General features: G+C 44.5%; 38 protein-coding genes and 1 pseudogene. 15 read left to right on the forward strand and 24 right to left on the reverse strand.

The genetic code is table 11. From position 1 onward, the window contains the following. Positions 1-261: 261 nt before the first annotated feature. On the forward strand, positions 262-1,257 hold the full coding sequence (locus tag L1D55_RS21175; RefSeq protein WP_239918734.1) for an AraC family transcriptional regulator: 996 nt from the start codon (positions 262-264) through the stop codon (positions 1,255-1,257). A 53-nt stretch (positions 1,258-1,310) separates the two neighbouring features. Here the strand turns inward: L1D55_RS21175 and L1D55_RS21180 are convergent, their stop codons facing one another. Both L1D55_RS21180 and L1D55_RS21185 read right to left on the reverse strand, forming a co-directional pair. Continuing rightward, on the reverse strand, positions 1,311-1,964 hold the full coding sequence (locus tag L1D55_RS21180) for a cupin domain-containing protein (RefSeq protein ID WP_239918735.1): 654 nt from the start codon (positions 1,962-1,964) through the stop codon (positions 1,311-1,313). A gap of 164 nt (positions 1,965-2,128) precedes the next feature. Next, entirely contained in the window at positions 2,129-2,896 is a 768-nt protein-coding gene (locus L1D55_RS21185; protein ID WP_239918736.1) for an SDR family oxidoreductase, read from the reverse strand. Between the two features lie 105 nt (positions 2,897-3,001). On the opposite strand from L1D55_RS21185, the gene L1D55_RS21190 reads away from it, so the two are divergent. Next, positions 3,002-3,340, forward strand: coding sequence for a helix-turn-helix domain-containing protein (locus tag L1D55_RS21190; protein ID WP_239918737.1), 339 nt, complete (start codon positions 3,002-3,004; stop codon positions 3,338-3,340). Positions 3,341-3,389: 49 nt separating this feature from the next. Here L1D55_RS21190 and L1D55_RS21195 read toward each other — a convergent pair whose 3' ends face one another. Further along, positions 3,390-4,295 (reverse strand): LysR family transcriptional regulator, encoded by a 906-nt coding sequence (locus tag L1D55_RS21195; protein WP_105057928.1) that lies wholly within the window; start codon positions 4,293-4,295, stop codon positions 3,390-3,392. Positions 4,296-4,520: 225 nt separating this feature from the next. On the opposite strand from L1D55_RS21195, the gene L1D55_RS21200 reads away from it, so the two are divergent. Beyond that, positions 4,521-5,240, forward strand: a complete 720-nt coding sequence (locus L1D55_RS21200; protein WP_105024201.1) for an SDR family oxidoreductase — start codon at positions 4,521-4,523, stop codon at positions 5,238-5,240. Positions 5,241-5,357: 117 nt separating this feature from the next. On the opposite strand, the gene L1D55_RS21205 is transcribed toward L1D55_RS21200, so the two are convergent. Next, entirely contained in the window at positions 5,358-7,169 is a 1,812-nt protein-coding gene (locus L1D55_RS21205) for a choice-of-anchor I family protein (RefSeq protein WP_239918738.1), read from the reverse strand. A 195-nt stretch (positions 7,170-7,364) separates the two neighbouring features. Next, positions 7,365-8,006 (reverse strand): outer membrane protein OmpW, encoded by a 642-nt coding sequence (gene ompW, locus L1D55_RS21210; RefSeq protein ID WP_239918739.1) that lies wholly within the window; start codon positions 8,004-8,006, stop codon positions 7,365-7,367. A 399-nt stretch (positions 8,007-8,405) separates the two neighbouring features. Between ompW and glgC the strand changes: the two genes are divergently transcribed. Continuing rightward, positions 8,406-9,626, forward strand: a complete 1,221-nt coding sequence (glgC, locus tag L1D55_RS21215) for a glucose-1-phosphate adenylyltransferase (protein WP_239918740.1) — start codon at positions 8,406-8,408, stop codon at positions 9,624-9,626. A 108-nt stretch (positions 9,627-9,734) separates the two neighbouring features. On the opposite strand, the gene L1D55_RS21220 is transcribed toward glgC, so the two are convergent. Then, positions 9,735-11,165, reverse strand: a complete 1,431-nt coding sequence (locus tag L1D55_RS21220) for a Na+/H+ antiporter NhaC family protein (protein WP_239918741.1) — start codon at positions 11,163-11,165, stop codon at positions 9,735-9,737. Between the two features lie 411 nt (positions 11,166-11,576). Beyond that, positions 11,577-12,161 (reverse strand): hypothetical protein, encoded by a 585-nt coding sequence (locus L1D55_RS21225; protein ID WP_239918743.1) that lies wholly within the window; start codon positions 12,159-12,161, stop codon positions 11,577-11,579. 507 nt (positions 12,162-12,668) lie between these two features. Between L1D55_RS21225 and raiA the strand changes: the two genes are divergently transcribed. Then, positions 12,669-13,025, forward strand: coding sequence for a ribosome-associated translation inhibitor RaiA (raiA, locus tag L1D55_RS21230; protein WP_128163573.1), 357 nt, complete (start codon positions 12,669-12,671; stop codon positions 13,023-13,025). A gap of 221 nt (positions 13,026-13,246) precedes the next feature. Continuing rightward, the gene (locus L1D55_RS21235; protein WP_008216583.1) at positions 13,247-13,402 is read left to right on the forward strand and encodes a DUF3012 domain-containing protein; all 156 of its coding nucleotides are present in this window, start codon (positions 13,247-13,249) and stop codon (positions 13,400-13,402) included. A 131-nt stretch (positions 13,403-13,533) separates the two neighbouring features. On the opposite strand, the gene dgcA is transcribed toward L1D55_RS21235, so the two are convergent. The 5 genes from dgcA to L1D55_RS21260 form a co-directional block, all read right to left on the reverse strand. Then, a complete protein-coding gene (dgcA, locus tag L1D55_RS21240) occupies positions 13,534-14,520 on the reverse strand; it encodes an N-acetyl-D-Glu racemase DgcA (RefSeq protein WP_239918744.1) in 987 nt (328 codons plus the stop codon). Positions 14,521-14,577: 57 nt separating this feature from the next. Further along, complete coding sequence (dgcN, locus tag L1D55_RS21245; RefSeq protein ID WP_239918745.1) at positions 14,578-15,585, reverse strand: N-acetyltransferase DgcN; 1,008 nt, start codon at positions 15,583-15,585, stop codon at positions 14,578-14,580. A 152-nt stretch (positions 15,586-15,737) separates the two neighbouring features. Further along, the gene (locus L1D55_RS21250) at positions 15,738-16,616 is read right to left on the reverse strand and encodes a LysR family transcriptional regulator (RefSeq protein WP_239918746.1); all 879 of its coding nucleotides are present in this window, start codon (positions 16,614-16,616) and stop codon (positions 15,738-15,740) included. A 53-nt stretch (positions 16,617-16,669) separates the two neighbouring features. After that, positions 16,670-17,509, reverse strand: a complete 840-nt coding sequence (locus L1D55_RS21255; protein ID WP_239918760.1) for an SGNH/GDSL hydrolase family protein — start codon at positions 17,507-17,509, stop codon at positions 16,670-16,672. Positions 17,510-17,595: 86 nt separating this feature from the next. Continuing rightward, positions 17,596-18,108: an RNA methyltransferase gene (locus tag L1D55_RS21260; protein ID WP_128163565.1), complete on the reverse strand. Its 513-nt coding sequence runs from the start codon at positions 18,106-18,108 to the stop codon at positions 17,596-17,598. A 275-nt stretch (positions 18,109-18,383) separates the two neighbouring features. Here L1D55_RS21260 and L1D55_RS21265 point away from each other — a divergent pair, with 275 nt between their 5' ends. Beyond that, positions 18,384-20,045, forward strand: a complete 1,662-nt coding sequence (locus tag L1D55_RS21265) for a methyl-accepting chemotaxis protein (protein WP_128163563.1) — start codon at positions 18,384-18,386, stop codon at positions 20,043-20,045. Between the two features lie 126 nt (positions 20,046-20,171). On the opposite strand, the gene L1D55_RS21270 is transcribed toward L1D55_RS21265, so the two are convergent. Both L1D55_RS21270 and L1D55_RS21275 read right to left on the reverse strand, forming a co-directional pair. Continuing rightward, complete coding sequence (locus tag L1D55_RS21270; protein ID WP_239918747.1) at positions 20,172-20,855, reverse strand: endonuclease; 684 nt, start codon at positions 20,853-20,855, stop codon at positions 20,172-20,174. Positions 20,856-20,859: 4 nt separating this feature from the next. Beyond that, complete coding sequence (locus L1D55_RS21275; RefSeq protein WP_102425239.1) at positions 20,860-21,729, reverse strand: LysR family transcriptional regulator; 870 nt, start codon at positions 21,727-21,729, stop codon at positions 20,860-20,862. Between the two features lie 262 nt (positions 21,730-21,991). Here L1D55_RS21275 and L1D55_RS21280 point away from each other — a divergent pair, with 262 nt between their 5' ends. Together L1D55_RS21280 and L1D55_RS21285 are read left to right on the forward strand one after the other, a co-directional pair. Further along, positions 21,992-22,339, forward strand: a complete 348-nt coding sequence (locus L1D55_RS21280) for a DUF3316 domain-containing protein (RefSeq protein WP_239918748.1) — start codon at positions 21,992-21,994, stop codon at positions 22,337-22,339. Between the two features lie 259 nt (positions 22,340-22,598). Then, positions 22,599-23,024, forward strand: coding sequence for a DUF3010 family protein (locus tag L1D55_RS21285; RefSeq protein ID WP_004741147.1), 426 nt, complete (start codon positions 22,599-22,601; stop codon positions 23,022-23,024). A gap of 62 nt (positions 23,025-23,086) precedes the next feature. Here the strand turns inward: L1D55_RS21285 and L1D55_RS21290 are convergent, their stop codons facing one another. Then, positions 23,087-23,986, reverse strand: a complete 900-nt coding sequence (locus L1D55_RS21290) for a DMT family transporter (protein ID WP_239918749.1) — start codon at positions 23,984-23,986, stop codon at positions 23,087-23,089. Between the two features lie 123 nt (positions 23,987-24,109). On the opposite strand from L1D55_RS21290, the gene L1D55_RS21295 reads away from it, so the two are divergent. From L1D55_RS21295 to L1D55_RS21310, 4 genes are all read left to right on the forward strand, one after another. Further along, a complete protein-coding gene (locus L1D55_RS21295; protein ID WP_239918750.1) occupies positions 24,110-25,537 on the forward strand; it encodes a PLP-dependent aminotransferase family protein in 1,428 nt (475 codons plus the stop codon). Between the two features lie 119 nt (positions 25,538-25,656). Then, positions 25,657-26,661 carry a LacI family DNA-binding transcriptional regulator gene (locus L1D55_RS21300; RefSeq protein WP_239918751.1) on the forward strand — a complete coding sequence of 335 codons (1,005 nt, stop codon included), beginning with the start codon at positions 25,657-25,659 and terminating at the stop codon, positions 26,659-26,661. 145 nt (positions 26,662-26,806) lie between these two features. Beyond that, positions 26,807-28,270, forward strand: coding sequence for a Na+/H+ antiporter NhaC (gene nhaC / locus L1D55_RS21305; protein WP_239918752.1), 1,464 nt, complete (start codon positions 26,807-26,809; stop codon positions 28,268-28,270). A 12-nt stretch (positions 28,271-28,282) separates the two neighbouring features. Next, the gene (locus L1D55_RS21310; protein WP_239918753.1) at positions 28,283-29,458 is read left to right on the forward strand and encodes a MalY/PatB family protein; all 1,176 of its coding nucleotides are present in this window, start codon (positions 28,283-28,285) and stop codon (positions 29,456-29,458) included. A 92-nt stretch (positions 29,459-29,550) separates the two neighbouring features. Here the strand turns inward: L1D55_RS21310 and L1D55_RS21315 are convergent, their stop codons facing one another. The 8 genes and pseudogenes from L1D55_RS21315 to L1D55_RS21350 all read right to left on the reverse strand — a co-directional run bounded on the left by L1D55_RS21315 (position 29,551) and on the right by L1D55_RS21350 (position 38,399). Beyond that, complete coding sequence (locus L1D55_RS21315; RefSeq protein WP_128163553.1) at positions 29,551-30,099, reverse strand: carboxymuconolactone decarboxylase family protein; 549 nt, start codon at positions 30,097-30,099, stop codon at positions 29,551-29,553. Between the two features lie 278 nt (positions 30,100-30,377). Then, the gene (locus L1D55_RS21320) at positions 30,378-30,941 is read right to left on the reverse strand and encodes an N-acetyltransferase (RefSeq protein ID WP_239918754.1); all 564 of its coding nucleotides are present in this window, start codon (positions 30,939-30,941) and stop codon (positions 30,378-30,380) included. Continuing rightward, positions 30,942-32,162, reverse strand: a complete 1,221-nt coding sequence (locus tag L1D55_RS21325; RefSeq protein ID WP_239918755.1) for a MerR family transcriptional regulator — start codon at positions 32,160-32,162, stop codon at positions 30,942-30,944. Positions 32,163-32,226: 64 nt separating this feature from the next. After that, positions 32,227-33,213, reverse strand: coding sequence for an HTH-type transcriptional regulator YidZ (yidZ, locus tag L1D55_RS21330; RefSeq protein ID WP_239918756.1), 987 nt, complete (start codon positions 33,211-33,213; stop codon positions 32,227-32,229). Beyond that, positions 33,188-34,390, reverse strand: coding sequence for an MFS transporter (locus L1D55_RS21335; protein WP_239918757.1), 1,203 nt, complete (start codon positions 34,388-34,390; stop codon positions 33,188-33,190). Before L1D55_RS21335 ends, yidZ begins: the two co-directional genes overlap by 26 nt. A 108-nt stretch (positions 34,391-34,498) precedes the next feature. Beyond that, the gene (locus L1D55_RS21340; protein WP_239918758.1) at positions 34,499-35,698 is read right to left on the reverse strand and encodes an MFS transporter; all 1,200 of its coding nucleotides are present in this window, start codon (positions 35,696-35,698) and stop codon (positions 34,499-34,501) included. Between the two features lie 92 nt (positions 35,699-35,790). Continuing rightward, a pseudogene (locus L1D55_RS21345) lies at positions 35,791-36,900 on the reverse strand (D-alanyl-D-alanine carboxypeptidase family protein); the annotation flags it as partial. A gap of 62 nt (positions 36,901-36,962) precedes the next feature. Further along, on the reverse strand, positions 36,963-38,399 hold the full coding sequence (locus L1D55_RS21350; RefSeq protein ID WP_239918759.1) for a UDP-N-acetylmuramoyl-L-alanyl-D-glutamate--2,6-diaminopimelate ligase: 1,437 nt from the start codon (positions 38,397-38,399) through the stop codon (positions 36,963-36,965). Between the two features lie 153 nt (positions 38,400-38,552). Between L1D55_RS21350 and L1D55_RS21355 the strand changes: the two genes are divergently transcribed. Together L1D55_RS21355 and L1D55_RS21360 are read left to right on the forward strand one after the other, a co-directional pair. Continuing rightward, positions 38,553-39,491 (forward strand): LysR substrate-binding domain-containing protein, encoded by a 939-nt coding sequence (locus tag L1D55_RS21355; protein WP_239918761.1) that lies wholly within the window; start codon positions 38,553-38,555, stop codon positions 39,489-39,491. A 340-nt stretch (positions 39,492-39,831) separates the two neighbouring features. After that, on the forward strand, positions 39,832-40,995 hold the full coding sequence (locus tag L1D55_RS21360; protein ID WP_239918762.1) for an aromatic amino acid transport family protein: 1,164 nt from the start codon (positions 39,832-39,834) through the stop codon (positions 40,993-40,995). 87 nt (positions 40,996-41,082) lie between these two features. On the opposite strand, the gene L1D55_RS21365 is transcribed toward L1D55_RS21360, so the two are convergent. After that, the coding region (locus tag L1D55_RS21365; protein WP_152966870.1) for an IS3 family transposase at positions 41,083-41,299 on the reverse strand (217 nt) is incomplete at its 5' end.

Raw genomic sequence — 41,299 nt, forward strand, 5'->3', positions numbered from 1 at the left:
GATACTCATGGATAGCCTCGGCTTCAAGACCGCAAAGGCATTTAGCCTCAGAGTTAGGTTTAAGAGTCAGTGTAATAAGTGATGCTGTCTGGTGAGACTTTACTATTTTAAAGCCTTCCCAGAATGAAGATAGGAAAGTATGATTCGGCATGAAAACGGTAGTTTGTGTATGATTTTTGTTTGGCGACTAAACCATATCACTTACTACCGTTTTTGTTTTTAGTTCCCGCTAATCCGCGATGAACCTTTAAAAAGGTCATTATGAAACGAGCGAAGAAATTCACTTTTTCTCCAAGTTGGAAGTTATTACTCAGTGATATGGGCATTGATCCACTCGCAGTACTTAAACATGCAAAACTACCTGACGATCTGTTTAGTAGGCAGCATTTCACCTTGACCCCAAATGAATATTACCGACTCTGGGAGGGTATTGAGGCTGCATCTGGTGAAAAAGAAGCACCGCTGTTACTGGCGAAACACATGACAGTGGAAGCGTTTGATCCACCAATTTTTGCTAGCATTTGTAGTCCAAATTTGAATACCGCACTACAACGCCTTAGCCAGTACAAACCTCTTATTGGCCCAATGATGTCGGACGTCGACGTTAATTCAAAGCACACGAGTATCACCGTCAACTGTTATGGATACGATGCGGAAATCCCCAAATACCTTGGTGTCTCTGAGTTAATATTCTTTACCCAACTAGCACGATTAGCAACCAGAGAAAACATCAAACCCATTGCCATTGAATTGCCACTGCTGCCTAACAACCTAGAAGATTATAAAGCGTATTTTGGTTGCGAGCTTACACACAGTGAACGGATAAAAATTACCTTTAGTGCTAAAGACGCTGCTTTGCCCTTCTTAACCGAGAATGTCTCTATGTGGGCGTTCTTCGAAGAGTCCCTAAATAAAAAGCTGGTTGATTTGGATTTAGAAGCTTCGACATCTGAGCGAGTGAAAGCCGCTCTGTTGGAGTCACTACCAAGTGGTGAAAGTTCAATTGAAGGTATCGCGAATAAGCTTGCAATGAGTAAGCGTACCCTACAAAGAAAGCTTACCCATGAAGCAGAGAGCTTTCAAAACCTACTGCAAGAAGTGAGAGGAGAATTAGCCGATCACTATTTGGAAAAATCGACACTGTCATTGGGCGAGATATCCTTCTTACTGGGATTCAAAGAAGCCAACTCGTTTATACGTGCGTACAGTAATTGGAAAGGGGTATCACCGGGTATCTACAGAGAACAAGTTCATTAATTTGTTCTCTGAGATTTATTCCAAGCCAAACGATAGCTCAGTTATGGGGCGAGCTAGTCGATCGGCAAGTGACCCGTTTTCACTAAAATGACCGTCTCTTCTTCCACATAAGGGAAATGCTCACTCATGTGAGGGCTGCGCATCCAAGTATGCTTCGGGTACACACCATGTTCATCTTTAAAGGTGCCCGACAACACAAAGATCTCTTCACCGCCAAAGTGACGATGTGGCTGAAAGCGTTCACCGACAGGCCACTTCACTAAAGCGACATGTTCATGCTCAAACTCATGCAGTGGCATCACCTGTAACCCGCCAATACCCGGTAGCCATTCCGTTTCTAGTGTATTGATTCGAACTTGAGTTAAGTCTCTCGCATCAAACTGATTTAGCTTAACTAAGATCGTGCAACCCTTTTTGCTCGATGGAGAGTGCGCACTGCCAGGTGGGTTGCGAATGTAAGTGCCTGCTGGGAAATCACCAGTTTCATCAGAGAACACACCATCTAATACGAAGATCTCTTCTCCTTGCGGATGCGGGTGCTCAGAAAACGAAGATTCAGGATCGTATTTCACCACACTAGTCGTGTGACCCGATTCTTTCTCTTCTCTTTCTAGTGGCTTACGCCATACCCCTTTGGCAGGGCTTGCAACCCAATCTAGTTTATCGGTTTCGATAACCAGTCTCTTTGAAAAGTCCATGTTGAACATAATGACGACCTTACTCTAAGTATTGTTTTAATTATTATTGTCTTGCTAATGTCTATTCTACGCGAATAACGAACGAGGGGGAGACTTCGCTGTTAGCTGCTAATTCCTAATTGCTAATTGCTAATTGCTAACAAAGCATCCCCCATATTGAAAGCTCGGCTTGATTAATTGCGGCCCGCGATCACACCACCATCAACATCCCAGATTGCACCCGTTACCCAATCGGCACTGTCCGATAGCAAGAAAGAGATGCTGTTTGCGATGTCTTTAGGCTGACCTACACGACCAATAGGGTGGAATGCGTTGAAGCCTTCTAGCGCTTGATCTACTTCTTCCGGCTTAATGAAAGATTCGTAAATTGGCGTTTTAACGACTGCTGGAGAAACCGCGTTCACACGAATATTGTGGTCCGCAAGCTCCATCGCCATGTGCTGTGTTAAAGCGTGTAGTCCAGCTTTTGCCATTGAATACGCAGAAGATGGCGTCGCTTTGATCGCTTGCTTCGCCCACATAGAGCCTACATTTACCACGTTACCGCCACCGTTTTTGATCATCAACTTGCTGACAGCTTGAGTGATGAAGAAAGTCGCTTTGTTGAGCTGCATGTATTGCTCGTAATCCGACTCTTGATGATCGACAAACGCTTTAGGGTTAAAGTAGCCAGCCGCATTAACAAGGTAACCAATACCCTCTTCAATAGACTCTAAATGCGCAATAAGATTCGCTACACTTGCATCATCATAAAGATTAGCTTGCCATCCAGTCGCGTGGCCTAACGACTGAAGTTCTGATACTGCTTTATCTAACTTAGCTGGGTTATTGCCGACAACCAGCACATGGATATTTTGAGCGACTAACTGCTTCGCTGTTTCAAAGCCCATACCACTTGTGCCACCGATTACTACTGCAATACCATTTTTAGTGAAGTTCATTTTGTTATCTCCTAAGTCATGTGAACGTGGTAATCTTAGGCTTTGAACTAACACTATGAATAGTAAGTACAAATCGGTTAGGTAGGTACTTATTGGTACATCTTTATGAAAAATCAGGAAAACTTTTTTTCAAGAAAATCAGCACCAGAGCGCTCTGCTCGCATGGTAGAGACCATCTACGGTTGTAAATGGTCGCTCACGGTTTACCAACTACTGGCAAATGGCATCAATCGTCCCGGTGAAATGGTACGCTCGGTCGAAGGGTTATCGACCAAGGTCTTGAATGAATGTTTAAAGCGAAATGTAGAGTTCGGGATTCTAGATAAGCAAATGTTCAACGAACTGCCACCAAGAGTTGAGTACCAAGTCACTCCATTTGGTGAGAAATTCCTACTGGTTCTAGATCAGCTAGAAAGCCTACAAAACGAAATCGACGAAATGTAAGTCGAAGCCAGCCTAACTATTGTCAAAAGACGGAAGACAGCTAACATACCTAGCTCACTGGCATTTGTTCAAAGCGACTTTTCACAAAATCAATAAAGGTTCTAATCCGGCTTGGTTGATAGCGGTCTCGATGGTAGATCGCTGAAAAGTCCACTTTAGGCACCACCCAGTCATCAAATACCTGCACTAATTGCCCATCATTCAGTTCTTGCAAGCAATAGATGGTTGGCACACGAATAATCCCGTTACCCGACTTCGCACCTTGTACTAGCACTCGACCATTTTTGCATTGCAACCTTCCTGTCACATGTACATCGAGCGTTTTCTTAGTGTCATCGAGCGCTTGAAAACTCCATTTACGCACCGAACCGGTTAAGCAGTCATGATGGATCAACTCTTTAGGGTGGTTAGGCTTTCCTTTACGAGCAAAATACTCAGGGCTCGCGAGCGTTCCCATCTCTATATCCAATAACTTCCTTGCAATAAAGCCCGCGTCTTCAAGGCTTCCCATACGAAAAGCGATATCGAATGCATCTTCAATCAAGTCAACTCGGTTACTACTGAAATCCAGGCTTATGCTGATGTCTGGGTAGAGCTGCATAAACTCATTGACCAGATCCGCAATGATCACCTCCCCCAAATAACCACCGACACAGTTGACTTTGATGTCACCGCGTACTTCTTCGACATCGTCGACGGCAGCAATCAGCGCTTGGTCTATATTATCTAGAGCTTGTTCACATCTCGTGTACAGATCTTGCCCTGCATGGGTCAGCCTCAGGGTTCGAGTAGTGCGAATAAACAATGTCACACCCATCTGCTTTTCTAAGCTACTCACCTGACGTGATACATGGGAACGTGACACATCGAGCTCCTCAGCGGCCTTAGTAAAATTGCCCAATCGAGCAATAAGCACAAAGGAACGAATATCAGACAGGTTAATTTGATTGAGCATGGTCGCCAACTTACTTGTGAAATTAAAAGAGATGAAGCAATAAGGTGAACATCCTTATTGTTGCACTACAGCAACAGTGTTTCAAGTAAAGCGCTATATATCAACAATGCTATTTTCCTTAATATACCTCCATCGCAACGAAGCAAGGCAACAAGCACTTGATTCGAATGCACTTAAACAATACGTCGTAGCCAACCGACGCAATAAAAGTACAGAGGAAATAAAATGAAAAAACTAATCGTAATTACAGGTGCAAGCTCTGGTATTGGTGAAGCAATCGCTCGTCGTCTTAGCGATGAAGGTCACCCTCTGCTACTTCTAGCTCGTCGTATTGATCGCCTTGAAGCGCTAAACCTACCAAACTCACTAGCAGTAAAAGTAGACGTGACTGACCAAGCATCATTCGAAGCTGCTATTGCACAAGGTGAAGAGAAATTCGGCCCTGTTGATGCGCTAATCAACAACGCTGGCGCAATGCTTCTAGGCCAAATTGATACGCAAGACGCATCTGAGTGGAAACGTATGTTCGATGTGAACGTAATCGGTCTTCTAAACGGCATGCAAGCTGTTCTAGCGCCAATGAAAGAGCGTAACAGCGGCACAATCATCAACATCAGCTCAATTGCGGGTAAGAAAACATTCCCTAACCACGCAGCTTACTGTGGTACTAAGTTCGCGGTACACGCTATCTCTGAAAACGTACGTGAAGAAGTAGCTGCAGCTAACGTTCGTGTAACAACAATTGCACCAGGTGCGGTAGAAACTGAACTTCTTTCTCACACAACATCTCAAGAGATTAAAGATGGTTACGGTGAGTGGAAAGAGCAAATGGGGGGCGTACTAGCAGCTGACGACATTGCTCGCGCTGTATCATTCGCTTACCAGCAACCACAAAACGTATGTATCCGTGAAATCGCTCTAGCACCAACTAAGCAAGAGCCATAGGACTTATCTATCGCTAATGAGTCAGCGGTAAAATAAGCCAAAAACTAAAATCGCCACTACTTACCCAGTAGTGGCGATTTTGTTTTGATTCAATCTAATTGCTAGCAATAAGCGAGGTTAGAACTCAACGCGATAAACTGATGTACTGCCGCTTACTTCATTGCCAACCGCAATAAAGTGGTTACCAGAACGAGTAAAATGCTTGATTGATTCTGGACCTAAGTCACCGGCTTTCGAGTTGTAAGTATCGTTGTCACAATCGCCGTCTTCATCAACCTTAGTGCACACTGGCTGAGTAAAATCACGATTATTGAGATAGCTAATGAAGCTGGCGTTCTTAGGCTGCGTTACATCGTAAACCATGATGCCACCTTGGCGTTCAAGGCCGATAAAGGCATAGTGCTTACCGTTAATCTCAGCGACTTCGATAGCTTCAGGTTCCACCCCTTTATCATCGCTGCGATCGTCACCACTCTGATTGTTATCATTAGTGCTGTTGAAGTTTGCAGGATCTTGTTCAAGTACGATTCGAGCAAAGTCATCACCACTATCAAACACTAACTCGCCTGATTCATTCCAGATAGAGAAAGAGCGGCTACCGAACGCTTGAACCTTTTGGTCAGCAGCAAGCGTGCCTTGTGGCTTGATCACCTTAAGGCGCGCAAGTTGCTTGTTGTCTTTCAATGCACCAGCCAATGGGTGGTTAGCATCAATATCTAACTTCTTACCACGCACTTCATCAACATAAGCGATACAGAAGTCTTTCTCTGTGGTGTAATTTTCAGTACCTTGGTAGTCATCGCCATCCCACTCAAAGCCTTTATCATCACATACTTTTTGCGTCGTCTTGATGCCATACTCGCGGCCGTCACCTTCGTTTGCCGTCACGATGTAGGTATTGCCATCGACACTATAGCTAGTGATGCTGTCTGGCATGTAAAGCCCTTCTAACATAGCGTAGCTTTGTAGATTACCGATATTTTTGTCTTTATTCGACGCATCCAATTGCGCTCTATCCCAAGGTTTACCGCCTAAACCTAGAATCGTATCCACCTCTGCAGTTGCGACATCAATCGCTGCTAGTGCATTGTTCTCTTGCAGGGCAACGTAGAGTTTACCGTAATCAGCAAACGTTAGATATTCAGGTTCTAGGTCTTGAGCAACAGTCGCATTCGGAGCTGAGATTCGAACCTTGTCGGTGAGTTCTTTGTGACGAGGCTGACCTTGGTTGAATGCTTTGAAATCAATCTGAGTGACCTTCGCTTGCATCGGCCCATTCACTAAATCCACCAATGTCACCGAGCCTTCAGGGTCAATTGTGTAATCCGAGTTCGGCTCACCTTCATTTGCTGAAGCGATGTAACGACCGTCTTTAGAAAAGCTCACCATGTCTGGCAGTGCGCCCGTCGTGTACGTGGTGATTAACTCTAAAGTATCTGAACGATACAGAGCAATAATACCATTTTGTTGTTTGTCGGCATTTTCAATCGCAACAGCAACTAGTCCTTGATGTGTCGAGACGCTATTTGCCGCCCCGATATTGATACCAGAAGCTAAAGCTGCAGATTGAAGATCAATAGAGCCTTCTGAGTTTGGCGAGCTATCGGCATTCATCGATAATACGTCAACTTTCTTTGCTTGAGCATTTACGACATACAATTTATCGGTACATGAATCGTAGCTGACAATTTCTGCTGCGGAAGTTGCGAAAGGAGCGTCGGCAATGGAACTGCCAACTAAAGTAAGCCCGGTAACCTCAGCATCGCTTGCAATTGGCAGTTGGCTGGATTGGCATTGGAGGCTCAAAGCATCAAGTGAGGTTTGAGAGAGTGTACTAGCCGTAGGTGATGTTGACTGAGAACATCCAGCAAGAGCAGAACTCACTGCGATAGGTAGTAATAAAGTCAGCTTATTGATTTTGCGATTCATATATCCTCCATAATTTGAATCGCGATTTTATGAGGTGGTTATGACAGCTATCTTTCTGTTTTGTTAATAATAGATGACGACAATAGGTCTACTTTACCCATAACAACAAAGCGTTACAGTGACTAATTCATTAACAATAAAAAAAGGCGCACAAGCTGGCTGGTGCTTGAGCGCCTTAGTAAACGGAATCATAGATTAGAAGTTGTAACCACCACCGATCATGAATACCCATGGGTCGATATCAACGTCAGTTTTAAATGTATCTGTCGCAGTCTTGTATGTTGCCGTTGTTCCAATATCTGCGTACCAAACCGATGCATTTAGGAACCAGTCTTCATTAATCATGTAGTCCATACCAATGTTTGCAGCTAGACCCCAAGAGTCATCTAAAGATACATCTGTTAGACCCGCATTTTTGCCGTTAGCATTCAAACCTTCATCAAAGAATACGGTGTAGTTAAGGCCAGCACCTACGTATGGGCGGAAGTCACTGTTCGCTTCACCGAAGTAGTATTGAACCATGAACGTTGGTGGAAGGTGTTTAGTATCAGCGATTTTACCTAAACCGTTAACAGAAATGCTGTGAGAAAACGGGCTTGCTGCTAACACTTCAAAGCTGATGTTGTCAGTGAACATGTAACCGAAAGTCAGACCAAGCTGAGTATCAGAATCAACTGAGAATTCTAGGTCAGGGTTATTAAGTACAGGGTCGCTGCTGTCGTTTGGAGATACTGTTGCTGCACCTGCACGGATGATGAAATCACCTTCTTTATGAGCAAGAACATTCGTTGACATAAGAGCCGCAATAACCGCAATACCACATACTGTTTTTTTCATTATTATTTCCTTTGAGGGCTTCATTTTATTGGTGAATGAGTAATCATTTCTTATTTTGCGTGCAAGTTATCACAGAATAACCCTACTTTATTGATGGAAATCAATTTGTGAAAAGTTGTGACTATTTATGTAAATTTATATCGACCCGATCACTTTATTCCTTCATTTTATTGACAGTTTTGTAATGCAACTTTCCCGTGCGTCATTTTGTTTAATCCAACCCCGTCGACTTGTTTAAATGAGCCTGAATCAAAATAGAGCAAGCTAAGATTCTAAATGCATCAATGTGGTGCAACAGGATAGAAATCTTTACTCCTTCTCTTAATACTCAATGAGTTACATTTGGCTTAGTGCTTGCAGGACCTTAAACATAATCATAAATACATTGAGGTTCTGACTATGCAAGACACTCTAACAATCGTTCTGGCCGGCGGTGTTGGCTCTCGGCTTTCTCCTCTCACTGATAACCGCGCAAAGCCTGCGGTACCTTTTGGTGGAAAATATCGAATCATCGATTTCACGCTCGCGAACTGCCTGCACTCCGGGCTTCGCCAAATACTGGTGCTGACTCAGTACAAGTCTCACTCTTTGCAAAAACACTTACGTGATGGTTGGTCGGTGCTTAACCCCGAGCTCGGCGAATACATCACCAATGTGCCCCCGCAAATGCGAACAGGTGACAGCTGGTATAGCGGTACGGCCGATGCGATTTATCAAAACTTATATTTGCTGTCACGCAGTGAAGCCAAACATGTAGTGGTTTTATCGGGCGACCATATCTATCGCATGGATTACGCCCCAATGCTCAAGCAACATAAGCAGAATGAAGCTGACTTAACGGTAGCCTGCATGGAGGTGTCGATAGACGAGGCCAAAGAGTTTGGCGTGATGGAGATCGATGAGTCTCATCAGATTAATAACTTTACCGAAAAACCGCGTTACCCCGCGAGCGTACCCGGCAGACCAACACGTAGTATGGCTTCTATGGGGATTTATATCTTCGACAAAGAAGTACTGACACAAGCGTTATTGGCAGACGCAGAAGACCCAGATTCAAGCCATGATTTTGGTAAAGACATCATTCCTAAGTTAGTCGAGAACAACAGTGTTTACGCCTACAAGTTTGGTGACGAAGAGGGACGCGTAACCCAGGATGCCTACTGGAGAGATGTGGGTACCATCGACTCTTATTACCAATCGAACATGGATTTGTTAAAGCCAACTTCGCCAATCGATTTGTACCAACCGGATTGGGCAATTCGTACCTATGAACCGCAACTACCACCAGCTCGCACCATTGCTTCGGTAGAGGGAAATCAAGGGATCTTCATTAACTCGATGATTGCTAATGGTGTCGTGATAGAGGGAGGCTCTGCGCAGAACTCTATCTTCTTCCCGAAGGTAAAAGTGAGCAACGCGGCAATCGTGATTGATAGTATCTTGTTTGAAGATGTTGAGATTGGACGGAACTGCCACATTCAAAACTGCATCATAGATAAGAACGTGAAAGTACCAGATGGAACCCAAATTGGTCTTGATAGCCTTGCTGACGCCAAGCGCTTCCACATTTCGAAACAAGGTGTCATTGTCGTACCCTCCTCATATCAGTTTGAAGAGTAATACTCTACCTCGGGTAACTTCACCTCAAATTATAAAGGCAGCGAATTCGCTGCCTTTATATTTGTTTGGATTGTTTCAAGCAAAGCTCATCCGACTAAAGCCCGAGCCTTAGAATGGACCTAACTCTATCATTTGAGCAATCACGACTGAAATCAGAGCGCCTACCGACCAGAACAAGAATAGTGGTAAGAAGAAACGTACCCACTTGCCATAAGGTACTTTGGCAATCGCTAGTACCGCCAGCAAACCACCGTTGGTTGGATAAATGTAATTCGAGATACCGTCACCCAATTGAGATGCCAACGCCGCAACTTGACGAGTCACTTCGCCAATGTCTGCCAATGGAATGATAATTGGCATGGTGATCACCGCTTGGCCACTGCCCGACGGGATAAACAGGTTAATCGCCGCTTGTGAGAAGTAGATACCCGCCGCAGCAACAAGCTTAGAGCTGCCTGAAATGATCTGCGCAAGATAGTAGATGATCGAGTCGACAATCTTCGCATCTTCCATAATGGTCAACACCGAACGCGCAAAGAAGATGATCAATACAGCGACTAATACATCACTGACACCTTTGGTCCAATATTCACAAATCTTGTTAGGAGACAATCCCGCCACTAAGCCCGGAATGATCGCCATTGCCACAAACGCACCTGCAATCTCAGTAAAACCAAAGCCCATCGTCAGGGTGCCGAAGATCATATACGCGAACACGCCCAAGAACGCGATACCCGCTAGCTTCTCACGTAGAGTTAGAGTCTTCGCTTCAATATTCGATTCGTAATGGTAGCCAGTGCCATGCAACAAACCTTTGCTTGGATCTTGTTTTACTTTTCTTGCGTAATTCAACACATACCAAGCGCCAGTCAACAGCATAAACATACCGACAATAAAGCGATACCACATGCCTGAATATAAAGGCAGTTCAGCGATAGTATGTGCAATACCCGTGAAGAATGGGTTTGCCAGCGCCGCAGCAAAACCTGCACAACTTGCCAGCAGAACAACGCCTAACGCTGTGATCGCATCGTATCCAAGCTTGATACAGATCGGGATCATCAACGAGATGAAAATAACATCCAGTTCACGCATACCGGTGAAGGTCACGTTGAAGAAGATCGCCGTCATGATCACTGGCGCAATCACATACAAGCCTTGTTTTTTAAGCTTAGTGGTAAGCGCGACGACCGAAGCGTCTAGCAGACCCATGTGTTTGATGATACCGAAAGCACCACCAACAAACACCACAACACCCATCACGCCTGAAGCGGATTTGAAGCCTTTAAAAAATGATTCGAAAAATGAGGCTAATGTTGTTGGGTTGCTTGCTAATAATGTATAGCTGTCTGGGTCGATCACCGTGCGGCCATTCATAACCACTCGTTCAAATTCGCCTGCAGGGATAAAGTAGGTTGCGATTGCTGCAACGATTACCATGATGACCAAAGAAAGAAATGGATGGTTTACTTCTTTCTCTGTCGAAGCTGTATTACCAGCTGGAGATGTAGGTACGGATGTAGATACCGTAGACGTCATATAGACTCCTTACTTGTCAGCAACCAAGCAATACTTGGCGCCAGGGGGATTTTTGGAAAAACGAAACCCTTCACGCAGAACGTAGTTCGCGCTAACTAGGCTGTTTCTAAAAGGCCTTTGATAGATGGTGCTCTCAAATGTACATAGTGAAGTAGTGAGAACTACTCTCTTTGCGTCCGAGCAAAATGCAGATGTTCAGCCAAGTTAGGCCAAACTGAATGAGGTCATTACAAGCAGATAAACAGAAAAAGACTGTTTGGGTAATGCGTTTTTTATCAATTACAAAGACAAGCGGCGCATACTAGCATAACGAGCAGTAAAATGTCAGAAAAGTGTGAGTTAAGTCATATTTTGGTAGGGCAATAAAAAAGCGCCCTGCAAACCAGAGCGCTTATCGGAAATGGAATAAAACTACTTAGGTGCTAGCTCGTAGTTCTCTTGCATCTCATGAGGGGCAATACCGTACTCATAATCCGCTAAGTAACCGTCCTTATAAACCTTCATCCCTTTTTCATCCCAGCTCACTTTAATCACGGCTGTTTTGCCATCTTCGCTGCCCATTAGCTCAAGCATTTCAGCGTCAATCTTAATGGCTTTGATGGTTTTAATTCGCTTAAACGGCTTGAACTCAGTGGTCGACGTTGGCAGTGAACCATAACTACTGATCCACGTCTCTTTTGGCACCAACCATTGGTTGAAAACATCATCAACAATCGCCTTAGGCATGCTTGCAATAACTACATCATCCGTTATCACGTTGTTGGTTTCTAAGCTGTAACCACCCTTTCCGTCAGAAACGTAGGTAGGGAAATCAGTGCCTATTTCAGATTTAGCAGGCAAACGCCCTAGAGTCACTGACTTTTTGACGTACAGCTCTGCAGTTTCAAATTGCTGCATGATCTCTGGAATTTTCTGAAACTCAACAGGCGCAGCAAAAGCATTAAAAGCGAAAGAAAGTGAAGCTGCAACAGCAGCCAATTTAACAGGCATTTTCATGGTAACGAATCCAAATTTAACGAAGATGTTATGGTATCCCGTACTAACAGATACCTCAATAAACTACCGCAGCCCTTATTTGTAATTGTGATATTGAGTGACGAATTCATCAGTGGTTAGTGCGTTACTCAGAACTTTCAGAGCTTTGAAGCAAATTTCAATATGGAGTGGGCAGTTGAGTGTCTATAAATTAAAGTCTAGTGGTAACTTATTTATCAAAAACGAAAGAAGTTAGCCAAGTGACAAGTTCGGAATTATAAAACCGATGAAGAGATATTCACTAGAGTGGCGCTCATAATTAGAGCAAATCATCAAGGATGGAGTATTTTTGAACATGTCTCTAAAACACGAAACATAATATGCGATCAGTTATTCGGACTTTCAAGGGAGTAAGTAGAGATTATTTGATAACACTGAAGTCAATCACACATGTGTACTTTCTCTATTGGTTAATCTATCCGATGTTTGCTACGTTTAAATGACACAGTCATTGGAAAGGTATGATTTATGAAAATAAACGTTCAAACACATCACGTATCAATTAACGACGACTCACGTAAAGACATCGAAGGTAAATTCGAAAAGATATCTAACCATTTTCCATCACTGATCAGCTGCGACATCATCATTACCAAAGAACATGGTCAACATCAGGTTGAAGTGTTCACCAACTACGAAGGTGTACGTGTAACAGCAAAAGCGACAGATGACGTTATGTACCCAGCTATTTCATCAGCTATCAAAAAGCTAGAAGCTGGCCTAAGCAACCGTAAGGGACAATTGAAAGCAGATCTACACGAGAAACCAACAAGTACCAAGCCAGAAATCGCTTCGGACATCATCCAAGAGATGAAACTGGTATAACTCCTCAAGTAGTCAAAGCTTAACGATATAAAAGCTTATTAAGAATTTCAAAGCCAGCACATGTTGCTGGCTTTTTCGATCTTGCGAGTCAGACAGTCACTCTCGTTACCAAATCGCTTTTCCAGCTCAGTCCATATCACCAGTCCCTGATAGCTATGACAATCATCAGTAGTCTTTGTTAAAGTAACCCTAGATAACCTACACCAAACGGAAAATTTGTTATGAAGAAAGTCGCGTTGATCCTTTTCCTAGCCACTCAATTAATGGCTTGTACAGAAGTTGGTAGTGAAGCTTGGTGTGAAGATATGAAAGAGAAGCCAAAAGGCGACTGGACAGCGAACGAAGCGGGTGACTTTGCTAAACACTGCATTTTCTAAGCGGGTGCTATTAGGCTAATCAGAGTAACTCGTCCTAAACCATAATTGCTCAATGATGCAAATAGAAAATCGCATAGGTTAACGCCTATGCGATTTTTGTGTGGAGAGACTTCTAGCTGAATAGTTCGAGACTAAAGAATGATCATTCCATCTCGATAAGTCAGTGCTGGCGACACGTCTTGGCCAAGTAATACAGGTCCATCGAGATCGATAATTTCAGATTGCACGGCGATTGGCAGCGCTGCACGCATTGCCAATGAAGTGCCAAGCATACAACCAGACATAAGAGTAAAACCAAGCCTTTGCGCTTCTTCGGCAAGTGCTAACGCTTCTGTCAGACCACCGGTTTTATCAAGCTTAATGTTAACCATTTCATACTTGCCCAATAGCGACGAAAGTTGGGAAGTGGTGTGGCAACTTTCATCAGCGCATAATGGGATTGGATGCTTGATGTGTGCTAGCGAGGCATCATGCTGTTGTGGCAGAGGCTGTTCTATCATCGCGATATCAAACTCAGCTAATTGATTGAACAGCTCCTCGAGATTCAGCCCTGTCCATGCTTCATTGGCATCCAGTACAATTTTGACTCCAGGCGCGGCACCTCGGACTGCACTCACTCGCTCTACCACTTCCTCACCATCAAGCTTCACTTTTAAGAGTTTTGCACCATTCGCCACATAATCACGAGCTTGTGTTGCCATCGCTTCTGGTGTGCCAATCGAGACCGTCATTGCCGTAACTATTTGAGCGGGTAACTCAAACATACTATTTGGGAACATCTGCTCGTTTTGTTGCGCTTCAAAATCCCAAAGCGCACAATCGACAGCATTACGAGCAGCTCCTCCAGTCAACAAAGACTGAAGATAATCTCTTAATTCAGCTGGCTCAGTCATACCACGTTCAAAGGCCGTTTCAAGAGAGCTTGAGGCTTGTTGAATTTGCGCCAAGACAGATTCGGATGACTCGCCATAACGAGGGTAAGGAGTACACTCACCTTGCGCTTGTTTACCATTGTGCTCAATGTAAACGCGAACAACATGACACTCTGTTCGGCTGCCTCGAGAGATGCGAAAAGGCGTTTGCATCGCGATAGTAATTGGTTCTGCTGTAATCTTCATAATTTCACTCGGTTGATGTTCGCTTTAACAAATGGAAACGTAGAAATGATGAAATCGTTAAAGTGAATGTCGCAAATGATCAGTAATGTGTTGTACACCAAATCGCACTGGATCCGTTACTGGTACTTGATAGGTCTCGGTCCATTCTTGGCACAATGTTTCAGCCTCTTCAATGCTAATCGCAGATGTGTTCAGGCAGATACCCACTAGTTTCACGTCTGGATTTGTTAATCGCGCGGCTTGTAAATTTGCATCAATAGTTTGCTCTATTGTTGGCAATTTGGCATGCGGTAGATTGCGAATATGTGGTCGCCCTACTTCATGACATAGCACTAAAGCATCAGCTTGCGCACCATGCAATAAACCCAAGCTCACGCCTGCAAAAGAAGGGTTAAATAAAGAGCCCTGCCCTTCAATGATGTCCCATTCGTGGTCAGTAAAATCTGGGCTAATCGCTTCAACTGCGCCAGAGATGAAATCTGCCACCACTGCATCAATCGAAATACCGCTGCCTTCGATCAAGATGCCAGTCTGCCCTGTCGCTTTGAATTGAGCAGATATTCCCGCTTCTTTTAGCGATTTTTCTATCGCCAGTGCAGAAAACATCTTGCCTACCGAGCAATCGGTTCCGACAGTGAGTAGGCGCTGACCTTGACGAGACTTGCCATTACCAACGTTTAGAACACCATCAAAATGGCGCACATCATGAAGCTTAGTCAATCCTCGCTGCTGCATGTCAGCAAGCGGTGAAAATTCACTCAAGCGTTGGTGCATGCCCGATGCAATCTCAAATCCCATTTCTGCAGCTGCCAGTATGGTTGGTTGCCATGACTCAGGGATCACACCGCCTGGATTGGCTGTACCAATAACTAGCGTTTTCGCTCCCTGCGCTTGTGCCTCTTGCAAGGTCATATCCGTCAAACCAAGAGAAACTGTCTCTTCTGTTAAACGTAATTGGCCGAGACAGATTTCAGGGCGCCATTGGTGAATACCACGAGCGGTTTTTGCAGCCAATGGGTCAGTAACATCCCCAAGAAAAAGAAGGTAAGGTTGAGCGATAGACATGAGCATTCCTAATTAATAAGTCCTTGTATGGATTTACTTTAATTAAGAAGCTGAGCCCTGCCGAATACCAATTCATGGCGTGCCTATAACATGATGTTATAGGTTGTAAATTGGGCGAAAAATATTAGGTGATAGACAAAGTTAGTCGTTCGCTAACAAGAGCCCTTCAGCGCTGTAATGAACTGCTTGGCAACAATCGACTGCGGCGTGTGCTCGGCATACAAAGTCGATACTGAGAATGGAATCTCAGGCTGCAGTGACAACACACAAACAGCATCCTCATTTTGGTACTGTTCTGCCGTCCACGGATCGACAATCGCAAAACCGGCTTGGTGCTTAACCAGCTCCGCCGCCGCACTGTATCCACGAACTGATATGGGATGGTGATAATGCTCATCGCGTGCAATCAAGCTTTGATGGAGCAGCAAACCCAGTGGATCACGACTATCAAGCCCGATGATTGGCAACGGATAATTGATCAGATCATCAAGGGTTAAGTCTGCTGGCAAATGCTCAACGGTGTTAGATGGAACTAGGACTTGAAGAGATTTGGTTAATAGCGTTTCTGACAATATCGCAGGCGGTGCTTCATCTCCAAATGCGATAGCAATATCGAGTTCATGCTTCAATAACCCTGAACACAGCTCGTCGCGATTGGCAGTCAGCAATTCAAAAGAAAGCTCTTGCTCGTGAGACATTTGAGCGATCACCGGTGTCAGCAACTTAGTCGCCAGTATAGGTGGCGCACCAATACGTAAATGCTGATGCCCCTGCTTTACTTTGTTGGTAAGAGAGTGAAATTGCCCCAGTTGTTGGTAGACCTTCTCCGCTTCTGGCAACAAAGTTTTCGCTTCAACTGTTGGCACTAGTCTGCCTTTGACACGCTCAAATAAGCCAAACCCAAGCTGTTGCTCGGTGTGAGCCAAAATACGAGTCACGTTTGGCTGAGATACATGCAAACTACGTGCAGCTCCAGATACAGTTCCGGTCTGCATAATGGCGTAAAAGACTTCCAGTTGTCTTAGGTTCAAATCGATGTCCTTATTGCTTATTCCCGATACTCTAAATACGTTCCATTAGAGAGTTACACTCTTAATAGCGCTTCAATTCTAGGTTGAAGCACCTCAGCCCAAGCCTGATAAGCTTTGGCATTCAAATGTAAGTCATCACACGAGTATTCATTTGAAAGTAGCTTGCTTGGTGACAACACGCCATTCACATCCAAAAACGCGATATCTTGTTGAGCACAGTACTCGCTGATTTTGTTATTGAGCAACTCTACAGAAGGATTTAAGCCTTGCAGTTTTGCGCCAACATAAAGCGTCGATTGCGCCAAAATTTGAATATCATTCTCTTGCCACACCTTAAGCATATTGATGTAGTTCTGATAGATGTGGTCAACATCGTAGCCTTGCGAAAGGTCGTTTATGCCCGCCATAAAGCACACGAGCTTTGGCTTTACATTCAACGTGGTATCAATACGGCGCAACATGCCAGTTGTCGTATCTCCGGCGAGGCCACGGTTGACCATAGATACATCACGGAAAATATCAGCCCATGGCGCCCACTCAGTAATCGAATCACCAAACATCACTAGATCGGCTTGAGGTGAAAAATGGCGATGATTGTCGGATGTCATGATGTAACGACTCATACTGTGACCACGTTGTTGAATCTCAGATTGGATAGCGACAGCGCTTAGAATCTCACTATCTGGCGTTGTGTCATCAAATTGAGCTAGCAACCCTTCGATATGTGGCTTTAAAGGGCTAAGACGAGTGCTCAACTGATGGTGTTCTTTAAGGGAAGATAACCTCTCTAGTAATGTGTACAGAGAGTGGTTTTGACCAACGTCTTGAAATAGCTGATAGAGATCGAGGACAGGGTGTTGTTGTAGCGCGGCAAGTAATTGCTTGTCTTCCATGGTGTTATCTAACCCTTCAATTATCTGATGATGTTTCAAGATAATATCCGATAAAAGGCAGGATAGATAACACTAGAAGAAGAGATTTATTTTTCTTTGATTACGAGATGGTTACGGTTATCGCGACTTTTCTTAATCAGCTCATTGCTCTCGTCCATTTCATCAGATTTAGCAAGGCGATCGTAAAGCAAAACGTTCACAGTCGCCGCTAGATTCATGCAACCAACTGTCGGCACGTACACAACGTGGTCTGCTCTATCCGCAACATCTTGGGTGATAGATCCATCTTCTGGGCCGAAAATGTAAATCGCATTTTCTGGGTGTTTAAAACGTGGCAGTGGCGTAGCACCTTCGGCAAGTTCCACACAAACGATTTTGGTTTCAGGGTCAAGGTTGTCTAAAAACGACTCAACGCCCGTCAACGGAATAGTACGTGTCGCACTCTTGGTATCAGTGTGAAATTTAGCGGCTTTTTCGTAGCGTTGCCCTGTGTATTTAACTTCGTCGACTTGATAACAACCAGCCGCACGCATAACAGCACCTACGTTTGTCGGGCTTTTAGGGTTAGTTAAACCAATAGTCACATGGCTTTTGTTCATGAATCTTTCTCACTTAACGAATAGACATAGCAGGGTGCTACAAAGCGTCGCATTCTAGCAAAGCAACGTCGAATTCAAAAGCATCGAAACAGATGAGTCGCATCTCCTTTAAGCCCCTAGTTGCAAGGGTTGTCACATAAAAAATTTAACCGCCATCATATTTATAAAACAAAAACATTTTAGAGTAACAATTAAACAACAAGCCCATTTACATTTTGAAACCACATTAATAATGTGTTGAAAATTGCATGAGACAATCACACAGGAAGCGTGACATGACCCTAACCATCAAAAACCGCCTTTATATTCTCTCTTTCATTCCATTGCTGCTGATGGCAATTGGGATGATGAGTGTGACGTATATGAAGAGCACCGAGCTAACCGCACAACAAGTAGAATCGACGCGTAGCAATATGATGGCGATGAAAGAAAAGGAACTCAAAGCGTATCTGCAAATGGCCCAATCTTCTATCAGCCCGTTCTTAGAAAGAGGTGCGACATTAGAAGAAGCCTTACCTACCTTAAGAACCCTCGAGTATGGCGAATCGGGTTATATCTTTGGTTACGACTCTAAAGGTGTGAGAGTGGTTGTCGGACAGAATACGGATGGCATCGGCAAAAACTACTACGACCTACAAGACAAAAAAGGCAATTACCTTATCCGTGATCTCATCAAGAACTCAAAACTTGGCGAATTCACAACTTACTACTTTCCAAAACTTGGTCAATCAGAAGCGCTACCAAAGCTCAGCTACTCGATATTCATTCCGCAATGGGACTTAATGCTCGGCACTGGCTTTTACACCGACGACATTGATGCGGTTATCGCAGAGATGAAAGAGAGCTCAAATGCCGCACTGCAAAGTTCACTTACTGCTATCGCCCTTTTCTGTGGCTTAATCGCTGTCGTTGTTGCCGTTTTCGCCGTTGCAGTAAATCGTACCATTATGAAGCCACTAGAGCAGTTTGACCGCTCAATTAGCGCTTTCGCAAGCGGAGAAGCTGATTTAACCGCTCGAATGGAGACGTTCAAAGCACCAGAATTTACGAAGCTGAGCGAAAACTTCAATGCGTTCGTTGCAAGCCTACAAACCATCATTCGCAGCGTCAGCGATGTGGGCCAGCAAGTTGTTTCTGAAACGTCTAGCATGTCTTCACGCGCCGCTCAGGTGGATGAACTCGCTACCGGCCAACGTGAAGAAACAGAGCAAGTCGCTACCGCGATGACTGAGATGACAACAACGGCTCAAGAAATATCAAGCAATGCGAGCCAAGCAGCTGATTCAGCCAAGCTTGCAGAAAACAATGCCAAGGAAGCTCAGCAGATCGTAAACGCTGCGGCCGATTCAGTAGCAGGCCTAGCGAGCGAAGTATCAGAGGCCAACACAGTGGTATCACGTTTAGAAGGTGACGTGCAGAACATCTCCTCTTCACTCGCGGTCATTCAAGACATTGCCGAGCAAACCAACCTACTAGCACTGAATGCTGCCATTGAAGCCGCTCGTGCAGGTGAACAAGGTCGTGGCTTCGCTGTCGTTGCGGATGAAGTTCGTAAGCTTGCAAGCCGAACTCAAGAAAGCACAGGCGATATTCATAAGATGATTGAACAGCTAAAAGCCGCTTCAGATGCCGCTGTGAAAGCAATGGATTCAAGTCAAAATAGAAGTGCTCAAACCGTCGAAGAAGCGAACGCGGCAGCGGCAGCACTGGCGAAGATCCAAGAGTCAATCGATACAATCATGGACATGAACTCACTTATTGCGACGGCAACCGAACAACAAAACATTGTCGGCCAAGAGATATCTCAACGTATTGTCGTAATATCAGACCAAAGCTCTCAATCGGCATCGCTAGCCAACCAAAACCGCGCTGGTAGCCAAAACCTCAACAACCGCGCGAATGAGCTTTACCACTTGGTCGATCGCTTCACAGTGTAGAACCATTTTGGTCTCGTCACGGACAAGTAAACGACTCGAAATTTAATATAACTCGGGCTTCAGAATCTTCATTCTGAGGCCCGATTTTTATCGTGAGATGATTCGGTAAATGAGGGGCAACGTCGTTTAAGCCAAAGCTTCAACCCCATTTTTTACGCAATCTTGAGTTAAAGGGCAATATTGGCACTTCGGTTTGGGATGACAGAAATGCTGCCCATGCTCAACCAACAAGCCATGGTAATAGCCATACCTTTGAGTATCCGGTGGAATAACACTCTCCATAAGGGCTCGAAACTTTTCATACGATTTAGGTACATCCAGTCCATTGCGAGTGAAGATTCGTCGCGCATACGCATCAATCACAAAAGACGGCTTACCTATCGCATAGACCAAAATCGCATCTGCCGTTTCGCCGCCAATCCCTTTGACTTCGAGTAACTCTTTACGCAACTGATCCTTGTCCTGCTCTCGAACCACAGACATGTCGTATTGGTACTTCAAAAACCAATGGGTCACCGCTTTCAGCTTAATGGCTTTCTGATTGTAATAGCCACTAGAGCGAATCTTTTGAGCAAGCTCGTCGAGTTCCATATCGGCAATTGAAATTGGGTTGCACTGCTCTCCTAAATTGGCGAGTGCTTTCTCTGCGTTCTTCCAATTCGTGTTCTGCACTAAAATAGCACCTAAGACTATCTCGTATGGATCGTCTCTTCGCCACCAATTAAAATAGCCGTAGTGTTGCTCTAGTGTATCAAACACACTGAGTATCAACTCGCGTTGGTTTGCTGAATGACGCTCAGTGTCGGTCATATAATTAATCTAATTGCTCAGAAAGGAAATCCACCAGCAGACGAACCTTAGAAGACAAGTTACGGTTTTGAGGATATAGCGCCCAGATCCCTTCTTTATCGTCTCGATAATCAGAAAGCACTTCGACCAATTCACCAGTATCAAGGTCTTCACTCACGTAATATTCAGGCAGTTGTACCAAGCCGATACTCTGCTTCGCTGCATCTAATAAAGCCAAACCACTATTACACTTGATACGTCCATTAACGCGAACTGAGCGAGGACGACCATTTTCCTTAAAGCGCCAGTGCTCAAAGCCACCAACTAAACACTGATGGTTACTCAACTCAGAGAGCGTATGTGGTTCACCGTAACGCTCAATGTATTCTGGGCTTGCGCATACGTAGAGCTGTCGTTGAGAAAGCTTCTTTGCCACCAGGCTAGAATCTTCTAATCGACCAAGACGAATCGCGACATCGACACCAGAATCGATTAAGTCGAGCTTTTGGTTAGTCAACATTAACTCTAATTCTACTTGCGGGTGAAGTTTTAAGAATTGGTGAAGTATTGGTGCTAGTTGACGCTCACCATAGGTGACAGGAGCCGTTACTTTTAGCAATCCTTTCGGTGTCGATTGCATCTGCGTTACCGCCAGTTCCGCAATCTCTAAGCCCTCGACCAACAACTTACACTGCTGATAATAGAGCTGCCCTGCTTCTGTTAGCGAAACCTTTCGAGTCGTTCGATTGAGCAGTTTCACCGCGAGACGCTCCTCGAGGTTTGCTACTCTGCGACTGATTTGAGCGACCGATGTAGCAAGCTTCTGCGCAGCACCTGTAAAACTCTCACGCTCTGCGACTGCAACAAACTCACTTACCCCTTCCCAATTGGCCATGCCTTTACCTTGTGCTGAACTGTGGATACCCATGCAGTGTATTGAAGTTACCGATTTCTGTCACCTTGCTTGATATGCTTTGTGCATAAATCACTGCTACCTACAATCGGTCAAAATCATTCCAACCAACGGCTGACATTTCTCCATATTCCTTACCTAATACTAACAAAGTCGTTTTTTTCTCTGACACTCCTCTTACCACTTCATTGGTATGTTGGTTGTGTACCGGAACACAGGTACATCAACAAAGTAAGGTACTCCTATGAAAAAATTAATCATACTTGCATCAACTCTTGTACTCAGCACCACAGCGTTCGCAGCAACTAAAACGACGATCCAAGAAACAACGCTAAAGTCTGATACCTTTGTTACTGAAGCGGAAGCATACGATGCAGGCACGAGCCTTATGGATGAGCTAAGCACAAAGACACCGTTTGAACTTTCAAGAGAGCTGCCACAGTTCCAACAAACAACAAAATACGATTCGTTCAAAATTGATGACGCTAATATGGAAGTGAAGAAAATCACCAATATGAACGGCGATGTTCACTACCAAGCTAACGTAAAAGTTGACTACCGTTACAAATACCAAGACGGTCGTAGCAGTTAATCACTAACAGCACACGGTCAACAACAGAGCATGTATCTAAAAAGCCCGTACTTATTGAGTGCGGGCTTTTCAGTTTCTAATAGAAAGGCGATAGCTAGCAATATCGCACATCTGTGTCTTGATTAATGAGTCAAAGGTTAACGTTTCGCCGCTAAGATATTCTCTAATTCAGACTTATTTACGACGGATACACGCAAATACTGGAGAAGTATTAGAAATAACACCATAATATAGGGCTCTAAAATAAGTAGGTAAGAACATGAAAATTTGTGGTGTTGAAATCAAAGGTAACGATGCAGTCATCTGTCTTCTTTCTCTGTCAGATGGTGTATTTAACATCCCTGATTGCCGAGTTTCTAAGGTTTCTATCAGCGACGCTAACGACACACAGAATATGAAAGACTTTCAATTCTCTTTTGCAAAGTTAATGGAAGATTACCAAGTAGAAAAAGTGGTTATTCGCCAACGCCAAACTAAAGGTAAATTTGCTGGCGGTGGTTTCGGCTTCAAGCTAGAAGCAGCGATCCAACTGATCGACGGCCTAAACGTTGAGGTTGTTTCTCCGGCTGACATCAAAGAGAGCCTAAAGCGCAACCCTCTAATGATGAAATTTAAAGAGACGGGTCTTAAGCAGTATCAAGAAGCACCGTTTACAACGGCTTACGCTTGCCTGATGAAGCGCTAATCCAAAGCTGCTAGAAAGTTATTGATAGAAAAAGAGCCTGAATATTCAGGCTCTTTTTGTTTTTAACGGTTTAAGGCCGCTTGTCTTCGGAACCTAATCAATTCAGGCTTCTTCACTACCAGATAAACCGCAGTGGCTGATAACGCAAAGCCCATTGCACCATAGACATCAAATGACTCACCGAAAATCAACCAAGCTTGAATTGCAGTAGTCGGCGGAACGAGATAAAAGACAGATGCCACACTTGAAGACGCACCGTGTTCCACCATGTACAGCAGCAATAGAATAGCAACACAAGACAACACAACCACCAGCCAAACCAACGTTAACGTAAATTCTAGCGTCCAGTTAATTTGCATTGTTTCGTAGCGCATAGCGAAAGGGAGAAACAACGCTGCCGAAGCCAAATATTGCACCATCGCACCGCCCACCATATCGGTACCTTTACAAAAACGCTTCTGATAAAGGGTTCCAAAGGTAATACCGACTAACGCCACTAAACAAAGCAATGTCGCCATCCCTTTTTGGTCATCGGACTGCCACTCAATATTTCCCATCAATACTAAACTGATACCGGCAAAGCCAAGCCCCAAACCAAGCCATTGAGCAAAGTTGAAACGCTGCGACGTACAACTGACCATGATCAATGCAGTAAGAATCGGTTGCAGCCCAACCAATAGAGAGCTCAACCCAGCAGGCATGCCCCAATCTATCGCTAGATAAGTACCACCAAGGTAAAAGCCGTGAATCAAAATACCGACCACACAAGCATGAAAAAACGCGGGACCACGAGGAATACGACGCTTAAGAATGGCAATCAAAACCAAGAACAGCGCTACGTTAGCTACCATCCTAAGTGACAATAACGTTGCAGGCTCAGCGTATTCCACACCAAGACGTGCGCCCACAAAACCTGACGACCACAATATTACAAACACAAACGGAATCATTTTAATCAGCATTACAAACCTCTGGTCAACTCTTCATCAATGCTGTTACCTTAGTTGGGTACAGATAACTAATAAAGATACAGATATAACACTTTAAATGGTTACAGATTGGTAATTATGGAACGGGAGAACAGCGTGGAAACAGAAGTCAGCGGCAATAAATATCTCGCCACCGAGCAACACATTAAGGCTCAAATTGACAAAGGGCTCTTTCATCCTGACGACCGCCTGCCCTCAATCCGCCAATTAAGCGAACAATTGGGTGTGAGCAAAAACACTGTGATTCGAGCCTACCAAGAACTCGAAGCAACAGGTTGGGTATATTCCGTTCCCAAGTCGGGTTATCGCGTCAAAGTACCGAATACAACGAGTTGGGATGCACCAAGCCAGCCTCAAAAAGTTGATCTATTATCTGTCACCAAATCTGTGCTCTCCCGCCCAAGCGAGCGTTTGAAGTTACAATCGGGCTCTGCTCACCCAAACATTAACAACCCCGCCATTCGTAGCCTGTACGCTGAAATTGGTCGTCACAGCCGCTTGCAGACTCAACTTCCCGGCTATTACCAACTGCCCCCTGGCGACGAGCAATTAGTAAAACAATTGTTAAAGATCACCCATGATCTTGGTGTACCTGCGGGATCGAACGAGATTGCGATCACTCACGGCGCGCAGCAAGCGATAAGTTTAGCGCTGCGTGCGTTAACCAAACCTGGCGATATCGTGGTGGTTGAATCTCCCTGTTACTTTGGCAACTTGCTACTGCTGGAATCATTAGGCTTACAAGCGCTTGAAATTCCAAGCAGTGTGAGCCACGGAATCGATATTCAAGCACTACAAAATGCCTTAGATAAATGGGAAGTAAAAACACTGCTGCTGACACCAAATTTTACTAACCCAACAGGGTCGAGAATGCCTCTGGCGAATCGAAAAGCACTATTGGAAATAACCGGATCTTTGCCGATTATTGAAGATGATGTATTCGGAAGCTTAGCGTTTGATGCTCCAATTGCGAGCTTGAAGGAACTGGATGACAAGGACCGAGTGATCTACGTGAACTCTCTTTCTAAAACTCTAGACTCTCGCCTTCGTGTTGGCTGGCTGCTTTCCGGTCGCTATCAACCTTTAATCGAAAAGTACCTACTGTGTGACAACATGGGCAGCTCTAACCTGATGCAGTCAGCCGTCGGCCAGTTTCTCACCACGGGAAAGTATCGCAGTCATTTGTCCAAGATGAAGCGACTCTATCAAACCAACCAAAAGCAGTTTCAAAGTCTTTTGATTCAAGCATTAGATAGCTACCCACGTCTTATTGGACGCTACCACCTTTCCAAACCTGAGGGAGCATTTATAAACTGGATAACGCTACCCGACTCACTCGACAGTTATGCCGTCTACCAAGATTGCTTGAAACACAAAATCGGCATCTTACCAGGCACTATTTTTGGTACCCACGATCAATACAAACATTGCCTGCGCTTTACTGTCGCGAACATTGAAGAGAACAAGGATTGGAAAGAGGGAATCGCAACTCTAGCGAAAATTATCGCGAAACATCTAGGTTAGACACTCTGTGTATTCAAAAATATTCTTTACTCAGCTTTAACAAGCTTTGACCTTAATAACATATTAAACATTAGGGATTCGCTACACTCGCAGCCTTTGTAGTCTTGGTGTAATTCAACGTGGCAACGATAAAAGATGTAGCAGCACTTGCAGGGGTTTCAACAGCAACGGTCTCTCGCGTAATAAACCGTACCTGCTATGTTGAGCCCATAACCATTGAACGCGTAGAGCGTGCAGTAAAAGAGCTCAATTACCATAAAGACGCCCGCGCAACGGCCTTAGCAAGCAAAAGTAGTAATACCCTAGGTTTGCTGACCGGGAACCTGGCCGATCCCTTCTTTGCGTTGGTAGCAAAGAGCGTTGAAGAAGTCGCTCGCACGAACGGGTATCAATTAGTTGTAGTAAGTGGTGGCCACAACGCGCAACGAGAAAAAGAGGGCCTCGACTTCTTGGTAAGCCAAGGCTGCGAAGCGATGGTAGTCCATTCAAAAATGCTTGATGACGCGACAATATTGCGTTACTCCGCCCAATTGCCTGCAATGGTTTTACTCAACCGCACTATTGCTCAAATTTCAAATCGCTCGGTGTGGGTTGATAACAAGCTTGGCTCTCAGGTTTCCGTGCAGCACCTAATCGAGCTCGGGCATCGAAAGATCGCCTATGTATCGAGTGACCTTCCCATTCAGGACAGAACCGATCGCTTAGAAGGTTACAGAAGTGCCATGATCGCTGCGAACATCGAGATACAACCGAATTGGATCATCAACCAAAACTTCAGTGAATCAGGTGGTGAGGCTGCTGGCGACATATTAATAAACCAGTGTCCCGAAGTGACAGCTGCTGTCACATTTAATGATGTAATGGCCGCGGGTCTAATGTCTAGCTTACAAGACCAAGGTGTATCCGTTCCCAATGACATTTCAGTGATCGGCTTTGATGATGTTTTGTTGGCGCGCTATCTTTACCCTCGTTTAACCACAATGCACAACCCCATCGACGACATGTCGACTTATGCAGCAAAACTTGCCATTAAGCTAAAAAATGCAGGATATGCGCCTCCACAACTACACAAATTTGAAGCGACATTAGTTGAACGACAAACAGTGAAGCCGTTCAAGCCCTAGAATGAGACAAAATGTGACCAAAATCTCATGTATACACCTCATGTAACCGCTTACATGGAAACAGTGTTGAAGTCGCACTTTCGATCTCAGAGCACGCTTATTATCCATTCCGAACCAACCCTACACTCACCTGAGGATAACAAATATGAATAACTCAAAGCCTCTACCATCGTTCGGATTAGCACTAGCGCCCATCGCCGTTATGTTTGCGCTACTTGCTATTGGATACGGTGTTTTAGGACTTCGCATTGAAGTCCTGCTGCTCATTTCTGCAACTTTCACTGCATGTATAGCTTGGAAAATGGGCTACAACTGGGATGACATCATCAACGCGATTGTTGAGAAACTCGCAAAAGCGATGCCTGTTATTTTGATTTTAGTTTCAGTCGGCGGCCTTATCGCAAGCTGGATGATTAGTGGAACAATCCCTTACATGGTTTACTGGGGGCTTAAAGTCATCAGTGCTGAGTACATACTTATTGCAGCCTTTTTCGTTACCTCTGTCGTCTCTGTATGTACGGGCACCTCTTGGGGATCCGCAGGTACAGTCGGAGTGGCACTTATGGGTGTAGCGGCTGGCTTAGATGTATCATTAGCAGCAGCTGCCGGAGCTGTTGTTTCTGGTGCATACTTTGGCGACAAGATCTCTCCTCTTTCAGACTCAACCAACTTTGCTCCTGTCGTTTCTGGCACGACCTTGTATGAGCACATTCAACACATGCTTTACACAACGCTACCAGGCTTTGTTATCGCTTCTGTTGTTTTCTTCTTCGCTGGACAAAGTGCTGACATCGCCTCGGTAAGCGAACCAGAAAAAGTAACGCAAATCCTTGCAGGACTAGATAGCCTTTATAACTTCAACATACTGTTGATTATTCCACCGGTAATGATCCTTTGGGGAGCACTAACCAAAAAACCAGTTTTACCACTGATGCTAGGTGCATCAGCCCTTGCCATCGTACTAGGTATGGTTTTACAAGGTTTCTCACTACAACAAGGCTTCCAAGCATATGTAGACGGTTTCAATGTGGCTTTATTTGAAGCAAAAGGTACTGCGATTGATGGACTAATTCCGGACGTATCTAAACTTCTGAACCGAGGCGGCTTGTTCTCAATGATGAGCACGATTCTACTGGTTTTCTGTGCATTTTCTTTTGCAGGGATTCTCAGCTTAACAGGCGCGCTAAACGTGGTACTAGGCCGCTTCTTGCACCTTATTCACTCAACAGGTCAGCTTATCGCTTCAACAGTAATAGCAACTATCACTGTTGTATTCACAACATCTGATGGGAAATTAGCACTGCTTATCCCTGGCGAGCTGTTCCAGAACGCTTACCGTAAAATGGGACTAGATACTAAAAACCTATCAAGAACAATCGAGGACGCAGGAACAATTATTGAACCACTAGTACCATGGACAGCAGCAGGTATTTACATGGCAAGCACATTAGGTGTCGCTACTCTAGACTATCTGCCTTGGGCTATCCAATGTTACACAGGTGTCATCTTCGCTCTGATTTATGGCTTCACTGGTTTTGGCATCGCACGTACAAAGCCTGAACAGTTAGAAGACTCTGTTGATACTCATTTAGCTCACAACACTAAGTAAGGCTTACATCCTATGAACGCTTTCGATAATAAGATTAACCGCCGTGACACAGGTTCGGTTAAATGGGACTTTATGGAGCAAAAGCTTGGCTTAGAGGGTACAGATTTACTGCCAATGTGGGTGTCTGACTATGACTTTCAAGCACCACAACAAGTGCTGAATCGTCTAGCTCAAGATATCTCTCATGGTGTTTTTGGTTACTCAGAACGTCAAGAAGACTATTACCAAGCGGCTATTAATTGGTTCAAGACACAGCATGATACTGTGATTAAAAAAGAGTGGATAACATCAATACATGGTGTCTTACCGGGTATTGCAATGGCACTGCAAATGCTCACAAAGGCGAGTGATCAAGTTGTTATCCAAAGCCCCGGTTACGGCTCATTTCGTAAGATCATTGAGCTGAATGATCGTCGAGTTTTAAATAATCCACTGATTGAATCGGATGGTCACTACCGTCTTAATTTAGCTCACCTGGAAGATTGTTTCGCAAGTGGCGCAAAAGCACTTATTTTCTGTAATCCACATAACCCGACAGGCAGAGCGTGGACAGAACAAGAGATCACAAAAGTCGCCGAACTTTGTCAGAAATACAGAGTTTGGCTAATCAGCGATGAGATTTGGAGCGATCTAGTACTTGCTCCTAATGCATTCTACTCATCCTTAAGATTACCGAAAGCTTTAACCGATAGGCTCATCGTCGCTACAGCAGCGAGCAAAACGTTCGGCTTGTCTTCACTGAGAATCTCAAATTTCATCATTCCAAATGAAGAATTGAAAACTCAGTTTGTTCGTCGGTTAGATGCTCACGGAATGGATTGCTTTAACAATCTATCAATGTCGGCCGCAACTACAGCTTATCAAGAATGCGAAGCTTGGTTAGCCGACCTAAAGCAGTATTTGCAAAGTAACATCGAGACACTGAGTAAGTTCTTGAAGGCAGAGCTTCCTCATATCCGATTCACTAAACCTGAAGCAACTTACCTCGCATGGCTAGATTGTCGAGCTATGCAGCTCAGCGATACGGAGCTCGAGCAGAAACTGATTTCAGCAGGTATTGTACCCAGCATGGGTTGCGGCTTTGGTGAAGAAGGCTCAGGGTTTATTCGTCTAAACCTAGGATGCCCTGCTGAAGTGTTAGAAGGTGCTTTGCTAAGACTTAAAGCAGCACTAAACAACTCGAAGTAGATGGCAAGCTAACGCTATTCAGCCAATACAACAAAGCCCTGCAACTGCGCAGGGCTTTTCATTTTTGGCAGCAAACCAAATAAATAGCTAGATTAACCTTGCCATGCAAATTGTTCGAAGACTTTATCTACTGGCGTTTCTGCAACGTGGTTTACGTAGTTACTAATCACTTTCTGAGACAGGCCAAGAATGACTTCTAGCACTTGTTGTTGGCCATAACCTGCAGCGAAGAATGCTTCCATTTCATCTGCAGGCACGTTGCCACGGTTACGCACCATGCTTAACGTAAAATCATGCAAAGCTTGCAGCTTTTCTGTTGGAAGTGCCGTGCGATTACGCAGTGCTTCAGTAATTGCCGGATCAACCTTCATTGAGTGTGCAATACCAGTATGAGCTGGGACGCAGTAGTGACATTCGTGTTCAACGTTAATAGTTTGCCAAACCACTGTCAGCTCTTCTGCATCGAAAGATGAATCACTAAACGCTTGATGAAGTTGAGTATAAGCCTTGAGTGTATTCGGTGATTCAGCTAACACACCAAACAAACCTGGAACTCGACCCATCTGCTTTTTCGCACTTTCAAGAATAGGTTGGCTTTGTTCTGGTGCTGATTCTACTGAGTGAATTTTGAATTTGCTCATCGTTCTATTCCTATCAAATCTGATTCTAAGTGTATTCCTTCACGAAGTAATTTGTGGCTATTCTCCGCTGGCGTGGACACAATATAGACCAAACCAGAACGATCGTTCAAGTATTTATTTGAACATTCGTTCAAAGTGGTGAAAAGTGCGAAATTCAAAAGGAGAGCATATGGCTTAAACTTAAACAATCGTGAACTTATCTGATTGATTAAAAGAAAAAAGCCCATCAAGTAAAACCTGATGGGCTTGTAGTACATTTAAGATTTTATTTTAAACGATTACCAGTATTGAGCGTGAGCCAAAGCTTCAACACAATTCGACTGTTCACTCGTCACTTTAATCTCACCGCCAATCAGCGATTGAGCTATCCAACCGTGAGGGTAGCTCAAATTGAATGGTGCCGGGATCTGTTCAACAGTGATTTGCTCAAAGCCCACTCTTGAATAGTAACTAGGATCACCGTATGTCACAGCAAGCTCAACACCCTGTTCTTTTAGAGTCTGTAAGCCGAAGTTAATCAGCTGTTGGCCAATCCCACGCTTTTGAACCTGTGTACTCACCGCTACTGGAGAGAGCAAGTAAGCCTTAGTTTCGTCATCAAAGGTGAGTGGAGTAAAGATAATCGCACCCACAACCTTGCTGTCAGATTCAATAGAACCATCTTCAGCAACAAAGCAAAGTAGTTCTGTTGGATCTGTAGTCGTCAAAAGGTCATTGGCAAGCTTACCTACTATTTTACCTTCATTTTCACCTTCTGAATCAGTAAAGGTTTGAGTAAAAAGCTGAGTGATCGTTTCGATCTCGCTTGAATCGTATTGTCTAAATTTCATAGTGTTCTTCACTTACTGTACTTTCTTCAACACAAAAAAGTGATAATCAAAATCACGCTTCGCTGAGCCTTGAGAGCCAACCACTAGTTCGCTGTTATTGAAGAATTGTTTAATTTCATTGTCGCAATCTACGAGCGCTTTTGAATTTGGCATCGTCGCTTTCAGAGCTTCAACTCGCTTTTGCAAAGGCTGATAGTAGGCAAGCCAACCGGCATCACTCATCGCAAAGTCATTCAAGACTTGATAGCCCGCTGCTTTTGCCTGTTTCATGCGCTCGGAAACCGTCGTCATATCTGGGTATTCTTTCTGCCAGAACACTTCGGCTGATTCGCTAGGATTCTCGGTGTTCCAGACCAAATCATTCACAACCAATATGCCATCATCGGCAAGTAACTTTCGCCACTGCTTAAGTGCTTTCTGGACACCCATGATGTAAGCACTACCCTCTGACCAGATTAAGTCGAATGACTTCGCTTCAAACGGTAAATCCATCATGCTTGCACATACCGTTTTGATGTTGCTTTCCAGACCAAGTTCTAGTGCTTGCTGATTTAGAATATCCAAACACGGCTGATCATTATCTACCGCAGTGACCTGCACTTCAGCCTGATGTTTTTTCATCGCGTTCGTTAATACGGAGGTTGAGATACCTTTACCACAACCAATTTCAAGGACGCGCTCCGGTGCTTCCGGAACGTGGGAAAGCGCAGTAAGCGTATCCTCATTCGTTCCGGGACCTAAACGTTCTAGTCCCTCAAAGATGGCGCCGAAATCCGCCATATACTGTTCATGTTCATTCATGTCTTTCGATAACCACTTCAATCGCAGAGCCTGTTTCTCATCAAAGCCCTGCTTAATTAACCAATCGAGGTGTGCATCTGGCGCAAGCTTGTCCATCGACTCATGCCACTCTTCTAATCCGCTTTCGCCTAGCATTGCTGCTAATAGATCTCGTGAACGCTGTTTTTGCAGTAACTCTTCATCCAACTGTTTGAGTCTATTTTCCAACAAACTGCGTTCGATTTTTGCATCTAAACAGGCTTGGCACTCTTTAAGCGTCAACCCACCCGCTTGTAATTGCTGTAACAAACGAACACGTTGCAGGTCCTTTTCAGAATAAAGACGATAGCCATTGCTTTGACGTTGAGCTTCAATTAAACCTAGCTTGCCGTAATACAACAATGTAGAACGACTCAGCCCAACTAATTCGGCCAGTTCAGAGATACGATACATGCACTTCCCCTCTCATTTCGGTAGCAAAGATAAACTATGAAGCTGTAGTCAGGTCAACAGAATTTTAGACACTTTTCTCGACTTTTACCTGTTTACCTTCGAACTGGTAAAGCGATCTGAGTGTGTCTTTTAGCCATAAAACGAGCGGATTGTAGGCATTGCGTTTATGCCAAATCATAGTGAAAGGAATTAGCAATTTATTGGCATGTTCTTCGTCTAAGGGAATAGGCAAGCACGTAAGGTTGGGGTGAAGTTGCTCTGCATAGCGTCGGCAGTAGTTGGGCGCAACCGTCGTCATAGTGTGATTGGATTGAGCCGCCATAAACAGAGACTGCTCGAAACCTGCAAGCGTAAGGGCAATATTTCGATCTAGTTGCAGATCGGTAAGCACTTCATCCAGTGCCCACGTTTCGCTTTTTTCCCATACAATATTGATATGCGGATATTTAAGAAAAGCCTCAAGGTTCCACTCTTCCTGTAAGGCCGGATGATCTTTTCTGAGATATACCACTGGCATATCGTGGAACAGGATCTCGAAATCGATAAAGTATGGCAGCGCATCTAGAGACTCTTTCGAGCGCGGATGGCTTTCTCGCCCTGAAAAGCCGATATCAGACTCACCACGCACGATAGAATCTATTGAATCGTAATCCCAGTTGCGCATTTTAATCTTCGCGTTGGGATAGCGTTGATACACACTTTGCGTCAGCTCATTAAGCATGATTAGTGACAGCGGTGATTCCGCCTCTAGATTCAGTCGCACATCTTTGGGAGCATCATCACCACGAGTCGTGAGAATTTGGCTGCCAATCTGCAACCAGTCTTGAAGATCTTTGACCATACTTAACGCGAGTGGAGTCGGTGTTAATCCTCTTGGTGTTTTTACAAACAGAGGATCATCAAACCAGTCTCGAAGCTTAGTCAGTGATTTACTCACTGTTGAAGGCGTGACGTTAAGCTTTTTGGCAGCTTTTGAAACACTCTGCTCTTGCAAAAGCAATTGCAGAGTGAACAACAGGTTCAGATCAAGACGGGCTAGTGGCTTCTTCATAATCACTTTTCACTTGGGAAGGACCTACCCATAGTATTAGAGCAATACTGATAACTCCACCAGCAGCCAGTATAAATACCAACATATTCAATGCACTTAGCCCGATAACGCCCATCAACCAGATAAACAGTGCCGACGTGCATACTTGAGAAACACCAAGTATCGAACTCGCCACGCCCGCTCGTTGTGAATAGCCACTCAATGCTTGGCTCATTGCGACGCCAAAACCGAGCGAGAAGCCACCGCACACGAAGGCAAAACCGATAAGCGTTACGTAATGCCCCAAGCCGCCATCAATCGATGCGAGCAGCAAGACAGCCGCAATCACGAAACATATTTGAGATGCTAGCATCAGGCTTTTCTGCCTAAATATATTCAGTGCAAACGGCGCAGAGAACGACACCAACATACTGACTAGTGCAGTAAGAGCCATGGTATAAGAGTACTGACCTCGGTCGAAACCAAGTTCGGTCATGATCAACATCGGAGACACATTCACGTAAGTCAAAATCGCTGTCACGCCCAAGCTGGTCATGATCACTCGACTGATAAACAAGGGAGCCTTGAAAGTTTCGATTGAAGACGTTTGATATACGGAAGCCTCTGTTACTTCCAAATCTTTTCTACTCGGCTTAGTTTCTCTTAGTACTAACACCGACAACAAACACACCACTACACCCATGCTTGCCATGGTCGTGAACAGACTCGGCCATGGGTATACCATCATGATTAAATGGCCGATCACAGGCGCAAGCACAGGTACAATACAAGTAATGCCGTTCATCATCGATAGCACCTTGGCGCGCTTCTGGTCATCTAGTACATCTCGTAAAATGGCAAATGCCACCACATAACATGAACCCGCACCAACGCCTTGGAAAAAGCGTACCGCTAGAAACGGCTCTGCGCTGGTTACCATTCCACCTAGCATTGAAGAGGTAGCAAACACAATCGCACCGAAAATCGCGACAGGCCTTCTTCCTACCTTGTCGGCAAATTTACCGGCGAACAACATGGTGGTTGCCATTCCAGCCAAGTAGATAGAAAACGCAATATGGAGCTGCGCCTCTGAGGCATTTAGGTCAGCCGCGATTTGAGGTAAACCAACCAAATACAAATCAATTGCCGTTGGATACAAAAGAACAAGCGCGAAGCTACAAAACAGAAAACGATACATAACACCCTCACATAATTGGTGTGAGGATAATAAGAGCGAAACGCCCAACTACCGAGTGGCTTCTGCGACAACGGATCTTTCCATTTACGACAAACCATTTCTAAGTGCTCAATCTTTGATGGAGGCATACATCAAACAACTCACAACACATACCCCACCCATGATGAGATAACCCGCACTCATACCAAAGAATTTCACACTCATCCCTGCGATCAAATAAGTGAATAACCACCAGAAATGCGTCAAAGAGAAGTGCGCTGCAAAATACGGAGCGGTCTCTTCACCCTCGCACGCTTGGGTGATCAATAGGCCTGCGGAAGTTTGAATACAAGACATTCCTACTCCCATGGCTAAACACATTACACCAAAACCGACCCAACCAGGCGTGAAGCTACCCACTACAAAAGAACCACAAATTGTCAGTAAACCTATCCAGTGGAAATGTTGAGGAGAATGATTTTCTAGCCACTTTGGTAACCGAAGTGCCATCAACATAGAACCCAAACCAACAACCATCATCGCTAATGCGGTTTGCGTTTCGTCACCATGCAGCACCTCATGCACATAGATAACAGTATTTACCAGCACCATCGCAGAAGCACTGGCCGCTGCCAGATACGCAAACCATAAAGCTCTCAATTTAGGTTTGTTCAAATAATTGCGCAACCCTTGTATCACACTAAGTTTCTGAGTTTTATAAGGTGGTTCTGTTACTCCTTTCAAATTCGGAAGTGTGCACAGTAGGATCAAAATCCCAGACAGCAAAAAAGTAGCTGCATCAAGCATGAACAGCTGCCTAAAACCAATTAAGCTCAGCAATAAGGCCGTTAACATTGGGCTAAAGATCTGTTCAAGATCGTAAGCCATTCGGCTGAACGACAGGGCTTTCGCATACTGTGTTTTATCCACCAACACCAATGGCAACGTGGATTGAAACAGCGGAGTAAACCCCGCAGAACATGCATTAATGAGAAACATCAACACATAGACTTCCCATACTTCAGTGACAAACGGCAAACATACAAATAGCAACGCCCTAATCAAATCGAGCGCGACCAAAGTCCGCCTTTTCGGTAACTTATGTGCGATAGCACCAAATACCGGGGCTAATCCAATGTACGCCAACATTTTCAAAGCGAAAGCGATACTCAGCACCATTCCAGCGTCATCACCCGACAGTTCATAAGCAAGCAACGCCAAGCAGATAGAGCTCATGCCCGTGCCAACCAAAGAGATAATCTGCGCGGACAGCAGACGTATATAGTCTCGGTTGCGCCACATTGGCGTCGTGTTCATTTCAGTGATCATTCATTCACCTCAATCCGACCCATCAAGTCAGAGAATAGCCCACTGAACCAAAGTTTGACGCTGTCCCAAAGTCGCACCATCCAAGAGCCTTATTTTACAGATTGATCCGCGACTAAAACGTAACTTGCCACCGTATTCCCGTTGCTCTTCCAGACGACTTTGCCCACCTCAGCTCCCTGCTCAACAGGCGCAATAAGCGGATCAATCATTACCACAGATTTTTGCAGCGAATCGACTAACCCTCTAGGCATAGTCAAGTACGCATCTTCGGCTATCTTGGCACTAACTTGTTCGATATCCCCCTTCCACACTCGCACCTGAGATTCAACTTGATTCTGCTGCATCACTTGTTTGGTATCGTAGAAACGAAATCCATAACTCAGTAGGTTCTTTGAAGCCGTGGTTCGTGCTTGCGGGCTATTGGTACCCATCACGACCGATATCAACCGCATCTTACCTTCCGTCGCAGAGCTGACTAAGCTGTAGCCAGCATTCTCGGTGTAACCCGTTTTACCACCATCAACGTTAATGGACTTGTCCCAAAGCAGCTTGTTTCGATTGTATTGAGTGATCTCATTCCATTTGAACAAACGCTCTTGGTATAACGCATAAACGTCTGGTACATCCTTAATGATCGACCGCATCAAAATCGCCATATCAAGCGGAGAAGTTTGAATGCCTTCGCCATCTAAGCCATGCGCATTCACAAAGTTAGTATCTTGCAGCCCAAGCGATTTCGCCCAACCGTTCATTAGGCTAACAAAAGCCTGCTCACTTCCCGCGATGTGTTCGGCCAAAGCGACAGAAGCATCATTACCCGACTGAATGATCACCCCTTTCATAAGGTTCGAGATCGAAATCTCATCTCCAGGCTGAATAAACATCTTGGACGACTCTGAAAATTTTGCCGACCACGCATTTTCACTGACCGAGACTTTATCCTGCCACGTCAATTTACCGGACTTAATCTCTTGTCCAATGACATAAGCCGTCATCAACTTCGTCAAACTGGCGGGTGCTAATATCGCGCGTGAGTTTTGCTTTGCAATGATGGTGCCTGACTGAAAGTCCATCAAAACATAACCTTTGGCGGGCAACTCAGGCGGATTGGGCGTTACCACCGCCAAGCTTGGTGCACTGATCCCCGCTAACGTTAAGCAAGCCAAGGCTAGTCGCCATCGAAGCTTCGCTCTAAACTTCATTTTAGTCTTTGCTTTCACAGCAAAATAGGAGGTGACCCTGAACTTCAATACCGAGACCGGACTCATAACGTATCCTCCAAAGTCAGTGCCGCAACATCGCCGATATAACATTGTCGACCCACTTGATTGGTCGTAATGTATTGATGAGTTTCCGAACCTTTGCCGCACACCAAGATAAGGTCACCTGTGCGACTCAATTGTTTGGCAACCTGAATCGCCTCATGGCGGTCACTAATTTCGTAGCAAAGCGTACTACTCACTTGCGAAGTTAATGCCCGGAAAATATCCTCCTGCATTTCGCCAAGTGGGTTATCTGAAGTGAAAATAACAACATCAGAATGGGTAGCGCATAATTTGCCAATGTCAGCGGCATCCCGTATTCGGTCGCCCGTCACACCGACGACCGTTATCACTCGCTGAGCCAACTGAGAGTGAATGCCTTGGTACAGAGCTGAAAGGCCATCAAAGTTATGGGCATAATCCACTAAAGCCAAAGCACCATTGTCTAGCGATAGATACTTTGAACGCCCGTCAGGTGCAACAACACCATTCAGCGCGTTTGCGATGTCCGATAACGACCACTTCAATGTCAGCAGGATTGCCGCTATCGCTAAGAGATTCTCTACATTAAACTGGAAGGGAAGTTGGCTAAAAACAGGCTCTTTTCTCCCTTGATTATTGAGAATAAAAGTAGCGCCAAATTGCTCAACCTTCAGTTGTTCAACATAAAGATCTGCCTCTGGATTGTGCATTGAGAATGTCACAACATTAACTCGGCTGCTTGCTCGCTCTATCGCAACATTGGCGTGCGCATCATCTAGGTTGATCACCGCAAAACCATTAGGTTGAATACGATCTAAAATCTGAAGTTTCGCCTGAACATAGCCATCAACCGTTCTGTGATAATCAAGGTGGTCACGACCAATATTGGTGATCACCCCAACAGACAACGCTACAAATCCGGCTCTGTCTTGCACCAATGCATGACTGCTTAACTCCATAACGTTATCCGTGACCTGCGCTTCAGCCATGTCCTTAAACAAGCTCAACAGAGTGACACCATCTGGTGTGGTATTACTCAGCTCTTGTTTCTTGCCCGCGAACTCCACACCGAGCGTTCCAATGTAGGCGCTCCGTTGCTTGTGCTCGAGGATCTGATTCAAACCATGAGCAACGGTCGTTTTTCCATTTGTTCCGGTAATACCAATGTGATTAATCTTCTTATGTGGGTATCGATAAAAAGCCTTAATAAGCAACAAACTTTGGTAATGACTTCCAGTCACCAACACAGGCACCGATGCTGAAATAGGTTTTGTTGCAATAATGGCAACCGCCCCATTCGCAATCGCACTTTCAATATAACGATGACTGTCATGAGTAGCCCCTTCGCGGCAAACAAACACATCCTTAGACTCAATATGCTCACTGTTTGTTGAGAAGCGCCTAATCGACAATGCGTCCAGTTGTTTTAAAAAGCCTTTCAATTTGTCACTCAACATCCACTTGTCCCTTAAGTTGGCTAGGATTTCTTGATTAAGTTGAGTATATTTTGCTTAACAACATCGATGAAATTGAACAAATCAATTCAAGTTATTAGTTGCTTTGATAGCCTGGATTCTTTTGTGTTACCTCTACCAGATGCGAGTATTGCTGTGAAAGATCTTAATTGGCGTGGAATCGACCTCAACCTGCTTCTGACTTTTGATGCACTTTTTCGTTTAAAGAGTGTTTCTGCAGCCTCAAAAGAACTGCACTTGGGGCAGCCAGCCACCAGCTACAACTTAAAGCGACTCAGAGAACTGTTAGGGGATCCTCTGTTCGAAAGGCAAGGTAATGCGATGCTGCCGACAATTAGAGCGCACGAAGTTGCCCCCAAAGTTCAGCAAATTTTGGCAATTTTCACACAAGATATTTTACCTGCCGATAAATTTGAATCAGAAAGCTATGCAGGAAAGTTCATCATTGGTGTCAGCGACTACGCAGAACAAATTTTTGGTCCGGACATTTTCGACTCACTTCAACAACTGGCACCTCAAAGCAAAGTACTGCTAAAACCGGTAGACAGTTCTAACTGTGTTACTTTGCTTGAAGAACAAGATACTGACTTGTGCATTGGTGTATTTCACGAATTACCAAGCCACCTCAACACCACCTTTCTTTATCGAGAGAAGCACCTCTGCACCTTTGATAACAGGGTATTAAACACCAAGCTACCAATTCCGTTAGAAACCTACTTAGACACACCGCAAATGATCATTACGGCGAATCAAGAGTTAACCAGCCAAGTCGACGGTACATTGGAAAAAATGGGAGTAAAACGAAATGTAGTACTTGGGACGACCCGTTTTCTAACGATTCGCAGGATGCTTTCAGGAAGAAATCTGTTGGCTGTAATGGCCGAGATGGTCGGTCGTTCTGAGTTAATTGACGATGACTTGGTGTTATGCGAACCACCAATTGCGATCCCGGACTTTGACATCAACATGGTGACCTTGAAGCGAAATGCAAGCCACCCGCGCATACAGTTCCTTACACAGCTCGTCCAAAACTTAGTTCAAGAAAAAGTGAGAGAGCTACGACTTATAAAATAGACCTTATAAAATATGTTAACGCAGGCAAGAGTTAACGAAATAAGCAAGGTTTTGACTCGATTCATTTGAAACTAAAACTCAGATCTTGTCCCCCCAAAATACAGATTATTTATCGGCAACCAATTTACAAAAGTTATCAAAACGATAAAAACAATCACCCGGAAAATATCTAGGAATAGCATTCATATACACAGCAAATTCCGGCTTAATTATTTTAGAAAAATTCAAAAATAATTAGAAAATAAGCCCTAACTTTACTGAGTAATTTGTTAGGCTTGGCAACAAATATTTACAATCCAACTAAAAATTAATTGGATACTTAGAGGTTGCTTTTTTGAATATGAAATTATTCGGCAGTTCTTTGATTCTTTCAGGAACTGCATTAGGGGCTGGCATGCTTGCTATTCCCATGGTGTTGGCTCAATTTGGCTTCATGATCAGCTCAGTGCTGATGCTACTCATCTTTATCGGCACCACATACTCAGCTCTCCTATTGGCAGAAGCGTGTACCAAAACCAAAGATAACAGTGGCATGAGCAGTGTTGCTTGCCTCACTCTGGGCAGCAAAGGAAAACACTTTATCAATGCACTCTTTTACTTACTGCTGGTATGCATGCTGATCGCTTATATCCTGGGTGTCGGTGACATCATCCATAAGCTTTTACTCGATGTAGGTGTAGATGTGTCTACCTCTGCAGCTTACACAGCTTTTAGCCTATTAACAGGTGTGATTGTTGTGGCGGGCAAGTCTTACATCGACAAACTGAATCGTGGCTTATTCATCTTGATGGTGGTGATGCTGTTTATTGTGATTGCCTCTCTGTTTAGCAATATTCGTCTTGATTACCTGACTCAAACTAGCCAATACACGGCGAATGACGTGGTGCAATACAGCGCGGTTATCTTTACCAGCTTTGCCTCTATGGTGGTGATCCCGTCACTGGTTATCTACAACCGTGAAGCAACTCAAAAGCAGATCCGCAATATGATTCTATTGGGCTCTGTGATCCCTCTAGTCTGCTACCTCACTTGGCTGTTCGCGATTATCGGAAACCTTGGTACAGACGCGATCAGTCAGTTCCACAACATTTCAGAGCTAATCTCTGCGTTTAGTGGTCAATCGTCTTGGCTAAAAGTCGTGATTGCACTGTTTTCTGCGCTTGCATTGGTGACCTCTTTCCTTGGTGTATCCATGGCGCTATACGACCAAAACAAAGATGCTGTGACTAATAACAAGTTAATGGCTTACGCTTTGACCTTTGTGTTGCCGCTGGTATTAGCTGAGCTGTTCGCTAGCCAATTCGTCAGCATGTTGGACTATGCTGGCATGGTGTTGGTGTTCCTCGCGATTTGGGGCCCTCTCGCTATGGTGGTGAAAGTTCGTAGACCTGACTTCCCTCACCTACAAACCGAGGGCAGCTACACCGCAGCAGGCGGCGACACAGCACTTGTTGCTACCTTTGGCTTTGGTGCGTTGATTTTCGTATCTTGGTTTATGGGTTAGAGTTTATGGGCTAGCCCGAGCGTCTGTAATAAAAAAGCCCGTGAATCCTGTGATTCTGATGTGACCCCGTAAAGTTGGACATTTCTGTTAAGCGGCTTTCAAGGCCTGAGTTCGATATTCTATCGGAGTCAGGCCTTTTAGTTTCACTTTTATACGTTTGGTATTGTAGTACTCGATGTATTCTTTAATTTGCTCTATCAGAGCATCTGCATCTTCAAAGCTTTGGTTGTGATACATCTCTGTTTTGAGTAAAGCAAAAAAGTTTTCAGCAACCGCATTATCCAAGCAGTTACCTTTTCTCGAC

Origin of the sequence: Vibrio sp. Isolate22 (assembly GCF_022398115.1) — a bacterium.
GTDB lineage: Bacteria > Pseudomonadota > Gammaproteobacteria > Enterobacterales > Vibrionaceae > Vibrio.

Excerpts from the sequence above, each read along its gene's own strand:
- L1D55_RS21175 (WP_239918734.1), top strand. The coding sequence starts at position 262 with ATGAAACGAGCGAAGAAATTCACTTTTTCTCCAAGTTGGAAGTTATTA.
- L1D55_RS21180 (WP_239918735.1), bottom strand. The coding sequence starts at position 1,964 with ATGTTCAACATGGACTTTTCAAAGAGACTGGTTATCGAAACCGATAAA.
- L1D55_RS21185 (WP_239918736.1), bottom strand. The coding sequence starts at position 2,896 with ATGAACTTCACTAAAAATGGTATTGCAGTAGTAATCGGTGGCACAAGT.
- L1D55_RS21190 (WP_239918737.1), top strand. The coding sequence starts at position 3,002 with ATGAAAAATCAGGAAAACTTTTTTTCAAGAAAATCAGCACCAGAGCGC.
- L1D55_RS21195 (WP_105057928.1), bottom strand. The coding sequence starts at position 4,295 with ATGCTCAATCAAATTAACCTGTCTGATATTCGTTCCTTTGTGCTTATT.
- L1D55_RS21200 (WP_105024201.1), top strand. The coding sequence starts at position 4,521 with ATGAAAAAACTAATCGTAATTACAGGTGCAAGCTCTGGTATTGGTGAA.
- L1D55_RS21205 (WP_239918738.1), bottom strand. The coding sequence starts at position 7,169 with ATGAATCGCAAAATCAATAAGCTGACTTTATTACTACCTATCGCAGTG.
- ompW (WP_239918739.1), bottom strand. The coding sequence starts at position 8,006 with ATGAAAAAAACAGTATGTGGTATTGCGGTTATTGCGGCTCTTATGTCA.
- glgC (WP_239918740.1), top strand. The coding sequence starts at position 8,406 with ATGCAAGACACTCTAACAATCGTTCTGGCCGGCGGTGTTGGCTCTCGG.
- L1D55_RS21220 (WP_239918741.1), bottom strand. The coding sequence starts at position 11,165 with ATGACGTCTACGGTATCTACATCCGTACCTACATCTCCAGCTGGTAAT.
- L1D55_RS21225 (WP_239918743.1), bottom strand. The coding sequence starts at position 12,161 with ATGAAAATGCCTGTTAAATTGGCTGCTGTTGCAGCTTCACTTTCTTTC.
- raiA (WP_128163573.1), top strand. The coding sequence starts at position 12,669 with ATGAAAATAAACGTTCAAACACATCACGTATCAATTAACGACGACTCA.
- L1D55_RS21235 (WP_008216583.1), top strand. The coding sequence starts at position 13,247 with ATGAAGAAAGTCGCGTTGATCCTTTTCCTAGCCACTCAATTAATGGCT.
- dgcA (WP_239918744.1), bottom strand. The coding sequence starts at position 14,520 with ATGAAGATTACAGCAGAACCAATTACTATCGCGATGCAAACGCCTTTT.
- dgcN (WP_239918745.1), bottom strand. The coding sequence starts at position 15,585 with ATGTCTATCGCTCAACCTTACCTTCTTTTTCTTGGGGATGTTACTGAC.
- L1D55_RS21255 (WP_239918760.1), bottom strand. The coding sequence starts at position 17,509 with ATGGAAGACAAGCAATTACTTGCCGCGCTACAACAACACCCTGTCCTC.
- L1D55_RS21260 (WP_128163565.1), bottom strand. The coding sequence starts at position 18,108 with ATGAACAAAAGCCATGTGACTATTGGTTTAACTAACCCTAAAAGCCCG.
- L1D55_RS21265 (WP_128163563.1), top strand. The coding sequence starts at position 18,384 with ATGACCCTAACCATCAAAAACCGCCTTTATATTCTCTCTTTCATTCCA.
- L1D55_RS21270 (WP_239918747.1), bottom strand. The coding sequence starts at position 20,855 with ATGACCGACACTGAGCGTCATTCAGCAAACCAACGCGAGTTGATACTC.
- L1D55_RS21275 (WP_102425239.1), bottom strand. The coding sequence starts at position 21,729 with ATGGCCAATTGGGAAGGGGTAAGTGAGTTTGTTGCAGTCGCAGAGCGT.
- L1D55_RS21280 (WP_239918748.1), top strand. The coding sequence starts at position 21,992 with ATGAAAAAATTAATCATACTTGCATCAACTCTTGTACTCAGCACCACA.
- L1D55_RS21285 (WP_004741147.1), top strand. The coding sequence starts at position 22,599 with ATGAAAATTTGTGGTGTTGAAATCAAAGGTAACGATGCAGTCATCTGT.
- L1D55_RS21290 (WP_239918749.1), bottom strand. The coding sequence starts at position 23,986 with ATGCTGATTAAAATGATTCCGTTTGTGTTTGTAATATTGTGGTCGTCA.
- nhaC (WP_239918752.1), top strand. The coding sequence starts at position 26,807 with ATGAATAACTCAAAGCCTCTACCATCGTTCGGATTAGCACTAGCGCCC.
- L1D55_RS21310 (WP_239918753.1), top strand. The coding sequence starts at position 28,283 with ATGAACGCTTTCGATAATAAGATTAACCGCCGTGACACAGGTTCGGTT.
- L1D55_RS21315 (WP_128163553.1), bottom strand. The coding sequence starts at position 30,099 with ATGAGCAAATTCAAAATTCACTCAGTAGAATCAGCACCAGAACAAAGC.
- L1D55_RS21325 (WP_239918755.1), bottom strand. The coding sequence starts at position 32,162 with ATGTATCGTATCTCTGAACTGGCCGAATTAGTTGGGCTGAGTCGTTCT.
- yidZ (WP_239918756.1), bottom strand. The coding sequence starts at position 33,213 with ATGAAGAAGCCACTAGCCCGTCTTGATCTGAACCTGTTGTTCACTCTG.
- L1D55_RS21335 (WP_239918757.1), bottom strand. The coding sequence starts at position 34,390 with ATGTATCGTTTTCTGTTTTGTAGCTTCGCGCTTGTTCTTTTGTATCCA.
- L1D55_RS21340 (WP_239918758.1), bottom strand. The coding sequence starts at position 35,698 with ATGATCACTGAAATGAACACGACGCCAATGTGGCGCAACCGAGACTAT.
- L1D55_RS21350 (WP_239918759.1), bottom strand. The coding sequence starts at position 38,399 with ATGTTGAGTGACAAATTGAAAGGCTTTTTAAAACAACTGGACGCATTG.
- L1D55_RS21360 (WP_239918762.1), top strand. The coding sequence starts at position 39,832 with ATGAAATTATTCGGCAGTTCTTTGATTCTTTCAGGAACTGCATTAGGG.